Below are 57,671 nucleotides of genomic sequence, written 5' to 3'. Positions count from 1 at the left end.
ACGGTGGAAATTTGCCTAGTTCCTTGGAGGAGAGTTCTCTCAAGCGCCTTAGGATTTTCTCCTCACCCACCTGTGTCGGTTTGCGGTACGGACACCCTGCAGACTCCCTGCGGGACTTTTCTTGGAAGCCGAGCATCAGCGACTTACCCCTTGCGGGGCGCCATGGGGTCTCGGGGATGACTGCCGCGCCTTTATTCGTACGCGACACCCCTACGCCTTTAGACTGACACAACCACCGGTCAGCTCGCCTAGCTTTCTCCGTCCTCCCTCAGTTCAACGTCTGCAAGATGGCGCAGGAATATTAACCTGCTTGCCATCACCTACGCCTTTCGGCCTCGGCTTAGGACCCGGCTAACCCTGGGAAGATTAACTTGACCCAGGAAACCTTGGGTTTACGGCGAGGGGGTTTCTCACCCCCTTTATCGCTACTCATTTCGGCATCAGCACTCCCAGTCGCTCCAGCGGCCCTTTCGGTCCACCTTCGCTGCAACTGGGACGCTCCCCTACCGCCATGCATGCCTGGCATGCATGACCCGAAGCTTCGGCACTAGTCTTGAGCCCCGTTACATTTTCGGCGCGGCCTGTCTTGACCAGTGAGCTATTACGCTTTCTTTAAAGGATGGCTGCTTCTAAGCCAACCTCCTGGTTGTCAATGACCTGCCACATCCTTTCTAGTGTTCACTTAGACTAGATTTGGGGGCCTTAGCTGTCGGTCTGGGTTATTCCCCTCTTGCCAATGGACGTTATCACCCACTGACTGCGTCCCGGGATAACAATTGCCGGCATTCGGAGTTTGATACGGTTTGGTAATCTGGTGAGACCCCTAGCCGTTTCAGTGCTCTACCTCCGGCATTGAATTACCCGAGCCGATACCTAAATATCTTTCGGGGAGAACCAGCTATCACGGAGTTTGATTGGCCTTTCACCCCTACACACAGCTCATCCCAGAAATTTTCAACTTTCATGAGTTCGGTCCTCCATGCGGTGTTACCCGCACTTCAACCTGGCCATGTGTAGATCACCCCGCTTCGGGTTATAATACACGCAACTTAGCGCCCTGTTCGGACTCGCTTTCGCTCCGGCTCCACCTATCGGCTTAGCCTCGCTACGTATATTAAGTCGCCGAATCATGATGCAAAAGGTACGCTCTCGCACTGGCTTGCGCCGTAGTGCTCGAACTGCTTGTAGACATGCGGTTTCAGGTTCTTTGGACTCCCCTCACCGGGGTTCTTTTCACCTTTCCCTCGCGGTACTTGTTCACTATCGGTCGCCAAGGAGTATTTAGGCTTACCGGATGGTCCCGGCAGATTCAGACAGGATTGCACGTGTCCCGTCTTACTTGGGTAACCCGCTCAGCTCCAGACGGCTTTCGCGTACGCGACTATCACGCTCTTTGGTGCACCTTTCCAGGTGCTTCCGCTAGCCCTCCAGAGTCCTACCGCGGACCCGCTACCCCACCGCCATTTGCATGACGTTGGTTTGGCCTCTTCCCATTTCGCTCGCCACTACTTTGGGAATCACTCGTTGTTTTCTCTTCCTCAGGGTACTGAGATGTTTCACTTCCCCTGGTTTGCTCTGCAACCCTATGAATTCAGGTTGCAGTAACGCAGCTCTTCGCCACGCTGGGTTTCCCCATTCGGACATCTCCGGATCAACGTTTGGTTGGCAACTCCCCGAAGCTTTTCGCAGCCACCCACGTCCTTCATCGCCTCTTGGCACCTAGGCATCCACCGCACGCCCTTAGTAGCTTACTTGCCCTAATCTCTTGTCCAACGCCCGCCTCCCGGCGGATTGTCGAAACTCGAAACCAAGGCCCAGGCCTCTGCTCTTCGCTAGCAGGCCCGGAAGACTTTACTTATTGCTGTTCTCTTCACTGCTTCTTCTTGTGTGGGAGACTTCGTTCCCCTCTACCCGGCTGCCTCGCGGCGCCTGGTAAAGCAGATTTCGAAGTCGGCACTTCTGTTGAGAACTTCACTCAGCAGAAATTGCAACTTACCCTTCGTATGCACTTGTCAAAGAACGTCCCTGCTTGGAAGCAGGTAACTTGTGGAGCTGATCGGGTTCGAACCGACGACATCCAGCTTGCAAAGCTGGCGCTCTCCCAGCTGAGCTACAGCCCCGACTCTCGCGTCGGCACCGCCTTCGTCCCCCCAATGAGGGAGAATGGTGGGCCTAGGTGGACTTGAACCACCGACCTCGCGCTTATCAGGCGCGCGCTCTAGCCAGCTGAGCTATAGGCCCAGGTGGGGGCTAAAGCATCGGCAGAACCCTACAGCGTCCTTCATTCTCAAAGAGCCGAGCCGCCTTCGCTCGGTCCTTCAAAACCAAACAGCAAGCCCGAAGTTGATAATGGATTGTTTACCGGAAACTTTGACCTAGTCAGACCTGACAGCCCGAAGGCTGCTGGTGTTGCCTACTCTCCCGAAGGATGAGTCCAACACCCGGTCTCCTTAGAAAGGAGGTGATCCAGCCGCAGGTTCCCCTACGGCTACCTTGTTACGACTTCACCCCAGTTACCGAGCACTCCTTGGGCATCTCTTGGTGAGATGACTTCTGGAGCAATCGACTCCCATGGTGTGACGGGCGGTGTGTACAAGGCCCGGGAACGTATTCACCGCAGCGTGCTGATCTGCGATTACTAGCGATTCCGCCTTCATGGAGTCGAGTTGCAGACTCCAATCTGAACTGAGACCGGTTTTCTGCGATTAGCTCCCCCTCGCGGGTTTGCAGCGCTCTGTACCGGCCATTGTAGCACGTGTGTAGCCCTGGTCATAAAGGCCATGAGGACTTGACGTCATCCCCACCTTCCTCCGGTTTAACACCGGCAGTCCCTCTAGAGATCCACTTGCGTGGCAACTAAAGGCGAGGGTTGCGCTCGTTGCGGGACTTAACCCAACATCTCACGACACGAGCTGACGACAGCCATGCAGCACCTGTCTCTCGGTTCCCTTGCGGGCACTCCCTCATCTCTGAAGGATTCCGAGGATGTCAAGACCAGGTAAGGTTCTGCGCGTTGCGTCGAATTAAACCACATGCTCCACCGCTTGTGCGGGCCCCCGTCAATTCCTTTGAGTTTTAGTCTTGCGACCGTACTTCCCAGGCGGAGAACTTAATGCGTTAGCTACGGCACCGCGGGGGTCAACTCCCACGACACCTAGTTCTCATCGTTTACGGCGTGGACTACCAGGGTATCTAATCCTGTTTGCTACCCACGCTTTCGCGTCTCAGCGTCAGTTACCGTCCAGGTGGCCGCCTTCGCCACCGGTGTTCCTCCCCATATCTACGAATTTCACCTCTACTTGGGGAATTCCGCCACCCTCTCCGGCACTCAAGCTCTGCAGTTTCGGGCGCACTTCCTCAGTTGAGCTGAGGGCTTTCACACCCGACTTGCAAAGCCGCCTACACGCGCTTTACGCCCAATAATTCCGAACAACGCTTGCACCCTCTGTATTACCGCGGCTGCTGGCACAGAGTTAGCCGGTGCTTCTTCTCCCGGTACCGTCAAGGCAAAGCGTATTAGGCTTTACGGTTTCGTCCCGGTCGAAAGTGCTTTACAATCCAAAGACCTTCATCACACACGCGGCGTTGCTGCGTCAGGCTTTCGCCCATTGCGCAAAATTCCCCACTGCTGCCTCCCGTAGGAGTCTGGACCGTGTCTCAGTTCCAGTGTGGCTGATCGTCCTCTCAGACCAGCTACCCGTCGTCGCCTTGGTGGGCCATTACCCCGCCAACTAGCTGATGGGCCGCGGACTCATCTGGTTGTGATAGCTTGTATACAGAGGCCACCTTTTCCCTCAGTCTCCGAAGAGACCGTGGGCTTATCCGGTATTAGCCAATCTTTCGACTGGTTATCCCAGGCATCCAGGCAGATTATCCACGTGTTACGCACCCGTGCGCCGCTCTACTAGGGTTTCCCCATTCGCGCTCGACTTGCATGTGTTAGGCACGCCGCCAGCGTTCGTTCTGAGCCAGGATCAAACTCTCCAATTGTATTCTTGGTTTGCTTGAACCGGCGTCCCCCGAGACCCGGCTAAGGAGTCTCGGCTCGCTGATTCGTCGGCACTTCCCTCTCGCTGCGCTTTTCAGCGCTGCCCTCGAGGTGAAGATGCCCTCAAAAAATTGACTGCGGTTTCCGCAATCCATTACTGCTTGGGCTTGCTATTTGGTTTTCAAAGACCGAGCCGCTTGTTGCGGCTTTGTTGCTTGCCGGCTTCTTTCGTCCGGCGGGGTTGCAGCTTCTATTTCAGTTCGCAGTCAGCGTCAACTTCGCTTTTGCGTCCTGCGGGCTGCTTCGAATCTCGTCGGCGCCGTCCAGTGACTTCCGCCGTTTTCTTTCGAAGGGGAGCGGCTTCTACTTCAGCGCCGTCTTCCCTGTCAACCGCTTGCCGTCAGCTTCCTTCACCGCTTTGCGTCCGTTTTGTTGCTTGCCGGACGCCTGCTTCTTCGGTGGGGCGCGGCTTCTATCTCTTCGCCGCGTTCGCTGTCAACCCGCTCGTTGACTGCCCTATTTTCTTTTCGGTGCTGCTCTCTCTCCGAAGTGCCTTCCGCGCCAGTGCGCGGGCTTCGAAGCGAGGGGCGCGGCTTCTACCTCTCCACCGCGTTCGGGATCAACATCCTTCGTCGATCCTTTCCTTCCCCCCGCGCTGACCGTCCGAGCCCTGGAGGGCCTGCGGTTCGTCGCGGGGGGGCACTCTCTAACGCTTCGGGCCGGCGACGTCAAACCCTTGGTTGCCTGGCCCTGATCATTGGCGTACCGACGATAGAGAGGCGTGGCTGCCTGGCCCCTCCCTCATGGCGGGCTCGAGGCGCGGCGGTGCGCGGAGCAGGTGGTGCTGGCGCTGAAGCATGTGATGGCCCCGGCCCGCCTCCGCTCCTTCGGAGACATCCACCTCCCCCACCGGGCCCTCCGCACCTCATGGGCGCAGACGCGACAAGGCCCCCGACCCGGTGACAGGTCGGAGGCCCTTGCTTCCTACGGATGCCGGCTCAGCTCACGGCGTCGCGGGGTCGAACGTGGAGATGCTCCAGCCCATGCGCTCGTGGCCGAACTTGTTCCAGTCCGGGTTCTTGCCGTTGACGACCTGGCTGTCCGTGTAGGACGGCGCCGCGGAGCCAGAGCCGGAACCGGAGAAGATGTTCACGCTGATGGTGGAGCCCGTGTACGTCGGGTGCGTGTTGTCCGACTGGATGTAGTCGTAGCTGGTGCTGCTGTTCGCCAGGTGGCCGTTCGCGTCGCGCAGCGTGCTGCGCAGGGTGACGCTGATGCGCTGCACGTAGGCGTCCTCGGTCTCACCCTGGCGGTACGCGATGGCCTCGGAGTCAATCTGACCGTCGCCGTTGCGGTCGTAGTCGGAGGCCATCATCTCCGCGAAGGCGTCCGCACACTTGAAGCCGTACTTCGACGCCAGGTTGCAGGCGCGCCAGTTGCTGCGCGCGAGCAGCGGGAGGAAGTACTGCTGCTTGTTCACCTTCTGGCCCGTCGTCGCGTCCGTGCAGGACGTCAGCACGTTGTCCGCGTCATAGCCCGGGTAATAGATGTTGGAGATGACCTTCACCTTGGCGGTGGTCGCGTACTGGTTGATGGTCTGCATCGCCCGTTCCATGTACGTGGTGCAGGTCGCCAGCGCGTTCTGCAGGCCGCTGTAGTTGCAGGTGCCGGTCTGGTCGGTGAACGCGCTGCGGGCCTGCAGGTAGTCGTTGCCGCACATCTCGAACATCACGACGCGCGTGCGGGAGTCCTGCATGTAGGAGCGCTCGGAGACGATCTTGTTGTTGTAGATGTCGTCCGCCTTCGCGCCGGACTTCGTGCGGCGGATGACCTCCACGTTCGAGCCCCACTTCTGGGCCGCGTACTCGCCCTCCACCACCGGGGCCGCACGGCGCGCCACGCTGCCGATGCCGCCGTTGTAGCCGGCGAAGATGGAGTCGCCGTAGGCCACCACGCGGTACGTCTGCGACGCCGAGCGGTTGATGGTCCACGACGTGTTCTGATTGATGGTGCTGGCCATCGCGCTGCCACTGAGGGTGGTGACAGCGACGACGGCGGCGAGGGACAGCCCGCTGCGACGAACGGACATACCGGCTCCTGAAGAGGTAGGGGGTTCTCGCCCCGGCAATGGGGAGAGGCCGCGCACGGTACACGCCTTTGATTCTGGAATCACCCCTCAGACCTGAATTGACCCTTCACTATGTATTCCATGCTGAACACGAATTCCGACACAGCGCATCAGAGAGGGCCGTGGCATGCCCTGGCGCTGACGCAGCGCTTCCGGCTGACGCAATGTTTCATGACGGGTCCGTGCCGATGAACCTCTCCCGGAGTGCCCGAGTCCTGGGCCAGTGGCTGCTGCTGGGCGCCAGCGTGGGAGGGCTGTGCGGCGTGGCGTCCGCGGTGTTCCTGGCGCTGCTGGAGGGGGCCACGGAGTTCCGGCTGGCGCATGAGTCGCTGGTGTACGCGCTTCCCTTGGCGGGGCTCGTCATTGGCGCGGTGTACGGCCGCTGGGGCGCGTCCATCCAAGGCGGCAACAACCTGGTGCTCGAAACGGTGCACGAGGGCGACGCGGTGATTCCCCTGCGCATGGCGCCCATGGTGCTGCTGGGGACGGTGCTCACGCACCTGTTCGGCGGGAGCGCCGGGCGCGAGGGCACCGCGGTGCAGATGGGCGCGAGCCTGGCGGACCAGATTGCCTGGCGCTTCCGCGTGACGCCGGACACCCGGCGCGAGCTGCTGGCGGCGGGAATCGCGGGCGGCTTCGGTTCGGTGTTCGGCACGCCGCTGGCGGGCGCCGTGTTCGGGCTGGAGGTCGTGTGCGTGGGCCGGCTGGGCTACGAGGCGCTCCTGCCCGCGCTCACCGCCGCCGTGGTGGGGGACCTGGTGACTCGCGGGCTGGGCATCCATCACACCGTGTATCCGGTGCCTCAAGCGCTGGCGCTGACGCTGCCCGTGCTGGGCCGGTGGCTGGCGTTCTCGGTGGGCATCGCGGGCGTGGCGGTGGCGTTCATCGAGGGCACGCATGGGCTGAAGCGGCTCCTGGGGCGCCGTGTGCCCTGGCTGCCCGTGCGCATGGCCCTGGGTGGCCTGGGGGTGGTGGGGCTCTGGAAGCTCGCGGGCACCAGCGACTATCTGGGACTGAGCGTGCCCGGCATCGTGCGTGCTTTCGAGGACGCGTCGCTGCCCTGGGACGCGTTCGCCTGGAAGCTCGTGTTCACGGTGGTGACGTTGGGCGCGGGGTTCATCGGCGGTGAGGTGACGCCGCTGTTCTTCATTGGGGCGACGCTGGGCAATGTGCTCGCGCGGCTGCTGGGGCTGCCGGTGGACATGGGCGCCGCGGTGGGCATGGCGGCGCTGTTCGCGGCGGCGGCCAACACGCCGCTCGCGCTGTCGTTGATGGCGGTGGAGCTGGTGGGCGCCTCCGTGCTGCCTCACGTGGTCATCGTGGCCACGGTGGCCTACCTGCTCACGGGACACCGGGGCATCTATCCGTCGCAGCGCATTGCCCGGAGGAAGCTGGGCGGACCGTTGCTGGATCGCATCGTCGCGCTGCGCGACCTGCATGAGGCGCCCCGGAAGGAACCCGAGGCGCCTCGCTAGCGGGCGCTACTTCGCGGAGGCTTCAGGCTTCGCGGTGGGGACGAGCCCCTCCGTGTGCCAGGGCTCCACGTGACCGGTATCGAGCGTGAAGCTCGCGGACGCGGGCGAAGGCCGAGCGGGACGGCGATGGAAGGACCTGCTCGCGAGCGAGTCCCTCGCGCCGGCGGCTGTCCGTTCGCTCGACGCTCGCGTGCCGGTTCACGGCACGGTCTGAGCCGTCAGCCCCACGGCTCCGTCGCCCCTTCTTCGGAGCTCTGGCGTCGCGACCTGGAACTCCGCGGGCAGCATTCGCAGGATGCGCTCGCGGCGGTAGCGGGCGCTGGCCAGGCGCTGCTCCAGGGCGGCCTTCTCCGCTCGGGCTTCCTTGTCGGGTGTCCCGGTGCGCTGGGTCAACGCGGCCAACCTTCTTGAGACCTCTTCCATCTCGCGATCGATGAGCACCGGCTGGATGTTCCGCTTCGCTCGCGCCTTGCGGCCCTGGGCGTTGTTCTCAATCCACACCGGCAACACTGAAACATCCGCCAGCGCTACCGGGGCTCCGGGCTCCGCTCGGGTTACTCCGATCCGCAGGAGCAGGGAGTCCCGCTTGTCTCCGTCCTTCCCCAGCTGCCCCTTCACGTGCTGGTAGAAGCGCGCCTGGTTCGCCACCAGGTTGCCCAGCGAATACGCGATGAAACCCCGGCGCCCGGACTTCGTCGTGTAGGCCTCCAAGGGCTGCAACACGTGCGGATGATGGCCAATCACCGCGAAGGCTCCCGCCTCCAGGAAGGCCTGCCCCAGTGCCCGGTCCAGGGGATGCGGCGTGTCCTTGTACTCGTTCCCCCAGTGCCCCAGCACGAAGAGCGCGTCACATCTCGCCGCCGCGGCTCGCACCCTCTCCACGGCCTCCTCTGGCTTCAGGCCCCTGCGGAAGGCGTGGTCCGGATAGGGCACCAGCGCCACGTGCGGCGCGTCCGCTTCCTTCGGGTTGCTGAAGCCATTCAGGGTCCGGGTGAACGAGAGGAAGCCCAGCTTCAGGCCCCTCACCTCCATGAACGCCGGCGCCCAGGCCGCGTCCTTCGTCATCCCCGTGCCCGCGTGGAGCAGTCCCGTGGCGTCCAGGTGCTTCAGCGTCTCCACCAGGCCTTCCACGTGCTGATCCCTCGCGTGGTTGTTGCCCGTGGACACCACCTTCACGCCCGCTCGCACCAATGCCTGCACCATCGCCGGGGGCGCGTTGAAGACCAGCTCCCTCGTGACGGCCTTGTCGTTGGCCGTGACCGGCGTCTCCAGGTTCACCACGCCCACGTCCGCCGTGCGCAGGACGTCCGACAGTGGCCCGAAGACGTGGTCCCAGCCTTCATGGTTTCCGCTTCGGGCGTGGGCCTTCGCCACCGACTGCACCTCGCCGTGCGGAATCACGTCTCCGCCAAAGACGAGCTCCACGCGCGCCGGCGCGGCCATCCCCCACAGCGGGATGAACAGCAGCAGGGCCCCCCACCCTCGCATCACTCCGGCTCCCGCACCCCGATGAAGACCTCCCGGTTCCATGCGTCCCTGCGCGCCGTCGCGGGACAGCCCGCCTCGCGCATCCACTCGAGCCAGTCGTCCCGCCGGAACAGGCCGAAGCGGTGGCGCTCCTGCGACATGCTCACCGTGCCGTCCGCGTCCCTCAGCAGATAGGCGAACGCGGTCTCGTATGTCTCGTCGTCCGGATCCGGATCCCACGTCCACATGAGGTAGCGCATCCCGCGCCCGTCCGGTCCGTCATGGCCTCCGGACTCGGTGACGGGCTCGAAGGTCTCCCGCACGCAGTCCGGCAACAACACCACCCGACCTCCTGGACGGCAGTGCACCGCCGCCGTGAGGACCGTGGCTCGCGCGTCCTCGCGATCCACCGCGTACATGATGGCGTCGTGCACCATCACCCGGTCGAACGTGCGCCCCAGCCGCAGCGAGCGCATGTCGCCCACGCGGTGCTCGCACTCCGGATTCACCTTGCGGCTCACCGCCACCATCTCCGGCGAGCGGTCCGTCAGCGTCAGCGTGAAGTGCTTCTTCAGGTGGAAGGCCAGGCTTCCACCTCCCGAGCCCAACTCCAGCAGCGTGCGCCCCGGGCCCTCCTCCGCGTGCAACAGGGGGAGCAGGTCCGCCGCCTCCTCCACGTACTCCTCCGGTGGCGAGAACAACGGCCACCAGGAGGCGAGGTCCGTGTAGAGGTGGGGCTCCTCCACGGGAGGCGGAATCACGGTGCGCGACAACGCCATGGGTGGCTTCCTCGGAGACGGGTCACCGTTCTACTGCCCGCGCAACCCGTGCGTCCATGAGGCCTAGCGAATCTGGACGGCGTCCGCGACCACGTAGGTCCCCGCCGTCACCCAGCGGCTGAGCTGGACCTTGTTCCACCCGGCCGGGAAGCTCCACGTGCCCAACGTGTTCCAGCGTGCGCCGTTGAGGGTCTGGTCCACCTTCACGTTCGCCAGCTGCGTGCCGGACGCGTCCGTGATGATGAAGGGCGCCGCCGTGGAGCGGTCACTCGCCGCCGTCCACCATGCGTCCACCGTCTTCGTGGCCGCCGCGGAGAGGTAGAACCAGAACGTCGCCGGCTCCGACACCGCCGCGCCCGGCGACACCAGGTAGCTGGTGCCGTAGTAGCCCGCCACGTTCGTGGACGAGGTCCAGCTCGTGCCCGCGAGCTGGATGTAGCCCTTCGTCTGGTCGTTGTTCGCGTTGTTGCTGTCGATGACCAGCCCCGTCGATGAACCGCCGCCGGACGTCCACAGGTACGTGACGTCCACCCAGTCGTTGTTCGTCATCCCCAGGTCCGTCCAGAACGTCCCGTCCGCGAGGTCGATGCCCGCGGGGTTCGCCGGACGTCGGCCGAATTGATCCAACCCGCCGTTGAAGTTCTCCTGGTACGCCGCCTGCGCCTCCGGCTTGCCCTGCGGCAATGTCTTCCACATCTCGCGCACGCTGGACGCGTTCCAGTAGTCGTCCTTCGTGTTCCACGGGCCCACGTCCCAGACGGACGTCGTCGCGCACTTCGCCGTCTTCGAATAGCAGACGCGCACCTGGTACTCGGAGCCCCCGTTCGACGCGAGGCCGCGACGCGAGGGCAGCGCCACGAAGCGGTCGTTGCTCTTGATGACGTGGCCGTTCGCCGTCGTGCCGCCCACCAGGCCTTCACGGGTCGCGTAGACGCGGTAGCTCAGCGGCGCGAGCGTCTGGAGTGCTTCCCCGGTGCCGCCTTCGCGCCAGCCCTCCAGCGCCACCTCCTGGACCGCGGGTCCCCGGCCGCGCTCGTCCGCGATGAGCGCGAGGCGCACCTGCACCTCCGTGCCCGAGCGGGGCAGGCGCACGGCTTCGTCACCCGTGGCGGTGCGCCACTCGCTCCAGGCGCCTCCGGGTTCCCGGACTCGCACGTCCACTTCGACGCCCTGCCCCAGGCCCACCGTGGCCTGGACTCGCGGGCGGAAGGTGTCCACGGGTTGCGCGAGCGTGCGCGCGGGGAACTCGAAGAGGCCCGTGAGCCGGTTGAGCCCTTCCGGCCGGCGCATCACGGCGTTGGGTTCGTAGAGCAACCCTTCGCGCGTGCCCACGAGCTCCGACGTGCCCGTTCCTGCTGAAAGGTTCTCCGTCCAGCGCTGCGTGCCGGTTTCCTGCCGAAGTTCCGGAGCGGGCTCCGCCGCCGCCACTCCTTCCGCGAAGACCGCGCCCAACATCACCGCCATCAGGGTGGACCGCCACGACGCGCGCATGCTTGGACTCCCGGGAAATGGATAAAAACGTTTAGGCCGTTCAACGTTTAAATCCGTCTTTCCCGGTTCTCAAGAGCCAAGGCGTGAATGGGACCAGAACGTCCACTCCGGCGTCGCCAGGCCTGCCGTCCGACCGCCCTTGTCGAAATACACGTCCACGCTGCACCAAGCCTTGAGCCGGCCAGGAGCGCAGGCACCGGCGGAGGGCTCGTGCTCCGGCCCATCCAGGCCTCTTCAATCCTCTCTCCCGAGGGCCTACTTCGTGCCGAAGAGGCGGTCTCCCGCGTCGCCCAGGCCGGGCAGGATGTAGCCGTGCGCGTCCAGCTTCTCGTCGACGGCGGCGGTGAAGACGCGCACGTCGGGGTGGTGTTCGCGCAGGTTCCTCAGGCCCTCCGGACACGCGAGCAGACACACGAAGCGCAGGGAGCCCGGGCGGCTTCGCTTCACCCGCTGGAGCGCCGCCACCGCGGAGTTGCCTGTCGCGAGCATCGGGTCGCAGACGATGACGTCGCGGTCCTCCAGGTTGGAGGGCACGCGGTAGTAGTACTCCACCGCGCTCAGCGACTCCGGGTCGCGGTACAGGCCGATGTGGCCGACCCGCGCGGACGGGACCAGTTGCAGCAGGCCGTCCAGGATGCCCTGCCCCGCTCTCAGGATGGGCACCAGCACCAGCTTCTTGCCGTCCAGCGCCCAGCCCGTGGTGCGCGCCATGGGCGTTTGGATCTCCTCCTCGCGCAGCTTCAGGTCTCGCAGCGCCTCGTACCCGAGCAGGAGGGAGATCTCCTCCAGCAGCGCCCGGAAGGCCGCCGTGCTCGTGTCCGTCCTGCGCATCACCGTCAGCTTGTGCTTCACCAGCGGGTGATCCACCACCGTGCAGTTCGGGAAGTCCATGCGTCCTCCTTGAATGGGTTTTCAGAACACCGTGCCGTCGCTGCGGATGCGGATGGGCGGCACGCCCCCGGGGCGAAGCTCGGCCGCCACCCGGCGCCCCGCCGTCCAGGTGCCGCCCTGGAGCACCTTCGCCAGGGGCAGCTCCTCCGCGCTCAATTCCAGACGCCCTCGCACCAGCGCGGCCACCCGGTCCAGCAGCGCCACCGTCAGCGCCCGCCACTCCACGATGGGCGGATCTTCCGGGGCGTAGACCTCCACCGTCAGGCGCGGGTCCTGCGGCACCAGCACGCCCAGGTCCACGAAGAGGCCACCGTTGCGGTACTCCGGCAGGCCGGTGAGCGCGTCCAGCTCCGTCACCCCCACGCCCGCTTCCGCCAGCGGCTCCACCAGCGAGTACGCCAGCCACTGGGACAACTTGTGGAAGGGCACCAGCGCGTCCGCGCTCCCCGGCGGCCCGAGCGCCGGATGCGGCCACACGTCCCCCAGGTTCACGCCGTCCACCGTCGTGCGCCCCGGCCAGATGGGCCCCAGCACCTCCAGCACCGTGCCCAGCACCTCCGCCGCCCGGACGCTGCGGCGGTGCGCGGCCAGCATGTCGAACATCGAGCCCGGTCTGGGCAGCACTCGCGACAGGCCCTGCAACAGATGCAGCCGGCCCTCCACGCCCAGCAATGGATTGGACTCGGACACCTGGAGGCCGCGCTCCAATTGCTCGCGCGTCATGCGGCTCAGCGCCTCCGCGTCCGCGCGCAGCGGCCGGTCCGGATCCGATGAGAACGCACCCGCCATGAACATGCGCAGCGACGCCACCGCCAGGCCCTCCGAGCGCACGTACGACGCGCCCCCGGGCTCCTGGTAGCGCCATGCCGGACCGCTGCCCGCGTCCAGCAGCACGCTCACCACGCCCAGGTCCACCTTGGCCCGTGCTCGCTCCTCTGGCGGCAGCGGGGCCAGGCGCGCCTCCAGCTGCGCGAGCCTGGGCACGCCTCCCGCGTCGAAGTGCCTCCAGCGGCTGTGCACCGGGATGTCCAGCCGGGGGTACGCCTCGTGCGTCACCGCGAGCACCCGGTCCACCACCGTGGGCAGCCGGGACGGCTCCACCCGGAAGTACTCCAGCCGGCCCGCGAGGCCCAGGTCCAACACCTGATGACAGCGCTCACGGATGGCCGCCGGGCTGCGCAACCACGCCACCGTGGGGGACACCTCCCGCACCCGGATCGCGTCAAGCATCGAGGTCCCGTCCCTTCACCTGCGCCAGCGCCCCCGCGTCCGCCACCGGCCCTCGCGTGAAGTAGCCCGCGGCCTTCTTCGCCTCCATCTCCACCTTCGCGTCCGCCGGAATCAGTCCGTCCGGAATGGGCACGCGTTCGAGGATCTCGATGCCCGAGCGCACGATGGCGTCGTGCTTCATGTCGCTCATGGAGATGAAGCGGTGGATGCGCGTGATGCCCAGCCAGTGCAGCACGTCCGGCATCAGCTCCTGGAAGCGCATGTCCTGCACGCCCGCCACGCACTCCGTGCGGTGGAAGTACGTGGCCGCGGAGTCGCCGCCCTCCTGGCGCTTGCGCGCGTTGTAGACCAGGAACTTGGTCACCTCGCCCAGCGCCCGGCCCTCCTTGCGGTGGTAGACGATGAGCCCCACCCCACCCTGCTGCGCCATCCGCACGCACTCCTCGATGCCGTGCACCAGGTAGGGCCGGCAGGTGCAGATGTCGCTGCCGAAGACGTCCGAGCCGTTGCACTCGTCATGCACGCGCGCCGCCAGCGGAACGTTCTTGTCCGCCAGCGCTTCGACGCTTCCAAACACATACAGCGACAGCCCGCCGATGGGCGGCAGGAAGACGTGCAGGTCCGGGCGGGTGATGAGCTCCGGGTACATGCCGCCGGTGTGCTCGAAGAGGCCGCGGCGCAGCGCGCCCTCCGTGAGGCCGAAGCGCTCCGCGATGCCGGGCAGGTACCAGACGGGCTCCACCGCGGCCTTCACCACCTTCACGTCGCCGTTCGCCGCGACGAGGTCGCCGTCCACCTTGAGCCGTCCGGCGGTGATGGCCTCGCGCACCTCGGGCATGTTGATGTGGGCCCGGGTGACGGCGATGGTGGGCCGGTAGTCCACGCCCTGGTCGGCGTAGGCGCGGAACACCTGTGACGCCACCGCGCCCCAGGGGTCCAGCGACACGATGCGCTTGGGGTCGCTCCACGATGGATGCGGCCCCACCTGCGCCGCGGGCGCGGTGTTGGTCAGGTCCGCCTTGTGGTCCTGCGGCAGCTTGCCCGCGGACACCGCCAGCGCGCGGTAGATGGAGTACGCGCCCGAGTGCGTGCCGATGACGTTGCGGTTCGCGGGGTCGGAGAGCGTGGCCACCACCGGGCCCCGGCGCACCGGCTCGGGTTCTCCCCAGCGCAGGGGGACGCCGGGGGCCTGTCCGTCGGGATGGGAGGTGAGACGAATGTGATTCACGGGCTTCTTGTCAGCCATGGGTGCACCCTCCTTGGGGGGCGCGCGGGAAAGGACAGATGTCTGGGAATGGGCGAAGCAGCGAGACGTCAGCTCATCCATGAGCCGTCGGTGCGCGCGGACCACTTGCGCGTCACCTTCTTGAGCTGGCTCCAGAAGTCGAGGCTCGACGGGCCGGTGATGTCCCCGTGGCCGAACTTCGATTCGCCCGTGCCCCCGAAGGAGAAGGGCTCGCGCGGCACCGGCACGCCCACGTTCACGCCCACCATGCCCGCCTTCGCACCCTCCACCACCGTCTGCGCCACCGCCCCGCTCGTGGTGAAGATGGACGCCGCGTTGCCATAGGGCGACGCGTTCTCCACCGCGAGCGCCGCCGACAGCGTGGGCACCCGCACGATGGACAGCACCGGGCCGAACAGCTCGCGTGTCGCGGCCTCCATGTCCGGGCGCACGCCGTCCAGCACCGTGGGCCCCAGCCAGTGGCCGTTCGCGTACGCGTCACCCACCGGCCTCTTGCCGCGCCCATCCAGCAGCACTCGCGCCCCGTCCGACAGCGCCTTCGCGATGGCCGTCTCCAGCCGTTCCACCGCGCCCCGGTCGATGAGCGCGCCCATGCCCGGACCGACCTCCAGGCGCGCTGCGCGCCGGACGAGCTCATCCACCAGGGACTGCACGTTCCCCACCGCGAGCATCACGCTGGCCGCCATGCAACGCTGGCCCGCGCAGCCGGTGAACGAGTCCACCACCGCCTGTGGCGTGAGGTCCGGATCCGCGTCCGGCACGACGATGAGGTGGTTCTTCGCGCCGCCCAGCGCCAGCACGCGCTTGCCGTGGCGGCTGCCCTCCACGTAGACGTGCCGCGCGACGGGAGACGAGCCCACGAAGGCCACGGCCTTCACGTCCGGGTGCTCCAGGAGCGCGTCCACCGCGGCCTTCGCGCCGTGCACCACGGAGAAGACGCCGGGCGGATAGCCCGCCTCCACCATCAGTTCGCCCAGCGCGGTCGCGGTGAGCGGCACCTTCTCCGAAGGCTTGAGGATGAAGGCGTTGCCCACCGTCACGGCGATGGGGAACAGCCACAGGGGCACCATCGCGGGGAAGTTGAACGGCGTGATGCCGGCGACGACGCCCAGGGGCTCGCGGCGGTATTCACAGGTGACGCCCCGGCTCACCTCCAGGTGCGCGCCGCTGTCCAGGTTCTGCAGCGACAGGGCGAAATCACAGACCTCCAACCCCTTGAGCAGGCCCGCGCGGCCCTCCGCCACCGTCTTGCCGGATTCACTCGCGGCCAGGTGCGCGAGGCGCTCCAGGTTTGTTTCGAGCCGCGTACGGAAGCGCAGCAGGAGCTGGGTGCGCTCGCGCAGCGGGGTGGCTCGCCAGCCTTGCGTGGCGGCCTTCGCGGCCTCCACCGCCTGGGCGACGCCCGAGGCGGTGGTCAGCGGAACGCGGCCGATGGGCGCTCCGGTATAGGGACTGCGGACCTCCTGCGCGAAACCTTCCGTCGGAGAGACCCACTCTCCGCCCACGAGGTTGCGACAAGCGACGACGCTCTCGGGTAGCCGAACAAAGGACACGCGCACCCCCCCGGTGTTGCGTGGCGAATGAGCGGCAAGGATAGACGCAAACCCGGAAGCCGGGGCAAGGCGGGGAGCGTCACCGAGCCATTGCCTGTTCGGAAGCAATGGATCTCCCCATGTTGCTGTGTCGCAAACCCGACCGATGCACGGGTGCGCGAACGTGCGCGCCGCGCTTCGTCAGGCCTGGGAGAGCATCCGCTGGTGCCGCTCCGACAGCGCGGTGGGGTCGGTGGTGGCGCGCAGCTCCGCGATGGCGGTGGCGTCCTGCGTGTCCGGGTTGAGGCCCATGGAGATGGCCTCCAGGTAGAGCTCCAGCGCCAGCAGGAAGCGCGAGTCGGCGGTGAGCGGATCGCCCTGCTCGCTCATCAGCTCGCCGTCCTCGCGCACCAGCTTGGCGAGCATGCGCACGCGCGAGGCGGTGCCGAGCAGGCGAGAGGTGGACTCGGCGTCCGCGAGGACGAGCGCGCCGTATTCCATGCCCAGCACCTGGAGGGAGGTGTCGCGGATGAGGTTGCGTGCGTCCCCATACCGCTTCTCCTTCCGGGCCTTGAGGATGCCGGAGATGGCGGCGGCGAACTGCTCGACGGCTCGCTCGATGAAGTCCTTGCGGAGGGACATGGGCCCTACACGGTAAGCCCGACCTGGCGCGCATGCACCTTTCCCACCGTGCTGGCACGGCCCCGTCACATGGAACCCAAGGGGTTTCACGTGTTTTCAGGGTCCTCGCCCGGACAGTGAGTCACCGCGGCGGCGGCCTGACGTCTTCCCGGAAGGTCACGGGGCCGCGTGGCGCCGTGATTTCCAATACTCGCGCCGCGCGGGCACGGAGACGAGCTGCCGCTCCGGATAGCGCAGCGCGGTCAGCCTGCCTCCGAACACGCAGCCCGTGTCCACGCAGAGGGTGTTGTTCACCCACTCGGCTTCCGTCACGGGGGTGTGGCCGTACACGATGGTGGCCTGCCCCCGGTACTCGCGAGCCCAGTCGAGCCGCACCGGCAGGCCGTAGGCGTCCGCTTCGCCGGTCGTCTCTCCGTAGCAGGCGAAGGCGTGCACCTCGGGGGTGTCCCGGCCGTGCATGGACTGCTTCAGGCCCGCGTGCGCCACCACCAGGTGGCCATCGTCCAGGAGGTAGTGCGGCGAGCGGGCTTCAATGAAGTCCGCGACCTCCCCTGTGAAGCCTGGCGGCTCCCGTTCCAGCTGCTCCAGCGTCACCGCGAGCCCGTGCCCCACGCGCACGTCCTTGCCACGCAGCTTCTTGAGCAACTTGATTTCATGATTGCCCGGCAAGCACAGCGCCGTGCCTGCCTCCACCATCCCCATCACCAGCCGCAGCACGTCCACCACGCCGGGCCCGCGATCCACCAGGTCGCCCAGGAACACGACCTTGCGTCCGCCGGGCGTGCCCACGTCGAAGCCGGGGCTGCCGTCCGCTCGCGGCGCGACCGTGTAGCCCAGTTCCATCAGCAGGGCCTTCAGCTCGTCGAAGCAGCCGTGGATGTCTCCGATGATGTCGAAGGGGCCGTGCTCGTCCTGGCGATGGCTGGGCAGCGGGCGGTGCTCGAAGGCCACCGCCCCCACCGTCTCCGGCGTGAGCACGTGCACGTGCCGGATGCCTTCCTTCGTCAGCCCCTGCAGCGCGTTCTGGAACTGCTGCACCTGGTTGCGCAGCGCTCGGGGGCTGGCGTGCGACCCGGGGCGCGTGCGGTTGCGCTCCAGACAGAGCGCCTCCGGCGTGTCCAGGGCCACCGCGACCAGGGCCACGTGGTGCTCGCGCGCCAGGGTCACGTACTGGCGGCGCGCTTCGGCGCTGAGCGGGACGCCGTCGATGACGGTGAGCGTGCCGCTCGCGAGCCTTCGCGCCACCTCTTCGTGGAGTTTCGTTTCGTTGCCCGTGCCGGGGAGCACGTCCTCCGGGAGGAAGTGCGCGCTCGCGAGCGTGGACTTGCCGGAGCCGGATGGGCCCAGGAGCAACACGAGCGACTGCTCGGGAATGGGAATCATCATGGAGAACACCGGGGATGGGGTCGGCGTACCGACCGGCGCCCCTTCCGGGGCAGGGCGCACGCCACGACTCCAGCGCGCGATCCCCTCCGGTGCCCGGGTCGCGCGAGCGTTCGCGGACCCTCCGGCGTCAGACGGGATGCGCTCTCTACGGTGGAACGCGCTCCCATCTGACATGCGTCACTTCAGGGGCAGCAGGTACGCCTCGAGGAACACCTCCGGACGGCGGTCCATGTCTCCCTCCGGCGTCCGCTGATAGCCCCGTCGCTGGTACATGCGCGCGACTCCCACCGCGCCCTGGCGCACATGGAGGGAGATGGCGTCCACACCCCAGCGCTTCGCCAGGGCCTCCGACTCCGACAGCAGCGGCTGGGCCAGACCCTGGCCGTGGAAGCGCACCGACGTGGCCAGAGCGCGCAGGTCCGCCGTGCGGGGCAGCCAGGCCTCGGAGCCGGGCGCGCCGGGCGGGTACAGGGCCACCGTGCCCGCGACCTCGCCGTCCACCTCCGCCACGAGGATGGTGCACACCTTGCGCCGGGAGGCGATGTCGCGCAGGAACGCCTTGCGCTCGTCGGAGTAGACGACCTCCGGCAGCTTCTTCGCGTACTGCGTGACGTAGGCCTCCACCAACAGCTCGCCAATCGCCTGGTCGTCCTCGGGCCGCGCCTCGCGGATGACAGCTCGCTTCACCACGTCCGTGCTCATGCGCCGCCCTCTAGCATGGCCGCGCGGGCCCGCGTGGCGCTTCCGGTCAGGCACCCAGGCGTGTACCTCCTCCGCCCGACCCGGGCCCGACCGGGCCGCCATGGCCGGGGGCCGGGCCGCGGTTCTCCAAAACCTGTCCGACTGTCGGACAGGTTCGTGCGGTCCGCCTCCGGCAGGGGCCCACCGGCCTGGCGTGTCGCGGCAAGCGTGCCTCACGTGCCTTCCCCGCGCCTACCGCGGCCGGGCGGGCACGGTCACGCGAGCGTGACGACGGCGCATGCATCCCAGCGCCCAGGCCGCGAACACCAGGCCTCCCGCGACCGCCGCCGCACCGCCGCCTCCCGTGCTGCATCCGCCCGACCCGGCGTCGGCGTCGGCGTCCGGCGTCACCTCCGCGGTCGGACCGGACGGCCTCTGCGATGCGCCTCCCCCGGCTTCTTCCGGCGCGGGGGCCGTGCCTCCGTCCGCCGGCGTTCCTGGCTGCTGCGTGCCCTCATCCGGCTTAGGGTTCGCGGTCAGTTCCTCGTAACGCTGGATGAGCTTCAGCCTCGCCGCGTCGAAGGCGGCGCCGTCATCCGGGACTCGCGACGCGGCCGGAATCAGGTCCCGGGCCACCTTGCGCGCGTAGGCCGGGTCTCCCGCATCGCTCACCGCCTTGAGCCACTCGTAGTCCTGCATGCCCTGACGGATGAGCTTGAGCCGCATCGACGCCACCGGCACGTCCGTCCTGCCGCCGATGGCCTGGGGCGTGCCCGGGTAGAAGAGCGTCCCGTCCCCGTTGCCGTTGAAGCGGTACTGGTCCGTCCACGCCGAGGGGAGCATGCCCACCGTCTGGTAGTACAGCTCGCCCGTCGCGCCCTCGAGGAACGTCACCCACTCCATGGCGCGCCCCTTCGCCGCGGACCGGTCCAGCATGTACGACGGCCAGCCCGCGCCCGGCTTGTTCTCCGGCGCGTTGGTCCCATACGCACAGCCGTGGCTCATGCAGCTCTGATACATCCACAACGCCGTTCCAGGCCGCTTCAGGAAGTCCGTGTACGTCCCGCGCTGGTCGCCCCGGAAGTTCGCGTCCGTGCCGTCCAGGTGGTTCACCAGCGGCACCATCACGTCCACCGGGTCTCCCAGGCCGTTGGCCTTCAGCTCGCGCGAGTTCGTCGTCAGCATCGTGCGCAGGCCGGGCGCCGCCTGGCGCACCCGGTCCGCGTTCGCGTGCACCTGCGCGAAGGTCGTGCCGTGGGGTGGTTCATCCCCCAGCTGCACGTAGGCCCGGTCCAGCCAGCCCCTGGCCTTCATGTGCGCCGTGAAGTCCTTCAGGTTCGCCGCGTCGAGCGGCCCCACGTACTCCAGGCTCGTCATCCGCGCGCCTGGCAGCCGCGTGGACGCGGTGCCTTCCATGTACGGGGCCCAGGTCGCGTCGAAGTCGCTCCAGTCCGGCGGCCACGGCTTGCGCGGGAAGAGGCTGGACAGCGTGAAGCGGTGCTCCAGGGCCATCCGCTGGTAGCGCTCCAGCAGCGGCCGCAGCTCCGCCGGCGCGCAGTCCTCGCGGCCCGTGTGCGCGCGGCACACGTGCGGCGGCCAGAGCAGGAACGCTGACGACAGCGAGGACGTGCTCGGCAACGCCGCGTCCACCACCGTCAGCCGCGCCGTCACCTGCCGCTGGAAGCCTCCGTCCGCCTCCACCGTCACCGTGCCCGCGTAGTCGCCGGGCGGCGCGTCCTGGGGCACGTGCACGTCCACCCAGACGGCTCGCGCCTCTCCCGCTGGCACGTCGAAGGGGAAGGCGTTTCGCGCCTCACCGGTGAGCTCATCCTTGTCCGGCACCAGGCCGTCCGGCCAGGTGCCCACCGGCTCTCCCGCCACCGACGCCTGCTTCGTGGTGATCAGCGCCTCGCGGTACAGCGTCACGTCCGGCCCGGTCAGCGTCGTGGGGCCTTCCAGCGCGGGCAGCTCCGCGCGCACGCCCTTCAGCCCCGCGTCACCGCCTTGCAGCGCGACCTGGAAGGAGACGAACTCGTTGCGCGCGGCGGTGAGGCGCACCTCGGTGGTGTCCCGGGCGGCGGTGCCCGGCCGCACCTTCACCATCATCCCCTCGCCCCACACGGCGGGCCCCGCCGCGAAGGCCGGCAGGGCCACGCTCAACGACAACAAGGCGATGCGAAGCGGTCGAGTCGAAGGCATGAAGCGATCAACCTCCCCCTGCCCTGGAGGGCTTCCCACAGCGAGCGCCCCTGTCAGCTGGCCGGACAGGCAGGCGGGTCCTCCCAGGCCCCCAAGGTGGGCCTGGGAGCGGCTGATGGCCTACAAGAAGTCACCGATGAGCCACGGGAAGTACTCGCTCAGCTTCTGAAGCAGGCCTCGCCGTTTCCACCCATGCCAGTGGACCTCCGCCGAGTGCTTGAGGTCCTCCTCGAAGGCCGCCGCCAGCTCCTCCGCCAGCGCCGTGTCCTCCACCATCACCGAGCCCTCGTCGGTGTGGCTGAGCGCCAGCGGATCCAGGTTGGTGGAGCCCACGACGCTCAGCGTGTCATCCGCGACCAGCGTCTTGGAGTGCAGCATGGAAATTTCGTACTCGTAGATGCGCACGCCGGCCTCCAGCAGCCGCGCGTAGGACGCCCGCTGCGCGGCGAGCACGGGCTTCACGTCATGGAAGCGGCCGGGCACCAGCACCCGCACGTCCACGCCCTCGCGCGCCTTGAGGATGAGCATGTCGCTGATGGCCTCCGACGGCAGGAAGTACGAGTTGACGATCCACAGCCGGTGCTTCGCGGAGGCGATGGAGAGCAGCCACATCCTCGACGCGTTCGAGAGGAAGCGGTGGCCGGTGCTGGCGACGAAGACGGCCCGCGCGTCTCCGGCCGGAGCGAGCTTTGGGAAGGACTCCGGGGGCAGGAAGTCGCCGCCGGATTCCTGCCAGTTCTGCGCGAACGCGAGCTGCATGCCCCGCACGGCAGGGCCCCGCACCCGCACGTTGGTGTCGCGCCAGGTCTCCGGCGCGTTGCCGTTGCCCAGCCAGCTGCGCCAGATGCCGAAGCCGCCGGTCAGCGCGACCTCGCCGTCGCGGATGACCATCTTGCGGTGCATGCGCGCGCGGATCCGGTTCGCGTCCAGGGACGCCACCGCGCCCTGGTAGGGACGGTAGATGCGCACGTCACAGCCGGCGTCCGCGAGCACCGGGGCCACGACCTCGAAGTTCACGCTGCCCAGCGGATCCACGATGACGCGGCACTGCACGCCGGGGGCCCGCTCGCGCAGCGCGATGAGCAGCCGGTCCGACGGGATGCCCGGGCGCCAGATGTAGCTGGCGATGTGGATGCTGGAGCGGGCGGCGCGGATCTCCTGCTCGATGACGTCGAAGACGTGGCCGTTCTGCACCAACTCCAGGGCGTTGCCGGGCTCCATGGGGATGCCCAACGTCTGCTCGATGGCGATTTCACGCGCGGCCGGGTCCTCCGGCAGCTCGCGCAGGCGCAGGTCCTGTCGGTGGTTCGGGTAGGGACACCCCGCGGTGAGCAGGGCGAGCAGGATGGGCCAGACCAGCCGCACGGTCCGGAAAGTAGGGCAGCCCCCGCCCGTCCGCATCCGCCGTGTGTCTCCGAGGAGGGGAAGGGCCTGGATGGACACGAACACCGTCCACCCGCCGACGGTTGCGCCCTGAGCCATGAGAGACCGATGGTGTTGAACGCATCGCATGCGCACTGCTGGCGACGCATGGTGATGCTCGAGGAGGACGCACACGGCATGCGGCGACGGGGGATGGCACCAACGCGAGGGGCGATCCTGACGATGGTCCTGATGGGGGTGCCCGCCGCGGCCGCTCCCACTGCGACACAGGACGTACCGCCCGCGCGGGAGGACGCACCCGCGCCTCGCGATGAACCGCGAGACACGGACCCGGCCGTGCCCGAGCCCGCTCCGGCTCCTCTGGGTGAGCCTGCGTCTCCCGCTCCGGCCCCTCCGCCGCCTCCGCTGGCTCCCTCCGCCCTGGATGCGCCCTTCCGCGACGCAGATGCTGCGCCTTCCGCCGTGCCTCCCCGCCCGCTGCGGCCCTTCATTCCGCGCGGCGAGCCCGACACGGATGCTCCGTTGTCTGGCGGCGCCTGGGCCGCGCACGGCGGCGTCGCGCTGCTCCCCCTGGGCGCTGTCTGGACCGCGACTCGCGTGGGCGGTGACACGCGCCTGGGCGCCACCGCCGCGGAGGCCGCCGCGGGCACCGTGCTCGCCTCGCTTCCCGGACGGCTCCTCTTCCTCCACCCCTCGTATCCGCAGGGCCGGTGGCTCGAGCTGGAGGTGGGCGCGTTCGGCGCGGCGATGGTCGTCACGCCTCCTGTCGCCGCGCTGGGCACGTGGGGCATGGGCGAGGTCGCGTTCGGCGCCAGCCAGCAGCGCGGGCGCGCGTACCTGGGCGCGCTCGGCGGCGCGACCGCGGGAATGCTGCTGGGCATCGCCGCGCATGAAGGCCTGCGCCACCTGGCCGGCTCCAGTGAACGGCTGGACCTCCTGCGCCGCTACGTCGCGCTGTCACTCATCGGCAGCGGCGCCACCGTTGGCTATCAGTGGATCCGCACTCCCACTCCCAGGCGTTGACGCGTTGTTTCGCCGCACCCGCGTTTCAATTTTCCTCCCGTGCGCGGCACCTCGGCGCGCCGCCCTCCGCGCCAGCGCTCGAGCCCGGCACGGCATCGCTGGCGTTGTCAGTCCCGCTCCCTAGAGTGCTCCGTGCAGCGCCAACACCCAGCAGGGAGAAGACACCATGCAGGCTCGCAAGAACGTCCGTCGCATCGCCTTCGTCCTCGCCGCCGCGGCCACCGTGATGGGCCTGGGCATCGCCGCCACGCCGTCCTCCGCGGAGGCCCAGGACTGCACGCCCACGTGTTTCAAGAACCCCATCACCGGGCAGATCACCTGCACGTACCCCTGCCCGTAATCCCGGGCAGACCCCGGTCGTGAGGTGAAGAAAAGGCCCCGCCCGCTGCATGCCGGGCCGGGGCCTTCTTCATGCGCGAAGAGAGCGCGCGCTACTCCGTGCGCATCGCCTCCACGGGGTCCAGCTTCGCGGCGCGCGCGGCCGGGTAGATGCCGAACCCCAGCCCCACCCCGCAGCTCATCACCAGCGACACGATGACGGACCACATGGGGACCTCCGTGGGCAGGTTGATCATCCACCGCGCCAGGTGCGCCAGGCCCACGCCCAATGCCACGCCCACCGCGCCGCCCACCAGCGACAGCACCACCGCCTCCAGCGCGAACTGCGCGAGGATGCGGTAGCGCTTGGCGCCCAGCGCCTTGCGGATGCCAATCTCCCGCGTCCGCTCCGTCACGGCGACCAGCATGATGTTCAGGATGCCGATGCCGCCCACGAGCAGCGACAGGATGCACACGCCGAAGCTGGCCGCGGACACCGCCGAGGAGAGGTTGTTGAACATCTGCGTGGCGGACGCGTTGTTGTAGAGGAAGAAGTCGTCCGGTTCGTCCGCCTTGAGCGCGTGGCGGCGGCGCATGAGCAGCGTGACCTCATCCTGGGCGCGCTGGAGCACCTCCGGGGACTTCGCCTGGATGCTGACGCGGAAGTCGCGCACGCCGAACATGGTGGCGAAGGTGGACAGCGGAATCATGGCCTGGTTGTCCTGGCTGCCGCCGCCCAGGAACCCGCCCCGGCGCTTGAGCGTGCCCACCACCTGGAAGGTGCGGCCCAGGAGGCGGAACTCGCGGCCCAGGGGGTCCACGCCGGGCCACAGCGTGTCCGCCAGGTCCTGGCCAATCACCGCCACGCGCCGGCCGTCCACGAACTCGGCGTCGGTGAAGGGGCGCCCGGAGGCCAGGCTCACCGAGTTGGTGTGGAAGTACTCCGGCGTGCCGGCCCAGACGCTCACGTTGGGACGCGACTCGCGGTCCGCGGTGGAGGCCTTCTGGCCGCCCTTGGAGTCCTCGCCGGCCGCCTGCGCGATGGAGGGCTGCGTGCGGATGGCGTCCAGGTCCGCGTAGGTGAAGCGCGGCCGGCGCGCGAGCTCCGCGATGGACAGCTGGCCCTGGCCGAAGGGCAGCCGCTGCACCTGGAAGCAGTCAGAGCCCAGCTCCGACATCTGGTCGTTCACCTGGTTCCGCAGGCCCTCGATGAGGGCCATCATGGACACCACCGTGGTGACGCCGATGACGATGCCCAGCAGCGTCAGGAAGGAGCGCAGGGGGTTGGAGCGGAACGTGCCGAAGGCCAGCCGCACCGTGTCCCAGAAAGCCATCCACATGGTCAGGTCTCCCGCTCCCGCCTAGTCGTGGCGGAGCGCCTCCACCGGGTCCAGGTTCGCGGCGCGCGCCGCGGGCCAGATGCCGAACAAGAGGCCCACCACCGCGGAGAAGCCCACGCCCAGCACCACCGTCATGGGCCGCACCGCCGCCGCCAGGGGCGTGAGGTAGTTCACCAGCCACGCGAGGCTCATGCCCACCGCGGTGCCCATGGCGCCGCCCACCGCGGACACGCTGGCCGCCTCCATGAGGAACTGGAGGATGATGGTGTGCTTGCGAGCGCCCAGCGCCCGCCGCACGCCGATCTCCCGCGTCCGTTCGCGCACGGACACCAGCATGATGTTCATGATGCCGATGCCGCCCACCAGCAGGGTGATGAGGCCCACGCCGGTGGCCGCGCCGTAGAGCGCGCCGGTGAGCTGCGCGTACATGTTGGCCAGCTGATCCGGCCGGTTGATGGCGAAGTCGTCCGGCGCGCCGGGCTTGGTGTTGCGCTCGCGGCGCAGCGTCTCCGTGAGCCGGTCCTGCACGCGGGGGACGTTCTCCTGCTGGTCCACCGCGAGGACGAAGTTCACGTCGCGCTGGGTGCCGAAGTGCCCCTGGAACGCGGGGTACGGCAGCATCACCACCAGGTCCACGTTCTGCCCCAGCACCGTGCCGCGCTCCACGATGACGCCCGCGACGCGGTAGGGGCGGCGGTCCACGAGGATGCGGTGGCCCACGGGGTTGATGCCCGGGAAGAGCACCTTGCCCACCTCCGCGCCAATCACCACCACGGCGGAGCGGTTGTCCACGTCCGCCTGCGTGAGGAAGCGGCCCTGGCCCATCTCCACGGAGGAGGTCATGGCGTAGTCAGGGCTGGTGCCCATGGTCTGCACGGAGGCGAGCTTCCGGTTCTGGAAGGACACCTCCGCGTTGACGAACATCATGGGGGCCACCGCGACCACGTGCTCGGAGGCGGCGCGCAGGGGCTCCACCAGGTTCAGCGAGAGCGCCTTGCGGTTGCGGTACGCCCACCAGTCCCCGTTCATCACCCAGGGGAACTTGGAGATCTGCAGCGTGTTGGAGCCAATCTTGTTGAGCTGCTCCGCGAACGAGCTGTTCAGCCCCTGGATGATGCCGACGATGGCCAGCAGGGTGCACACGCCCACGCCGATGCCCACCGTGGTGAGCACCGTCCGCAGCCGGTTGGAGCGCAGCGAGGTCAGCGCGATGCGCGCGCCCTCCCACACGTCGACCCGGAAGTTCACGAAAACACCCCTTCACGCGAGGAAAGCCGAGCAGCCTGGCGCACCGGGATACCCCCCGGCCAGCGTGCCGCGTCAGGCACTCTACGCCGAGGAGGGCCACCCATTGCACGCGGCCTTCACCGGACGGGGGTCCGACGGCGGCGTTTCCCGGGTTTCAGGGCAGCACGGTCACCGTGTCGCCGGTCAGGCGCACCTTGACGGTGGCCTCGTTGGGCAGCGCGTCGGCCTCGTCGATGATGTGGTTCTCATCCACGCCCACCCGCACGGTGTAGTCGCCGTCCGGGGTGTCCGTGACGTCCAGCCACTGGCAGGGCAGGTCCGCGGTGTAGACATCCGACCAGCCCGGTGAGATGCCCTGCCCCGGGTCGTACCAGCTGTACGGTTGCCCGTCCGCGCAGTACTGGGTGAAGTCCACCATGTAGAAGCCCTGCTTGCGCCCCACGGCCGTGACGTGGCCCGCCGCGTCCTTGAGGTCGTAGCCGGCGAAGTTCGTCAGGTGGTGGTGTTGGTGGCACTCGTCGTAGACGTAGAGCTCCGGCCGCTCCTCCGGTGAAGGCACCACCAGCGGGCCCGTGCCCATGTTCATGATGGAGGTGGTGAAGCGCAGCAGGCGCCGCTCGCCGCCCGCGGGCACGCAGCCCTCGCGCACCTCGCAGGAGTCCTGCGCGAAGGAGCGCCGCTCCAGGTAGAGCGTGCGGGCGAGGACGTCCCGGTCCACCGTGAGGTCCGGCTTGCCGTTGACCGGATCCACCTGGAGGTTGCACGTCTTCGTGGGGGCCAGCGCGGGCGGAGGCTCGCTCACGTCCGGCACCGGGCCTCCGCCGTACACCACCACCCGGCCGGGCGCGCGCGTGCCGTCCGTCTCCTGCGACAGTCCCACCACCAGGTCGTCGTATCCGTCCCCGTCCAGGTCCCCGGGAGCCGCCACGCTGGGGAGGCTGAAGCCCAGCATCGTCTGGGGCAGCAGCCGGTTGGCGCGCGGCCACGACCACACCGGCGACAGTGGACCGGACACGTCCTGCGTGGGGCGGAAGAGGTACACGCGGCCCAGCGCGGTGAGGACGAAGTCGTGCCCCGTCCCGCCCTTCGTCATGGAGCCCACTCGAAGGCCCTGCGCGGCCACGCTGGGGAAGGCCGGGTCGTCCATCAACGTCCACACGGGCGTGGCGGAGTAGCCCTGGACGGAGGCATCGGACAGGTGCAGGCGCACGCTGCCCCGGAGCGACGCGAGCACCTCCGGACGGCCATCCCCGTTCAGGTCCGGAATCCCCTTCATGCTCTCCGCCGTGCCCCTCCACACCGGCTGCGAGGTGAGCGGTCCATCACAGACGCGCGCGCTGTCCGCCTTGCAGCCCAGGAAGAGGCCCTGGCTGTTCTCCGCGTCGAACAGCGTGATGAGCAGGTCCTGGGCGCCATCTCCGTCCGTGTCCCCCGCGGGCTGCGCATAGCCGGACAGCACGCGGACGTTGGTGAAGGGCCCCTCCTTCCCGCCGGGGGTCGCGCGATAGAGGGTCGTGCTGCCGGTGAAGGTGGTGACGACGAGGTCATCCAGCCCGTCCCCATCCAGGTCCAGCAGCCGCGCGCCGCTGAAGCGCAGGGTGGTGGAGTCCGGCACGCGGAACACCGGCTGCGCGAACACCTGGGACAGGTCCGGTCCGCCCCTGTACACGCTGACGCCGTAGTAGCTCTTCACCAGCACGTCCGCGTACGCGTCCCCGTCGACGTCGCCCGTGGCCACCACCATCTGGTAGCCCGACGTGCGCGGGCTGGGATGCACCCACGACAGCGTGGAGGTGACGGGCGTCTTGGAGAAGTAGGACGCCTGCCCCGGGTACACCATCACGCGGCCGGGGTTCGTGGGGCCGCTCGTGCACGGCGGCGAAATCACCAGCAGGTCCTTGTGGCCGTCGCCGTTCACGTCGCCCAGCGCCACGCCCCGGCCGAAGCACTCCTTCGCGACGAGGCCATCCCCTTTCACCTCCCAGCGCGGCGTCTCCGAGAGGGTGGGACTGGGGGTGCCGCCATCATCCCGCGAGCCCCCGTCCGGGACTCCCGCGTCCGGGACTCCCGCGTCGGGCCGGGGCTTCGGGTCGTCCTTGCAGCCCGCCGCCAGGAACACCATTCCGGCGCAGGCCAGCGCTCCGAGGATCCGCATGCGTCACTCCTGGGAAGGACTCCGCCACGTCCCTGGCGTGTCCGACGTCCGACATGAAGGGGTGCGGAGGATAGGGCCGCACGCTTCCTTCTCCGAACGTCCCTTGCCGGACGAACTTCAATTTCGCGCCCACCCTCCGCGCGGGGCCTTCCGAGGGAGAGCAGCCGGGCAGGCGGACGTGGCCGGCCCCCGCGGCCATCCCCAGATTCGCGCGAATGCGCACGCCGCGTGCGCGTGCCCGAGCCATGGCCGACACCGCCGACACCGCCCCGGACTCCCGCGCCGCCCCGGCGTCCGAGCGGTTCAGCCGTTCGCAGAAGGCCTTCACGATGGCGGGGGCGCTGCTGGGGCTGCTGCTGGCGGCGCTGGACCAGACCATCGTGGCCACGGCGGGGCCCACCATCCAGGCGGACCTCCACATCGCGCCGGAGCACTACCCGTGGCTCACCACCGCGTACCTGGTGGCCTCCACGATGATGGTGCCCGTGTGGGGCAAGCTGTCGGACCTGCTGGGCCGCCGCGCGGTGCTGGTGGCGGGCATCGTGGTGTTCCTCACCGGCAGCTTCCTGTGCGGCGCCGCCCGCTCCACGCTCGTGCTCATCCTCTGCCGCGCGGTGCAGGGGCTGGGCAGCGCGGCGCTCTTCACCGGTGCGCTGGCGGTGGTGGCGGACCTGTTCCCGCCTCGCGACCGCGGCAAGTACCAGGGCCTGTTCGGCGCGGTGTTCGGGCTGTCCAGCGTCGTCGGGCCGCTGGCCGGGGGCTTCATCACCGACTCGCTGGGCTGGCACTGGGTGTTCTTCATCAACCTGCCGGTGGGCGCGGTGGCGCTCGCGCTCATCTTCCTGCGCATGCCGGCGCTCAAGCCGGAGGGCGTGCACGGCGGGAGGCTGGACGTGCCGGGCGCGGCGGCGCTGGCGATGGGCGTGGTGCCGCTCCTGCTCGCGCTCAGCCTGGGCCATGGCGCGTCCGCGCCGCGGGCGGGCGGGTTCGCGTGGGGCTCCGCGCCCATCCTGGGATTGTTCGCGCTGTCGGCGGTGGGGCTGGGGCTCTTCGTGTGGCGGGAGCGCCGCGCGAAGGAGCCGCTCCTGGACCCGTCGCTGTTCCGCCTGCGCGCGTTCTCCGCGGGCAACGCGGCGGTGTTCGTCATCGGCGCGGTGTTCCTGGCGTCCGTCACCTTCCTGCCGCTGTTCATGGTGAACGTGGTGGGGCTGTCCGCGACGCACTCCGGGCTGACGCTCACGCCGCTGACCTTGGGCGTGGTGACGGGCAACGTGCTGTCCGGGCAGCTGGTGTCGCGTCTGGGCCGCTACAAGGCGCTGATGGTGGGGGCGCTCCTGTTCCTCATGGGCGGCTTCGCGGTGATGGGCTTCACGCTGACGCCCGACTCCAGCCAGGCCGAGGTCACCGTGAAGATGGTGCTGGTGGGCCTGGGGCTGGGCCCGTCCATCCCGCTCTACACCGTGGCCGTGCAGAACGCCGTGCCGCCCCAGCGCATCGGCGTGGCCACGTCCGCGACCACGTTCTTCCGGCAGCTGGGCATGACGGTGGGCGTGGCCTGCCTGGGCACCGTGTTCGCGGGCACGCTGGGCCGGGAGCTGCGCACGCGCACGCAGCAGGCCACGAGCGGGCTGCCTCCCGGCGTCCAGCAGGAGCTGCATGCGTCCGCGCCGGGAGGCCTGGGCGGCGAGGGCGCGCCGCAAGGGCAGAAGTTCCGGCCGGAGCAGGTGAAGGCGAAGCTGCGCGACGGCTTCGCGGAGGAGCGGCGTCAGGCCCTGCGGGAGGGACCCGAGGCCCGCGCGCGCGTGGACGCGGACGAGGCCCGCGCGCTGTCCACCGTGGACCGCGTGGAGCGCGCGCACAAGGAGGCCTTCACCCTCGCGACGATGGCGGTGTACCGCGTCGCCATCTTCGTCGCGCTGGCGGCCCTGCTCGTCACGCTGCTGCTGCCGGAGCTGCCGCTGCGCAGCAAGGGCGGGCCGCGCAAGGCCCCGGCGAAGGCGTAGCCGCGGCCTACTTCTTCGGCGGCGGAGGCGTGTCCGACTCCGGCGCGGTGGGGCGCGCGAGCACGCCGGGCGCCTCCGCCAGCGCGTACGCCATCCACGTCACCGCGGCGGTGCTGCGCGACAGGTCCTGGGGGTCCACCTTGTCCAGCGTGTCCGCCATGGAGTGGTGCACGTCGAAGTAGCGGCTGCTGTCCACCCGCACGCCCACGAACGGAACGTGCGCGGGCTCCATGGGGCTCAGGTCCGCGCCCGTCGCGTGCCCCACCAGGAACTCCGCCGCGCCCAGCCCCTCCAGGGGCGGGAGCCACGGCCGCAGGAGCGCCTCACCGCCCGGCCCGGAGTGCACGCTCACGCCCAGGGGGCGCCCGCCGCCCGCGTCCATCTCGATGGCGGCCACGTGCCTGGGCAGCTCCTTCGCGTGCGCCTCCGCGTACGCGCGGCCTCCGCGCAGGCCGTTCTCTTCGTTCATGAACAGCACCACGCGCACCGTGCGCCGGGGCGCCTGGGGCAGCTTCGCGATGAGCCGCGCGGCCTCCATCACCATCACCACGCCCGCGCCGTCGTCGTGCGCGCCCGTGCCCACGTCCCACGAGTCCAGGTGCGCGCCCAGGAGCACCACCTCGTCCGGCTTCTCACGGCCGCGCACCTCCGCCACCACGTTGGACGAGTCCGCGTCCGGCAGCTCCGAGCACCCCAGCACCAGCCGCACCTGCACCGGCCCGCCCTGGAGCATCCGGTGCAGCGTGAGCGCGTCCTCCACCGACACCGCCGCCGCGGGCACGCGCGGGCCGCCCTCGTCGAAGCGCGTGGCGCCGGTGTGCGGTGAGCGCAGCGACGCCGTGGCCAGCGAGCGCACCAGCGCGGCCACCGCGCCCTGCTTCGCCGCCGCCGCGGGCCCCCGTCCGCGCAGCCCCGCGAAGCGGCCGTAGTCCGCCGCCTCCGACATGGTGTGGTTGAAGAACACGATGCGGCCCTTCACCTTGTCCCCGAGCGCCGCCAGCTCCTCCAGCGAGCTGACCTCCACCACCTCCGCGGTGATGCCCTCCGGCGGCGTGGGCGCGCTGCCGCCCAGGGCCAGCAGCGCCAGCGGCAGGCCGCGCGTGCGTTCCGAGGCGAGGAGCTCTCCGTGCTCCTCGCCGCGCACCCAGCGGGGCACCTTCACCGGCTCCTTCCACGCCTTCACCCCATCCGCCTGGAAGCTCCGCAGCGCCCACTGCACCGCGGCCTCCGCGGACTCGGAGCCCGACAGGCGCGGCCCCACGCCGTCCGTCAGCTCCGCCAGCCGCGCGTACGCATGGCCCTCCGCGAGCGCGGGCCCCACCAGCTTCGCCGCCGTGGCCTGCTGCGCGGCGCTCAGCTTCGCCGGGGCCGGAGGCGCGGACTTCACCGAGGACGTGGCCGGGGACTTCGGCGCGGGCTCCTGCGAAGGCGCGGTGGCGGTGTTCTGCGGAGAGGACGATGCCGAGGTGAAGAGCTGCAACGCCAGCGAGAGGGGCAGGACGAAGGTGGACGTGGACACTCGAATCCTCGAAGGGACTTGATGAGTGAGGTGCGGGGTGGAAGTCCCAGGGGCCACCGCGCGCCGAGAGGGGGAACGCGGCGCGCGGGGCTCAACTGGGACGTCACGCACCGGTTCCGCGGTTGGGGAACGCGAGGCCCGGTACATACGCCATCTTCCAAGAAGAAGAGGACGTGCGCACATTCTTTAAAGAAATTCCTCGCAGCGTCAAGGCGGGAAGTGAGCATTACGACCCGCGGGTGATGTGAGTGTTCAAGAGTCTCCGCGACGCGGGACGTCCCCTGGCGGCCACCGCGGCCAGGGGACTCGCGACGTCCTGCCAGGTTTGAAGACACCGGGTGGGCGGCGGACTCGCGGCGGTTCTCATGGCTTTCTCGCGCACGGAACGGGCCGCCGTCGGCGGTATTCCCCGCGCCATGCCCTGGCGCCCTGGCCGCCCTGCGTCAAGGCATTGGAGCGGGATGCCACCCATGGCGGCGCGGCGGACTGACCGCGCACCTCCGGGCGTTTCTCTCCAGGACCGGACGGGCGCGGCCACCGGAGCGTGCGTTCCGGTTCCAGGGGGAAATGACTCCTCCGGAATTCTCCGTTGCCCACCCCGGAGGAGCCGGGCGACAGTGCCACGACCGGGAGGTCGTCCCCCGCCCCTCGGTTCCCGCTCATGAGCGTGCCCCCTTCCGATGCCGAACAGGCCCTGAGGGCCGAGGTCGAACGTCTGCGGCTGCGCCTGCGCGCCGCGGGCCTGGATGACGGCGCCGACACGGTCTGCGCGCGGGCCCCGGAAGCCCCAGCGCGCCACGACAGGGATGCCGACGCGCGCGTGAAGCACGAGCAGCTGCGATTGGCCCAGGAGGCGGGCGGTATTGGCGTGTTCACGCTGGACATCGCCACCAACCAGATGACGGTGACGCCGGAGTTCTGCCGGCTGTACGGCGTGCCGGTCTCGGAGACCGTGCCCGCGCCGGAGATTGAAGCGCTCGCGCTGGAGGAGGACCGGCGGCACGTGTCCAACGCGCGCACGCGGGCCGCGGGGCAGGTCACGTCGTCGGTGGAGTACCGCATCCGCAAGCGGGACACCGGCGAGGTGCGGTGGATCCACCGGCGCGCGTCGCTCGTGTACGACGCGGCCGGAAAGCCCGTGCAGCTCATCGGCATCACCCAGGACGTCACCGAGCGCCACCAGGCCGACGACGCCCTGCGCACGGCGAACGAGCGCGTGCAGCTGGCGCTCAACGCCGAGGCGATGATTGGCACCTGGGTGTGGGACGTGCCGGGCAACCGCGTCGTCGCGGACGAGCGCTTCGCGCACTCCTTCTCGTTGGATGCGGCGCAGGCGCGCGAGGGGCTGCCCATTGCCCAGTTCGTGGCCGCCATCCACCCGGAGGACCGGCCCGGCGTGGAGGCCGCCATCGCCCGCGCGCTCCAGACGGGCGGTGCGTACCGCTCCGAGTACCGCGTGCGCCGCTCGGGGGGCGACTACCGGTGGGTGGAGGCCAGCGGGCAGTGCACGCTCTCCACGGATGGCGCGCCGGCGCGCTTTCCCGGCGTGCTGGTGGACATCGACGCGCGCAAGCGGGCGGAGCTGCGGCAGGCGGCGCTGCTGGAGATGGCGGACCGGCTGCGCGAGGCCTCGTCCCCGGACGCCGCCGCGCAGCTGGCCATGGAGGTGGTGGGACGGCTGCTGGGCGTGCCGCGCGCGGGCTACGGCACGGTGGACGCGGCGCATGCGCTGGTGCTGATGCACCCGAACTGGGTGGCCTCGCCGGACGTGGCGCGCGTGGAGGGCGTGCACCGCTTCCACGACTACGGCGTCTTCCTGGAGGACCTCCTGAAGGGCGAGGTGGTGACCATCCCGGACGTGCGGGAGGACCCGCGCACGGCGCGCCAGGCGGACACGCTGGAGCAGGTGGGCATCCGGGCGCTGTTCAACATCCCGCTGCTGGAGCACGGCCGGTTCGTGGCGGTGCTGTTCCTGCACGACGTGCGGCCGCGCCGCTGGACGGAGGAGGAGGTCGAGCTGTGCCGCAACGTGGCCGACCGCGTGTGGGCGGCGCTGTCCCGGCTCAAGGCGCTGTCGGAGCTGAAGCGGGCCAACGAGACGCTGGAGGAGAACGTGACGCGGCGCACGCGGGAGCGCGACCGCGTGTGGAACGTGTCCCAGGACCTGCTGGTGGTGGGGAGCCTGTCGGAGGGGAAGTTCCTCAGCGTCAACCCGGCCTGGACGCGCATGCTGGGGTGGACGGAGGAGGAACTGCTGGGCCGCACCTCGGAGTGGCTGGAGCGCCCGGAGGACTACGCGCGGACGCGCGCCGAGGTGCACCGCCTGGAGGGAGGGCAGCCCACGCTGAACTTCGAGAGCTCCTACCGGTGCAAGCACGGCGGCTACCGGCGCATCTCCTGGACGGCGGTGCCGGTGCCCGAGGACGGCGTGCTGTACGCCTCCGGGCGTGACGTCACCGAGCAGCGGCAGACGGAGGAGCAGCTCCGTCAGGCGCAGAAGATGGAGGCGGTGGGCAAGCTCACGGGCGGCGTGGCGCACGACTTCAACAACCTGCTCCAGGTGGTGGGCGGCAACCTGCAGCTGCTCCAGCGCGACGTGGCGGGCAACGAGCGGGGCATGCAGCGGGTGCGCTCGGCGCTGGGCGCGGTGGAGCGCGGGGCCCGGCTGTCGGGGCAATTGCTGGCGTTCTCGCGGCGGCAGCCGCTGGAGCCGCGCTCCTTGAGCCTGGGCCGGCTGTTGCGCGGCATGGACGACCTCTTGCGCCGCGCGCTGGGCGAGGACGTGGAGGTGGAGACGGTCATCGGCGGCGGGCTGTGGAACACGCTGGCGGATCCGCACCAGTTGGAGAACGTCATCCTCAACCTGGCCATCAACGCGCGCGACGCGATGAAGGGCAGCGGGAAGCTGACGCTGGAGTTGAGCAACGCGGCGCTGGACGACCACTACGCGCAGGCGCACCCGGAGGTGCTGCCGGGGTCGTACGTGCTGCTGGCGGTGTCGGACACGGGCGGGGGCATGACGCAGGAGGTGATGGAGCGCGCGTTCGAGCCGTTCTTCACCACGAAGCCGGAGGGCCGGGGCACGGGCCTGGGGCTGAGCATGGTGTACGGCTTCGTGAAGCAGTCCGGCGGGCACGTGAAGCTCTACAGCGAGCTGGGGCACGGCACGACGGTGAAGGTGTACCTGCCGCGCTCCTTCCAGCCGGAGGCGCCGGTGACGGAGGTGGCGCCGGGGCCGGTGGAGGGCGGGCGGGAGACCATCCTCGCGGTGGAGGACGACGCGGAGGTCCGCGCGACGGTGGTGGAGATGCTGACGGAGCTGGGCTACCGGGTCCTGCGCGCGGTGGACGGGCAGAGCGCGCTGTCCATCCTGCGCAGCGGCGTGGCGGTGGACCTGCTCTTCACGGACGTGGTGATGCCGGGGCCGGTGCGCAGCCCGGAGCTGGCGCGGCAGGCGAAGGCGCTCCAGCCGGACATCGAGGTGCTCTTCACGTCCGGCTACACGGAGAACGCCATCGTGCACGGCGGCCGGCTGGACCCGGGGGTGAACCTGCTGTCCAAGCCGTACCGGCGCGAGGACCTGGCGCGCAAGGTGCGCGCGCTGTTGGATCAGCGGCAGCAGCGTCTGGTGGCGCCGAAGCCCCCCTGGCCGGAGGTGCCGCGCGCCGTGGAGCCGCCGGCGACGCAGGAGTCCGCGAGGCGGATGCACGTGCTGCTGGTGGAGGACGACGAGGACATCCGCGCGTCCGCCAGCGAGCTGTTGGGGTTGCTGGGCCACGCGGTGATGCCGGTGGCGAGCGCGGAGGAGGCCCGGGTGGCGCTGGCGGCGGAGCGCTTCGACGTGCTCTTCACGGACGTGACGCTGCCGGGCATGTCGGGCGTGGACCTGGCGCGCGAGGTGGCGCTGCGCAGGCCCGCCATGCGCATCATCATCGCGTCCGGCCACGGCCGCGCCGCGCTGGAGGGGGACCCGCAGCAGTGGCTGGGCGTGGTGGTGCTGCCCAAGCCCTACGCGCTGCCGCAGGTCCAACAGGCCCTGGCGCAGGTGGCCGCGACGGCCCGCTGAGTCACTCCCAGCAGGCCTTCAGCTCCGGCCGCTAATCGCAGACCTGCTCGGTGGCGTGCGTGGTGGCCCGGGGGCTCCAGCCCTCGTTGCCGTCCTTCTCGAAGTAGAACTTCGCGCGCGTGCGCTGGCGTGTGCCCACCTCGTTGAGCGTGTTCGCGTCGTACAGGCGCCCGTTCACCATCGTGTAGCGGACCGTGCGGGTGTTGGAGATGTCCTCCAGCGGGTTCCCGTCCAGCACCACCAGGTCCGCGAGCTTGCCCACCTCCAGTGAGCCCAGGTCCTTCTCCATGCCCAGGTGGCGCGCGCCGTTGAGCGTGCCCGCGCGCAAGGCCTGCATGGGAGACATGCCGCCCTGCACGAACATCGCCAGCTCCCAGTGCGCCGCCAGGCCCTCGCGCTGTCCGTGCGCGCCCAGCTGCACGCTCACGCCCAGGTCGTTCAGCTCCTTCGCCGCGCGGGCCACGTTCTGGTGGTTGAACTCCTCGTCCGGAATCATCACGCGGCGGCGCGAGCGCCCGTCCACCACGCGCCGGGGCACGAACGACAGGAGGCGCGTGTCCTCCCAGACGTTCGTCTTCTGGTACCAGTAGTTCTCCCCCATGAGCCCGCCGTAGGCGACGCCCAGCGTCGGCGTGTAGTTCACCTGCGTGCCCTTCCAGAGCTGGCGCACGTCGTCGTAGATGCGCGCCACCGGCAGCGAGTGCTCCAAGCCCGTGTGCCCGTCCACCACCATGGTCAGGTTGTGCTGGAGCAGCGAGCCGCCCTCGGGCACCACCAGCATGTCCAGCTCGCGCGCGGCCTGGAGGATCTTCTGCCGCTGGTCGCGCCGGGGCTGGTTGTAGCTCTTCACGCTGAAGGCCCCCAGCGCCTTCATCCGCCGCAGGTGCCGTCGCGCGTCGTCCAACGTGTCAATCTCCACGTGCGCGTCCGCGCTCGCCGCCCCGTACAGGATGGTGCCCGTGGAGAAGATGCGCGGCGACGTGAGCATCCCCGCCTTGCCCATCTCGCTGGCGGCGAAGATGGTCTCCGAGTGGTTGGACGGGTCGTGCAGCGTCGTCACCCCGAACGCCAGCGACGCCGCCTGCACCCAGCTCTGCTCGGGCATCAGCCCGTCCACGCCCATGGCCCCGTGCCAGTGCACGTCAATCAGGCCCGGCATCAGCGTCTTGCCCTTCACGTCCACCACCTTCGCCCCGGCCGGCACGTTCACCTTGCCCACCGGGCCCAGCGCGACGATGCGGTTGCCCTGCACCACCACCACGCCCTGCTCCACCACCTGCTCGCCCTTCATCGTCACCAGCCGTCCGCCCACCAGCGCCAGCGTCCCCTCCGGCACGTCCGACTTCTGGGAGAAGCCCACGTCCACCCCGTCCGCCTCCGGCGGCGGCAGCGCCTTGGGCGACCCGTCCAGGAACGTGAACGCGTCCTTCAGCGCCCGCGTGTAGAACCTGGAGCCCAGCGCCCAGTGCAGGGCCAGGCGCCCCTCCGTGCCGGACCAGTGCAGGTACTCGCCCGCGTCACGGCTCACCTGCGTCACCGGCATCGCCTTGGTGCCCGGCCCCACCCGCGCCTCCTTCGCGCCGCGCACGAAGGGCGTCACGTACGCGTTGAAGTCCTCGCGGAAGGCCACCCACCGGTCGTCCGGTGACACGCGCATCTCCAGCGCGCCGCCGCTGGTCAGGTGCGTGCGCGGCTCGCCTCCGTCCAGCCCGATGCTGCTCAGCGTGCGCACGTCCTCCACGTCCTTGGACTCCACGTTCAGGAAGTACACGCGGTCCGACTTCGCGCCGAAGTGCGGCTGCTCCCCGTCCCGCGTCAGCTTGCGCGCCACGCCTCCTCCGGTGGACGGCACCACGAACAGCCCCGTCTCCCGGCTCCACGTGCCCGGCATCAGGTAGCCGTCGCCCGTCGTCCGGTACACCACCCACCTGCCGTCGGGGCTCATCGCGGGCTCCACGTAGAAGCCCGGCTGCGTCGTCACCACGCGGCCCTCGCCGCCCGTCGCCGCCACCACGCGCACCGCGCCCAGTGCGTCGTCGTCCCACGTCGTGTAGACGATGGAGCGCCCGTCCCGGGAGAACGACGGGTAGAACTCCAGGTGCTCGTTCTGGCGCGTCAGCCGCCGCGGCGTCCCCGACGGAAGGTCCTTCACGTACAGCTTGCCCAGCGCCTGGTACACCAGCCTCCTGCCATCCGGTGACACCTGCATCCAGCGCAGCATCTTCACGTCGAAGCGGTCCGGCGCCGTGGGGCGCGTGCTCTTCACCGCCGCGAACACCGTGCGCGTGCCCTTCACGTGGAAGGGGATGGGCGTCACCTGCCTCGTGGCCACGTCGATGCGGTGCAGCGTCCCGCCCGCCCAGAACACCAATGACTTGTTGTTCGGCGTCCACGCCATCACCGGGGACACGCCGTGGATGGCCCACGTCTCCTGCATGTCGCGGTCGAGCCCGTCATACAGCGGCCGCTCGGCCCCGGACTTCACGTCCGCCACGTACAGCACGCTCTTGCCGCGCACGCGCCGCACGAACGCCAGCTGCTTGCCGTCCGGCGACGGCGTGGGCCGGATGGAGCCGCCCGGGCCGGTGACGAAGGGCTCCACCTCCTTCGTCTCCAGGTCCAGCCGCTGGATGGCGTAGAGCTCCTTGTTCGGATCCTTGTCGTACTCGAAGGACTTCCCCGGCGTGACGTCCTGGCTGAAGTAGACGGAGCGGCCGTCCGGGGAGTACGCGGGCTCGCCCAGGTCCTTCTGGTCGTTGGCGCGCTCGGTGAGCTTCACGCCCTCGCCGCCCGCGCGGTGGTACATCCACACCTCGCCCGCGCCCAGCGAGCGCCGGCCAGTGAAGTGCTTGCGCGCCACCAGGAACTGACCGTCCGGGCTCCACGCGGGGCTGTTGAGCAGCCGGAACTTCTCCTGCGTCACCGCGCGGGGGTTCTTGCCGTCGCGGTCCATCACCCAGATGTTGTCTCCGCCGCCCCGGTCGCTGGTGAACGCGATGGACTTCCCGTCCGGGCTGTAGCGCGGCTGCATGTCCCAGGCCGCGCCGGACGTCAGCGCTCGCGCCTCGCCGCCCGCGATGGGCAGCGCGTAGATGTCTCCCAGCAGGTCGAAGACGATTTCGTCTCCGCGCGGGCTCACGTCCACGTTCATCCACGTGCCCTCGCGCACGTCGATGGGCACCTGCGTGCTGGCCACGCCCGGGGGCGCGTCCACGTTCCACGTGTCCTTCTTCGCGTCCGCCGGCTCCTGCCCGGCGACGGGGGCCAGGGTGCCGCCGTCGCCCTCGCTCGCCCGGGCGGCCTCGCGCGCGGTGTCCTTGGGCGCCGGCGGAGAGGGCGGCTCGTGCGGAGGCGCTTCGCCCTGTCCCGGCGGCGGCGTGGGGGCGGGCGGATCCGAGGGCTTGGGCAGGGGCTGCGCCGCCAGGAGCAGGCCTGGGACGAGCAGCGCGAAGCAGAGGGAGGAGAGGGGTCGGTTCACCGGAAGTGTCCTCGGGGAAGACGCGGGGCGCGGCATCCTGCCAGGATGCAGGGCCTGGCAGGGCGCCCGTGAACCCGCGGAGGGGCAGGCGTGTTCCTGGGAGCAACGTGCCGCGGTGCTTTCCCCCGTCGCGGTCCGAATCTGCTACTGCATCCATCCCATGTCGGACTTCAGTCTTCCCACGGACCCGGAGGCGCGGCGGGAGAAGCTCTCCGTGCTCTACACCGAGGCGGTGCCCCACAACCACGCGCTCGGGCTGCGGCTGGACGCGGTGGGGGACACGACGGCGACGGTGGTGATGCCGTACGCGGACGTGCTCGTCGGCAACCCGGAGACGGGGGTGGTGGCGGGCGGCGCGGTGACGACGCTCATCGACGCGGCGAGCGGCACGGCGGTGATGGCGGCGCTGGGCGCGTTCGCGGCCATCGTCACGCTGGACCTGCGCATCGACTACCTGCGCCCCGCGCGCCCGGGCCTGCCGCTGACCGCGCAGGCCGAGTGCTACAAGGTCACCCGCCTGGTCGCCTTCGTGCGCGCGCTGGTGCACCAGGGCGACCCGGCGATGCCGGTGGCGTCTTCGCAGGGCACCTTCATGCGGGTGGAGGACTGACGGTCATGGGCACGCCTTCCCTTCCCCTCGCGGATCTGGTTCGCCAGGTGCGCCAGACGCGCGAGTACCACCGCCTCACGGACGCCATCCCCTACACGCGCTTCATGGGCATTGGCGTGGAGAACCTGGCCGGCGAGATGCTCTGCCGCATGCGCTACGCGCCGCACCTGATTGGCAACAGCCTGCTGCCCGCGCTGCACGGCGGCGCGCTGGGGGCGCTGCTGGAGTCGAGCGCCATCTTCGAACTGCTGCTCCAGACGGACACCGAGCGCGTGCCCAAGGTCATCTCCACCACGGTGGACTACCTGCGCTCGGGCAAGGCGCAGGACACCTTCGCGCGCGCGTTCATCACGCGGCAGGGGCGGCGCGTGGCCAACGTGCGCGTGGAGGCCTGGCAGGACGACCGCACCCGGCCCATCGCCAGCTCGCACGCGCTGTTCCTGCTGTCGGAGCCGTGAGCGCCTAGCGCTTCACCACGATGCGGTACGTGCGGCGCGCGCCGTCGCCGCTCCAGACGATCAGCGTGGTCTTGCCCGCCTTGAGCGCGGAGACCTCCACGCCGTTGACTCCCGTCGTCTTCACGTCCACGACGGACGGGTCTCCCAGCGCCACGCGGCTCAGGCCCGGCACCGTCAGCATGTGCTTCCCGCCCTTCTTCAGGGTGAGCGTTTCGTCCGCTGGCGGGAGCTCCTCCGCGTCCGCGGGGCGAGCGGCGGGCGCCTCTGCCCATGCCGGCATGGCGCCGAGCAGCAGGGTTCCCAACGTCAGGGCCATGAAGCGTGAAGCCATGGATGCGACCTCCGGGGACTCCGGTGGAGCCCGGAGCTGCCCCAATGTCCCATGCGTGGATATCCGACGTCTCCTCAGAACTCAGGGAACACGGGGACTGACATTGTTACAGCGTGGTTCCCATTTCTACAGGGTCCATTCCGGGCGCTCCGGCGGGCAGCGTGCACGGGGACACGCTGGAGTGCCTCGCGGTCCGCCGGGTGGAGGACAGGCGTTCCGGTCCGCGGTCGCGGTGGGGGCGAGACAGTGAACGCGAGCGCGCGGCACGGGCGCGCGGCACGTCGCCTGCTAGCCCAGAAGAGCGACACCGACGCGGAGACCCCCCATGAGCGAGCGCGAGTCGACGAAGCTGCGGGACTTGAAGGAAGCCGCCTATGCGCTGTACCAGCGGGGGCGGTATGCGCAGTGCGCGGAGACGTACGCACAGCTCGCGAGGCGGCTGCCGCGCGACGCGAACGTGCGCGTCCGGCTGGCGGAGGCGTGCCGCCGCGCGGGACACAAGGAGCAGGCGATCGCCGCGTACCGTGAATCCGCCAGGATACTCTTGTCACTGGGTTGCGAGTCCCGCGCGCGGGGCGCGCTGAAGGCCGCGCTGGAACTGGATCCGCGAGACGCGACGCTGCAAACGGAGTTGGTGCGGCTGGGTCAGGGCGCGGACACGGCGGAGGCCATCGAGGAAGAGGCGCTCTACCGCTTCGACCGGCTGCCCCCGCCGACGCCGCCGCCCGCGCGGATGCGCAGCGTGCCACCGCCGTCCATCACGCCCGTCTGCATCCGTGGGGCCCCGAATGCGATACCGGGGCCGGGACGGCAGGTGGTGGATCCCCATTCGCGTCCCACCGCGCCGGCCGTGACGGCCATGCGCGACGCGGCGACGGAGACGCTGTCACGCTCGATGGCGGGGATGCCGCGTCCGCAGGAGGTCGCGCCCCTGCCGAAGGTCATCGTGTCGATGTCCTCCTTCGAGGAGCCACCGGCCGCGGGCACCGCGCGGGCGACGACAGGGAATACGCCTCCGGGCATCGCGCCCGTCGCGATGGGCAGGGCCCTGTCCCAGAAGGGGCCGCTGGGCCTGCCCGCACCGCTGAGGAGTCTTCCGGGGGCGTTGTCGTCCCAGGTGACTCCGGCGCCGATACCGGAGCGCCCCACGGTGAAGGTCCTCGCGTTGAGGAGCCGCGCACCCGAGGCCCAGCCGACGACGCCGCTGCCTCATGCGAACACCCACCAACCGCACGCACCGGCGCTGACGGCGCCGCCGTCGGTATTGCTGCCCTACAAGCCGGAGATGCGCCGCCTGGCGCCGAACGTGGTGGCCCTGCGCGTGTCGCCGCAGGCACGCTGGGTCATCATCCGCTCGCAGAGCGAGCTCGAGGTGAGCCGCTCCGAGGAGCTGCCCGACGGGTTCGCCTCCGCGCATTGAGGCGGGGCGGGGTCCGGACGCCCACTCTGCGTTCGTCTGCCATTGCATGCTCGGATGACTCTCACGGAGCGGAGCAGGCTCCGGGGAGGGTTTCCGCATGCGGTGCTGGTGGTTGATTCCGCTCGTCACAACGGCCGCGGCGCCCTTCCCTCAATGGGAAGGGCGCCCGGTCTCACACCCTGTCCGGGAACAACCTGCCCTACATGGACACGGACTTCGCCGGGTCGATGAGGCTCTGGAGCGGATTCGTGGCCTCCGCCGTCTCCTGCTGCTCCACGTCCGGCTGTTCAGCGCGGACCTGCGCCTCGCAGTGATTGCTCTTCCGATTCTGGTGGCAATGCCGGATGCCGTACACGTGATGGCACCCGCATGGATCCACGCGCTTCTTGGCGCACAGCGAGGGATTGAACACCGGAGCCGCGGTCATCTCCACCGGCCCCGCCTGCAACGCCGCCGCCAGCACCATCCCCGTCAAAAACCCCATCGCCCACCCCCTTGATGCACGCTGCAGAAATGGGAATGCCGATCCGCCACCGCAACCCCCGGGCTTGTCTGAATGCCGGGTCGTGCACTCCCGATCGCTTTCTCCTTTCGCCGCCCCGGATTTCCACCTCGGGCGCGCCAGGCGAGCAGCCATGCGTCTGTCCGGAACCCGGCACCGTCAGGGATGATGGAGGGCCGCGTCCCTGCCGCGCGTTCACCCACCTGGGGGATTCACCATGAGCTGGAAGCAACACCTGGAAAAGGTCTCCGAGGGCCATTACGTCCTGCCGCGCACCAAGACCATGCGCGTGCACGCGGACCTGTTCCTGTCCGACAAGCTCCTCTGGGGGGAGGAAGGCAACCCGGAGGCGCCCGGCCTGGAGGACGCCGTCTTCGACCAGGTCGTCAACGCCGCCACCTTCCCGGGTGTCACCCGCGTCGCCGTCACGCCCGACTGTCACGTGGGCTATGGCGTCCCCATCGGCACCATCGTGGAGACGGACGGCGTCCTGCTGCCCACCGCCGCCGGCTACGACATCGGCTGCGGCATGGTGCAGTTGCAGACCTCTCTCACCGTGGAGGACGTCGCCGACCCCGCGAAGCGCCGCCAGTGGATCGACGAGGTGGTCGACCGCATCGCCGTGGGCGTGGGCGCCACCCGCGCGCGCAAGCAGCGCCGGCTCAGCGAGCCCACCGTCAAGGAGGTGCTCCGGCACGGCGCCAAGGCGCTGGGCCGCAACCGCTCCGTCACCGAGCGCGACTTCATCCCCGTGGAGGACACCGGCGTGTCCATCCCCGAGCGCGCCTATGACAAGCGCGGGCAACTGGGCAGCCTGGGCGGCGGCAACCACTTCACCGAGATGCAGGTGGATGAGACGGGCCGCGTCTGGGTGATGCTCCACACCGGCAGCCGCGGCTTCGGCTGGAACATCGCCAAGCACTTCTTCGTGGCGGGCGCCGCGCAGCTGGGCCTCAAGAGCCGCAGCGAGGACTTCGTCTGGCTGGACGCGGACAGCGCGCTGGGCCGGCACTACTGGAACCTGCACAACATGGCCGCCAACTTCGCCGTGGCCAACCGGCTGCTCATCGGCGAGGCCGTGTGCGGGGCGCTCGAGGACGTGTTCGGCGGCACCGCGAGCATCTACTACGAGATCAGCCACAACCTCATCCAGCGCGAGGGCGGGAAGTTCGTCGCTCGCAAGGGCGCCACGCGGGCCTTCCCCGCCGGTCACCCGGCCCTCAAGGGGACGACGTGGGAGTCCACCGGGCACCCCATCCTCATCCCGGGCTCCATGGAGACGGGCAGCGCCATCCTCTTCGCGGAGCCGGGGGCGGAGAAGTCCATCTACTCGGTGAACCACGGCTCCGGCCGGCGGCTGTCACGGGCCGCCGCGCGCCGGCAGCTCCAGCAGGAGGAGACGGACCGGCGCATGGCGGAGGCCGGCATCCTGCTCAACACCCGCACCACGCCGCTGGATGAGTCCGGGCCCTGCTACAAGAACCTGGACGACGTGCTGGAGACGGTGGAGCAGGCGGGACTCGCCCGGGTGGCCCACCGCCTCAAGCCGGTGGCCTGCATCAAGGGCGCGGATTGACGGGTATCCCAGGAAGGGGACTCGTGGGGGAGGCCGGGCGGCGGTAGACTGGACATCCGCCTGGAGCCCCACCATGCCCCCGTCCCCCACTCCCTCCCGGGAAGCCGAGCTGGCGCGCGCCGAAGCCGAAATGGCGAGGCTGGAAGCGCAGCTCGCCGAACAGGTGGCCCGCGCCACCGCTGAATCGGCCGCGTTGAGCGAGCGGCTCGTCCGCATGCGCCAGGCCCTGGCCAGCCCGGAGCACGCCGGGGACCCGCGCTTGTCCCAATGGGCCATGCGCCTGGAGGACACCGAGTCTCCTGAACCCTCTCCGGAGCTCGCGCGCCTGCGGGAGAAGGCCCTGGACGCGCGCGAGGCCGCGCTGGACACGCGCCGGCAGGCCGGGCTGGACCTCCAGTCCGCGCTGCGCGTGCAGCAGGAGGACGCCGCCCGCGTGGAGAAGGCGCTGGCGTCCGCCGAGGCCGACCTGAAGCGCGTGGAGGCCGCGGCCAGGGCTCGTGCGGAGGCCGAGGAGAAGGCCCGCCGCGCGGCGGAGGCGGAGACCCAGAAGGTCGTCCCTCCCGCGGCGCTGCGGCCGTCCGGGGCGAAGGCATCCCCGGAGACGCCGGCCCGCGCGGAGCGCCCTCCGGCACACGCGCCCGTGGCCGCCACGCCGGCGAAGCGCGACGCGCGCAAGGCGGGCCGGGTGCGGATGCACACGACCATCGACACGCGCAGCGACTCCAACTTCTTCACCGGCTTCTCCATGGACATCAGCGAGGGCGGCATCTTCATCGCCACGGTGGAGTCGGTGCCGCGCGGCACGGCGGTGGAGCTGGACTTCACGCTGCCAGGAGGCCGGCCGCTGACGGTGAACGGCGTGGTGCGCTGGGCGCGCGACGGCAACGACCGCACGCCGGACCTGATGCCGGGCGTGGGCGTGCAGTTCACCACGCTGCCGCCGGAGGTGGCGCACGCCATCTCGTCGTTCGTGGCCACGCGCGACCCCATGTTCTATCCGGACTGAGCGCCACGGAGCTCTGCTAGGAAGCCCGGGCATGATCGACCACCTGAGCTTCTACGCGACCGACTTCGCTGCCTCGAAGGCCTTCTACGAAGCGGCCCTGCCCGCGCTGGGCGCGGGTCTGGTGATGGAGATGACGGCCACCTGGGACGCGGAGTTCCCCACGCGGCGCATGGCGGCCTTCGGTCCGCCCCAGCGTCCGGTGCTATGGCTCATCGAGACGCGGACGCCCGCATCGCCCCGGCACGTGGCCTTCAGCGCGAACGGGCCGGAGGCAGTGGACGCCTTCCACCAGGCCGCGCTGAAGGCTGGAGGCAGGGACAACGGCGCGCCGGGCAAGCGTCCGCACTACCACGCCGGCTACTACGGCGCGTTCGTGCTGGATCCGGACGGCAACAACGTGGAGGCGGTCCACCACGGCATGCCGTGAGAGGCGATGGAAAGGCAATCACCAGACACCATCGTGAAATCCTGGTGAAAGAAAGTTTGCTTGAGATTCAAGCCATGCCCGGATGGCCTTGCGGGTGACCGTTCCGTCCGTGGGGCGGTCATTTCCAGGAAGGTGCTCCGTGATGAACATCCGTTCGTGGGTGGCGCTGTCGACGCTGGGATTGACCCTGTGCGCTCCGCTGGTCGTGGCGCAGCAGTCCGGCTACGTCGATGCGACGTCGTACCTGTCGTCCCGGCCGGAGTATCTGTCATGGCTGGAGTTGCGCTCGAACCTGAAGGGGAACTTCGACGACATCTGCGGGGACACGTTCTGCGAGGGTGACTACAGCAACATCGAGTCGCTGCGCTTCCAGTGCTCCGTCAACAGCGCGACGGGCGTGATTGGCCAGTGCGTCTGGGTGTTCGCCGCGAGCAACGAGGAGCTCAATCCCTCCACGGGGGAGATCTCCGTGCAGACGCAGACCTGGACCTGCCAGAGCCCGCTGGCCAGCGGCACCACCATGACCTCGCTGCTGACGGCGCTCTCCGGGACCTCGCCCCTCTACGCCACGCTGCCCGGCACCAGCACGTCGCTCTACGACGGCCTGGTGGACTGCCTGTAGTCGCAGGCCCGTCGCATTGACGGGCCGGGCCCGCCACCGTCTCTCCACGGAAACGGCGGGTCCCGGTCCGTACGCCGCGCGGGGTGAGGAGCACTGCGGCCCAGAGGGACCGTCTCGGAGCATGGCGGGCCCGGATGCTGCAGAGGCGGGCCGCCATGATTCCCGACCTCGCCCGCCTCGCCTCCCGTGGAGAGTCCGCCACGCTCGAGCTGAAGCGCTCGACAGGTGAATTGCGCAAGGCGATGCACACGCTCTGCGCCTTCGCGAATGGACAGGGCGGCACGGTGCTCCTGGGCGTGAAGCCGGACGGGGAGCTCGTCGGCCAGCAGGTGAGCGAACAGACCCTGCATGACATCGCGACCGCGAGGGAGCGCTTCGAACCTCCGCTCGATCTCCACATCCAGAGCGTGGAGGTCGCCTCGGGGCGGAGCGTCCTCGTGCTCACCGTGGGCGGCATCAGTGATTCCGTGCCATACACCTTCGACGGCCGCGCCTACGAGCGCGTGGGGAACACGACTCGCAAGATGGCGCAGGAGCGCTACGAGTTGCTGTTGATGGAGCGCGCGCACAGCCGCCGCCGTTGGGAGAATCAGGAAGCCGACGAGGTTCCCCTTCAGGAGCTCGACCGCGCAGAGGTGCTGCGCATCGTCGAAGCAGCGCGCTCCGCCGGGCGTCTGGTGGGACCGGTGGGACGAAGCCTTCCCGAGCTTCTCGACCGTCTCGGCGTACGCCACAAGGGCAAGCTCCTGCGCGCGGCGGTCGTGCTCTTTGGGAAGACGTTCCTCCCCCACCATCCCCAGTGCGAGCTACGTATGGCCCGGTTTCGCGGCACGGACAAAACCGAGTTCCTCGACCAGCGCAACGTGCGCGGACCGGCCTTCCGGCTGCTTGAGGAAGCCGAGCTGTTCTGCCAGCGGCATTTCCCATTGGCGGGTCGCATCGAGCCGGGCCGCCTGCAACGTGTCGACCGTCCACTCATTCCGCCGGATGCGATGCGCGAGCTCCTGGTCAACGCCTTCATCCATCGCGACTACAGCATCGCGGGTGGCGCGGTCTCGCTCGCCATCTTCGATGATCGCGTGGAGATATGGAGCGCCGGGCGATATCCGAAAGGCATCACGCCTGAATCGCTCACACGCCCGCATCTCTCGGTGCAGCGCAATCCCATCATCGCGGAGGTCTTCTATCGCGCAGGGCTCATCGAGAAATGGGGCCGTGGCACGAACCGCGTCGCCGAGATGTGCCGCGCCGCCGGGCTCTCCTCCCCGGAGTTCGCTGAAGTCACGGGCGCCGTGGTCGTCGCGCTACGAGTGAATGTGGGGCAGACGCTGACTCCGCCGGTTCGGGGGGAGCTCCCCCATACGGACTGGGGGGAGCTACCTCCGGATCGGGGGGAGTTCCCGGTGGATTGGGGGGAGCTACCTCCGGATCGGGGGGAGTTCCCGGCGGATTGGGGGGAGTTCAAGACCCGGGAGAAGATTGACGCGCAGACACGTGAAATCGTCGAAAAGTTAGGCCTCCGTCCCAGGAAGACGACCCTGCGCGAGGCCATCGTGGCGCTCACTTCGCTCCGGCCCTGGCACCCCGCGGAGCTCGCCCAAGTACTGCGTTACAGCCCGGACAAGCTGACGGAGCGGCACCTCAAGGCCATGGTCGAAGAGGGCCTCCTCGAGCGCACCCACCCCGATAATCCCAGGCATCCCGCCCAGGCCTACCGGGCCGTGCGCCGGAGCGGGTGAATCCACTCACAGCCCCCATCCACCCGAACCATGCCGCGCCCCGGGCGCCGCTCTTCCTCGCGGCGGCCGGGAGCTCTGCGTTGTGAGGCCTCCGGCAGTGGCTGGCCACCCGGACTCGCGGAACGGGCCTGCCGCTCCATGGGGCAATCCCTATCTTACGGGCGCCATCCGTCGGATACCGGACCGGCCTCCGTGGCAGGAGGTGAAACACGGGTCCTGTTTCTGGCAGAAAGCAACACAACCCATGAGGGGGTGGGACCGCGTCCCCCCTGAAGGAGTCCCTGCCGCATGAGCACGATTCTCCGGACCCCACCCCTCGCCGGCGGCCGTCCCCCTCGCTGGGATTCACGCCGCCGAGCCCCGGCCAGTCCGGCTCCGGCCTCCGCGTCCCTGCCGCCTCTGGAGAAGGTGAACCTGGCCCTCGCCTTCACCAACCTGCTGGCGCCGGGTGTCGCCCGGCCCGTGGGCATGCTCCACGGCCAACCCGTCCACCTGGTGCGGCTGACGGGCACCGGCCCCTGGTGCCAGCACGCCACCGGCGATGCCCTGTTCTTCGTCACCCGGGGCGCCCTGCGCGTGGAATTGCGCGAGCGTACCGTGGACCTGGAAGCGGGAGAGCTGCTCATCGTCCCTCGCGGCGTCGAGCACCGCCCCGTCGCTCCCGCGGAGGCGCTGGTGCTGATGTCGGCCCCTCCGCTCGACGGAGAGGCGGCCGGGCAGTCTCCCGCCCCCTGAGAGACGCTCCAACGGCCCCCGGGCGAGCGAGCCCCCGCTCCGCCCGCGCGCGGTGATTCCTCCCACGGGGCACACGGCGCACTTTTGCCCTGAACGAACGGAAAAGGGGCTTCCCGCGTCGGCCTGGCCGCCGCCGGATGGCCACCGCCTTCCACCAGGAGCGAGTGCCGCCATGCGCATCCACCACCTGAACTGCACCACGATGTGCCCGCCCGGCCGGCGGCTCATGGATGGACGGCGCGGCTTCACTGGCACGGCGGCGCTGACCTGCCACTGCCTGGCGCTGGAGACGCCGCGCGGCCTGGTGCTGGTGGACACCGGCTTCGGCCTCAACGACGTGTACGCGTCGCGCGTGCGGCTCAACCCCCTGTTCCGCGACGTGCTCTGCCGCCCCGCCCTGGCCGAGGAGGCCACCGCCGTCCGCCAGCTGGAACGCATGGGCTTCCAGGCCAGCGACGTGCACGACATCGTCCTCACGCACCTGGACTTCGACCACGCGGGCGGCCTGGATGACTTCCCCCACGCGCGCGTGCACGTGCTGGCGGAGGAGTACCGCGTGGCCACCGCGCAGAAGACCTGGCTGGACCGCGCGAGGTTCCGCCCGCAGCAGTGGTCCAAGGAGACGCGCTGGGAGACGTACATCCCGAACCGGGGCGAGGGCTGGTTCGGCTTCGACTGCGTGCGCGAACTCACCGGGTTGCCGCCGGAGATCCTGTTGGTGCCGCTCGTGGGCCACACGCTGGGCCACTCGGGCGTGGCCATCAACACCGGCGACGGGTGGCTCCTGCACGCGGGCGACGCGTACTTCTACCACGGGGAGATGGACCTGGACCGCTACCGGTGCACCGCCGGCCTGCGCGCCTACCAGAAGCTGATGCAGAAGGATGGCTGGATGCGCTGGTACAACCTGCGCCGGCTGCGCGAACTGGTGCAGCACCATGGCGACCAGGTGTCGGTGTTCTGCGCGCACGACTCGCTGGAGTTCGAGCGGCTGGAGGAGCGCGAGAAGCTGCCCGCGGACTTCCCCATCCAGCCCGGCCTCGTCGCCCCCGTGCCGTCCCTGCACCTCTAGCCGGCCCGCGCGCTCACTGCTGGAGCGGAGGCGGCTCCGCCACCGACGCCTCCTCCACCGGCCGGGGCGTACGCGGCAGGTCCACCGTGAAGGTGGCGCCGCACCCCGGCACGCTCTCCACGCGGATGATGCCGCCGTGCGCCTCCACCAGCTGGCGGGCGATGTAGAGCCCCAGCCCGTAGCCGGCCTTCGTCTTCGCGGCGCGCTCCCGCTCGAAGCGCTCGAAGACGCGGCGCTGGGCTTCCTGCGGGATGCCCACGCCCTCGTCGCGCACGCGCAGCCGCGAGTGGTCCGCGTCCAGCGCCGACACCGACACCGTCACCGGGTGGCCCCGGCCGAACTTCAGCGCGTTGGACACCAGGTTCGTCATCACGCGGTCCAGGCGGACGCGGTCCCAATGCCCCACCTGCCCCGCCTCCACCTCCAGCCGCAGGTCACAGCCCGCCTCCGCGGCCGCGTCCGCGAAGCGCTCCACCACCTCGCGGGCCAGCTCCCCCAGGTCCATGGGCGCAGCGTCCAACAGCCGCTTGCCGGAGGACAGCCGCGACAAATCCAACAGGTTGTGCAGCAGTTGCCCCAGCCGCTGCGCCTGCCCGTGCGCCGCCACCAATCCCTGCCGCAGGTCTTCACCCCGGCCGGCCGCCTGCGCGCGCTGCAGCTTGGTGAGCAGCAATTGCAGCGCGTGCAAGGGATTGCCCAGGTCGTGCGCGGTGACGGCGATGAGGTCCACCGCCTCGCGCGCCTCGCGCAACAGCCGCGTGTTCTCCAGGGCCAGCGCCGCGCGGCCGGCCAGCTCCTCCACCAGCACCTGGTCCGCCGGCACGAAGCGGCGGTGGCCCCGGGCCGTCATCAGCACGAAGGCGCCCAGCGTCTCGCTGCCCGCGAGCAGGGGCACCACCATCGACGAACCAATGCCGATGCGCTCGATGAGCACCCGGTGCTCGTCCGTCTCCGCGGAGGCGGCCAGGTCGTCCACCTTCACCTCCACGTCCAACCGCGAGTGCCCGGTGCGCATCACCTCCCAGACGGCGGGCGGCATGCCCGGGCGGGGGGGGAAGCGCCGCAGGGCCTCCCACAGGCTCGCCTCGCGCTCGGGCTGGATGTGCGTCACCGCCCGGGGCCGCAGCTCGCCCGCGGGAGTGAGCAGGTAGAGGATGCAGCCGTCCGCCACCTCCGGCACCAGCAGCCGCGCCACCTCCGCCGCCGTCAGGTCGGGGTCCAGGGACTGGTGGAAGACGCGGCCGGCCTCCGCGAGCAGCTCCTGCACCCGCTCCTGACGCCGCTGCTCGGTGATGTCGCGCGTCACCACGGAGAAGCCCTGGGGCTGGCCGTCCTCGTCGCGCAGCGCGGTGATGGACACCTCCGCCCAGAAGCGCGAGCCGTCCTTGCGCTGCCGCCAGCCCTCCATGTGCAGCCGCCCCTCCTGGAGCGCCCGGGACAGCTCCCGCTCCGGCTTGCCCGCCGCCGCGTCCTCGGACGTGTAGAAGAGGGAGGTGGGGCGGCCCAATGTCTCCGCCTCGCTCCAGCCCTTGATGCGCTCGGCGCCCGGGTTCCAGCTGGCCACCCGCCCCCGCGCGTCCAGCAGCACCAGGGCGTAGTCGCGCACGCCCTCCACCAGCGCCTGGAAGCGGTTCGCGCTGGCCGCCGCCTCGCGCCGGAGCGGGTGCAGCCGGCGCTGGAGCACCCACGCCAGCGCCGCCGCCACCGACAGCCCCAGCAGGGACGCCACGAGCAGCAGCGCGGTCTCCCACCGGTCCACCCGCATCGCGGCCTGGTTCTCCCGGACCAGCCGCTCCTGCACCGTGCGCTCCAGGTGGGCCTGCGCGTCGCGCACCTGCCCGTGGGCCCGGGCCATCTGCTCCCGCGCCCGCTTCTGTTCCTCGGGAGTGTCGGAGTCCTCCAGGAGCGCGCGCAGGGCTTCCTCGTGCGCCTGCTCCACGATGCGCACCTCCTCCACCAGCGCCTGGTCCTCGGGAGATTCCAGCCGGGCCCGCAGCCGGTCCGCGGTGGCCAGGAAGCGCTGCCGGGCCCGCGCCGTTTCCCGGTTGACCGACTGCCCGCCCGCCAGCAGCGCGCTGTTGGCCAGCGACACCTTGTCGCTGAAGGCCCGCCCCAACAGCCCCACCTCCTGCAGGTCCAGGGAGCGCTCCAGCACCCGCGACTGCACGGACGCCCGCGTCAGCAGGAGCGCACCCACGGCCAGGAGCAGCAGGACGAGCGCCACCGCGAGGCTCACCCCGAGCCCCCACCCCTCCTCCTGTCGCGCGCGCCTGGGACCTGCCATGGGTGTCCCTTCCCCGCCGGGCGCACGTAGGCCTCCGCGCCCCCCGCGTCCATTCACGGTGGGACCCTCTTGCCTCCGCGCCCACCCCCCCTCCCCAGCCCGCACGGTGTCCACCAGTGCGCGCCTTCCCGGCGGGCGGGGCGGGACAGTGACGCCTTTCCGACCGATGGAGGCCCGCCGGGGCTTGCCGGCGCTTCGCGAGGGCCGGGCCGCTCCCCACCCTCCTCGTTGGGGCCGGCGCTGGGTGGGCCCTTCACGGGTGGCGGGAACCGGGCATGGGGCGGACGGGCGGTGGGGTGGGCTGGGTGTTCCTCGTGGGGCTGTGGCTGGCGTGCGGCCGGACGCTGCCGGAGGACGCGGCCCCCTCCAGGCTGGACTGGTGGAACGGGTCCTTCTGCGTGCCCATGACCTGCGAATCGCAGGGGCTGGACTGCGGCTACGCCATCGACGGGTGCGGCGGCACGTTGCACTGCGGCGAGTGCGCCGAGGGCCAGGCCTGCGGCGGGGGCGGCGTGCCCAACGTCTGCGGCCCCCCACCCTGCGTCCCCACGAGCTGCGCGGCGCGGGGTGCCACCTGCGGGCCGCTCTCGGATGGCTGCGGCGGGAGGCTCGACTGCGGCAGCTGCGCCACGCCGGAGGTCTGCGGCGGCGCTGGCGTGCCCAACGCCTGCGGGCCCCCGGCCTGCGTCCCCACGACGTGTGAGGCCTCGGGCAAGAACTGCGGCCGGGTCGCGGACGGCTGCGGCGGCGTCCTGGAGTGCGGCGCCTGTGGACCGGACGAGACGTGCGGCGGGGGCGGCACGGCCAACGTCTGCGGCCACGCCCCGTGCGCTCCCACCACCTGCGAGGCCCTGGGCAAGAACTGCGGCTCCGTGTCCGACGGCTGCGGCGGCGTCCTGGAGTGCGGCACGTGCGGCGACGGGCTCACCTGCGGCGGCGCTGGCGTGCCCAACGTCTGCGCGACCCCGCTGTGCCAGGCGGCCACCTGCGAGGCCCTGGGCAAGGACTGCGGCGAGGTGCTGGATGGCTGCGGCGACGTCCTGGAGTGCGGCGCCTGCGAGGCCGGCGCGACGTGCGGCGGCGCGGGGGAGGCCAACGTCTGCGGCGCCGGCACCTGCGTGCCCACCACCTGCGCGGCCCTGGGCGCGAACTGCGGCCGGGTGTCCGACGGCTGCGGCGCGGTGCTGGAGTGCGGCGGCTGTCTCGCGCCCCAGGCCTGCGGCGCGGGCGGCACGGCCAACGTCTGCGCCAGGACCGCGTGCACGCCGGCCACCTGCGAATCGCTGGGCAAGGACTGCGGGCAGGTCGCGGACGGCTGCGGCGGGAGGCTCGACTGCGGCGCGTGCGCGGAAGGACAGGCGTGCGGAGGGGGCGGCGTGGCCAACGTCTGCGCGGTCCCTGGATGCCGGCCGGCCACCTGCGGCCTCCTGGGCGCGACGTGCGGCACCGTGCCGGACGGCTGCGGCGGCACGCTGGAGTGTGGCACCTGCACCGCGCCGGACACCTGCGGCGGCACGGGCGTGCCCCACGTCTGCGCGCCCCCGGCGCCCACCTGCGTGGACAGGGACCTGGGCAGCGCGCTGCCGGTGTCACTGAGGGGCACCACCGTGGAGGCCCGGGACGACCACGCCGCCTCCTGCGGCGGCGCGGGCGCTCCGGACCGGGGCTACCTGTGGACGGCGCCGAGGGCGGGCACCTTCACCTTCGACACGGCCCGCTCGGCGATCCGGTCCGTCATCGCCGTGTACGCGGACGGCTGCGGCGGCCAGGAGCTGGCGTGCGCCACGGGCGGCATCAGCTACGGCGGCGGGGCCCGGGTGGCGGTGACGCTGGCGCAGGGCCAGCGGGTCCTGGTGACGGTGGACGCCGTGGCCGGCGCGTCCTTCACGCAAGGCGCCTTCGAGCTGCACATCGACGAGCTGCGCACCACCGAGGCCGGCGCCTGCTTCGACGGCATGGACAACGACGGGGACCGCTGGGTGGACTGCGCGGACACCGAGTGCCGCGACGAGCCCCGCTGCAAGGGCCAGGGCTGCGCCCACCACGACCTGGGCAGCGCCCTGCCCCTCACCTTCCAGGGGGAGACGGCCCTCTCCGGCGACGGCTTCCAGGGCACCTGCGGCGCGCTCCTCCAGCAGGACCGCGCCCACCTGTGGACGGCGCCGAAGGCCGGCACCTTCGTCTTCGACACCTCGCCCGGCGGCGACCCGGACGCCGGCGGCCATGCCCTGTACCTCCTCACCGGCTGCCGCGGCACGGAGCTGGGCTGCGCCGCACACCCACATCCCACGACACAGGACGCGCCAGCGCTGAAGGTGACTTTGGCCCAGGGGCAGTCGGTGCTGGTGGTGGTGGACGGCATGGCCCGGCCGGACCGGGACACCCCCATCCGCTACACCCTCCACATCACGGAGTGGGTCCCCTCCGAGGTGGGCCACTGCCACGACGGCGCGGACAACGACGGGGATGGCCGGGCCGACGACGCGGACCCGGACTGCCGCGAGCGCTGACGCGCCGTGCCACAGCCTGGGTCCTCCACTCACCTTCTCAGCGCGTGTGAGGTGCTGCGCAACTGATCGCGGGCTGCTGCGATAATCCCCGCAAGTCGCTCGCAGTCCTTCTCTTTTTCCTCGAACTCCGACGAGGGAGCCCCACATGAGCCTCATCGACCGCGCCCGCAGTGCCGTCAACAAGACCCTCCGCCAGGTGCAGCAGGACCCCATCAAGGCGGCGAAGGACATCGGGACGCAGGCGAAGAAGGGCTACGACACCTTCAACAAGGTGAAGACGGCCGTGAAGGACGGCTTCGACAACGTCAAGAGCCTGAAGACGGACGGCTTCAAGGCGACGTTGAAGGGCAACGTCGACAAGATGGTCTCCAAGGCCACGGACCCGAAGACCAAGCTCGACCTCAAGGGCAAGCTGGGCATCGCGGGCAAGGCCTTCGGCACCATCACCAGCGCCGCGAAGCTGGTGGGCCAGGCGGGCACGGCCATCAAGGACGTGCGCAACGCCGTGCGCTCCGGCAGCAGCGAGGACTGGAACAAGGCGCTGGGCTCCGTCGCCACCGCCGGCAAGGGCGCGGTCAGCACCGTCAAGGGCGGCCTGGAGATTGCCCGCGACGTGAACAAGTTCGGCAGCGCGTACAAGGCCGCCAGCAGCGCCTTCAAGGCCGCGGTCCCGGGCGCCGGCCCCAAGCTGGCCCGCGCCGCCGCCGGTGCCGCCGCCAAGGCCGCCTTCGAGGGTGGCGCTTCCTCCGCCATCAAGAACGGCGTGCGCACCGCGCTGAAGACCGCCGTCAGCGAGAGCGGCGTGGCCCTGAAGGCCGCCACGGGCACCGCGACCCGCGCCGCCGCCCGCGCCGCGCTGTCCGAGGGTGGCAAGGCCGCCGCCAAGGCCGGTGCGTCCGCCGCCGCCCGCGCCGCCGGGGGCACCCTGGCCAAGGCCGCCGGCCGCTTCGCCCCGGGCGCGAACATCGCCATCGCCGCCTTCGACACGGCGAACGCGGTCTCCACCCTGCGCGACCCGAACGCCAGCACCACCAAGAAGGTCACGGGCGTCATCACCGCCGTGGGCTCCATCGCCGCCGCCACCAACATCCCGGTGGTCAGCCAGGTGGGCGCCGCCGTCTCCGCGGTCTCCAGCTTCGTGGGCGGCCTGTTCGGGTAGAAGCCCCCAGCAGTGACGCAGGGCCCCGGGCGGCGAACGCCCGGGGATGTCCCCAGGGGGGCCTTTTCTGGTAGGCACGTGACCGTGTGAGACGCGCTCGTTTCAATCCCCTCTGGGACCACGGTCGCTACCTGCCAGGAGGCCCTCCGGTGGCCACGAAGAAGAACCCTCCCGAGAAGTCGCCGGCCCCCGCCGCCAAGGCGCCCGGCACCGCTTCCTCCCCGGCGAAGCCGGCGAAGTCCGCCGCCGCCACCGCGAAGCCGGCGAAGTCCGCCGCCGCGGGCCCCAAGCCCCCGGAAGCGCCCGCCCAGGCCCCCGTGCAGCAGCTGGTGCAGCGGCTCCCCGTGGCGCCCGGCCTGGGTCACCAGGCGGACCTGCCGCAGGTGAAGGCCCCCTCGCTGGAGAACCTGAACATCCGCGTGCCCCAGGGCGAGGACCTCACCGAGGAGGACCTCCTGGAGCGCTTCCACGAGCTGGCCCGCGCGAAGGCGGAGGTCCGGCCGCGCGCGGAGGGTGAGGCGCTGGCCATGGGCGACGACGTGTGCCTGGACATCCTGGGCTACGCCAACGGCCGCCTCATCCCGCTGAGCTCGCGCGTGGGCTTCTGGATGGAGCTGGCCCCCCAGGTGATGCTGCCCGGCTTCGCGGAGGTCATCGCCGAGGCCAGCGTGGGCGACAGCGTGGAGGTGGGGCTGGTCCTGCCGGACGACTATCCGGCGGAGCAGCTGCGCGGCATGCCGGCGCGCTTCCTGGTGGACGTGCGCGCCGCGCGCGAGGTGCGCATCCCCGACACGGAGTCGGACGCGTTCCTGAAGCTGCTGGGCCGCGGCGCCACGCACGAGGAGGTCATGAGCTCCATCGTGGATGAGATGGAGGGCGAGATGGCCGACATGCTCTGGGTGGACGCGCGCAACCGGGTCCTGGACGAAATCGTCGCCCGCTCGGACGTCACCGTGCCCAAGCCGCTGGTGGACGAGGAGATCCGCCGCCGCTGGCAGCAGGCGGAGGGCGAGGTCCTGGCGCAGAAGTTCTTCAGCCTGGAGGAGCAGCAGGAGGCGCTGGACGGCTGGCTGCACCACCCGGGCATCCGCGACGACGTGGAGCGCCGCCTCAAGATTGCCCTGGTGCTGCGCGCCATCGCGCAGCGGGACAAGCTCCAGCTCACGCCGCAGGCCGCGCTGGAGCTGCTCAAGGAGTCCTCGGAGCCCTTCGGCATCACCGAGGCCCAGCTGCGCGAGTCCATGCTGGACCCGACCGCCTCCGCGCAGATGATGGACGTCGCGTGGCACCTGCTCGCCGTGGAGCACGTGATGACGCAGGCGAAGGTCACCTTCGAGGGCGCCGAGGCAGGCCTCGCCTGAGGGCTGGGCGCCTCCCGGCGGCTACCCCGCCGGGTTCCTGGGCGCGGGCGGCTGCTGCCCGGGCGCGAGGAAGTCCCCCGTCGCGGGGTCTATCTGCCACGCCGAGTACTGGTGCGTGAGGACGTCGCGCACCTGCCCCTGCTCGTAGCAGACGGAGTACACGACGAAGACCTCGTTCACGAAGTTGGGCC

40 protein-coding genes, 2 tRNA genes and 2 rRNA genes (2 of these 44 only partly in view) are annotated in these 57,671 nt (G+C 70.1%); 18 read left to right on the top strand and 26 right to left on the bottom strand.

Annotation, left to right across the window (positions count from 1 at the left end):
* From KYK13_RS00465 to KYK13_RS00445, 5 genes are all read right to left on the bottom strand, one after another.
* Positions 1-1,754, bottom strand: a 23S ribosomal RNA gene (locus KYK13_RS00465) (it extends 1,212 nt beyond the left edge of the window).
* Positions 1,755-2,047: 293 nt separating this feature from the next.
* Positions 2,048-2,120, bottom strand: a tRNA-Ala gene (locus KYK13_RS00460).
* A 44-nt stretch (positions 2,121-2,164) separates the two neighbouring features.
* Positions 2,165-2,241, bottom strand: a tRNA-Ile gene (locus KYK13_RS00455).
* 213 nt (positions 2,242-2,454) lie between these two features.
* A 16S ribosomal RNA gene (locus tag KYK13_RS00450) occupies positions 2,455-3,990 on the bottom strand.
* Together the 16S and 23S rRNA genes with 2 tRNA genes alongside form the textbook arrangement of a ribosomal RNA operon.
* A gap of 1,001 nt (positions 3,991-4,991) precedes the next feature.
* On the bottom strand, positions 4,992-6,077 hold the full coding sequence (locus tag KYK13_RS00445) for an SGNH/GDSL hydrolase family protein (protein ID WP_223640814.1): 1,086 nt from the start codon (positions 6,075-6,077) through the stop codon (positions 4,992-4,994).
* 227 nt (positions 6,078-6,304) lie between these two features.
* On the opposite strand from KYK13_RS00445, the gene KYK13_RS00440 reads away from it, so the two are divergent.
* Positions 6,305-7,591: a chloride channel protein gene (locus KYK13_RS00440; RefSeq protein ID WP_223640811.1), complete on the top strand. Its 1,287-nt coding sequence runs from the start codon at positions 6,305-6,307 to the stop codon at positions 7,589-7,591.
* A 198-nt stretch (positions 7,592-7,789) separates the two neighbouring features.
* Here KYK13_RS00440 and KYK13_RS00435 read toward each other — a convergent pair whose 3' ends face one another.
* The 12 genes from KYK13_RS00435 to KYK13_RS00380 all read right to left on the bottom strand — a co-directional run bounded on the left by KYK13_RS00435 (position 7,790) and on the right by KYK13_RS00380 (position 22,500).
* Positions 7,790-9,079, bottom strand: coding sequence for a CapA family protein (locus tag KYK13_RS00435; protein ID WP_223640809.1), 1,290 nt, complete (start codon positions 9,077-9,079; stop codon positions 7,790-7,792).
* Complete coding sequence (locus tag KYK13_RS00430) at positions 9,079-9,837, bottom strand: trans-aconitate 2-methyltransferase (RefSeq protein WP_223640806.1); 759 nt, start codon at positions 9,835-9,837, stop codon at positions 9,079-9,081. Before KYK13_RS00430 ends, KYK13_RS00435 begins: the two co-directional genes overlap by 1 nt.
* Before the next feature lie 63 nt (positions 9,838-9,900).
* The gene (locus tag KYK13_RS00425; RefSeq protein WP_223640804.1) at positions 9,901-11,328 is read right to left on the bottom strand and encodes a hypothetical protein; all 1,428 of its coding nucleotides are present in this window, start codon (positions 11,326-11,328) and stop codon (positions 9,901-9,903) included.
* A 255-nt stretch (positions 11,329-11,583) separates the two neighbouring features.
* Positions 11,584-12,219 carry a uracil phosphoribosyltransferase gene (gene upp / locus KYK13_RS00420; RefSeq protein WP_223640802.1) on the bottom strand — a complete coding sequence of 212 codons (636 nt, stop codon included), beginning with the start codon at positions 12,217-12,219 and terminating at the stop codon, positions 11,584-11,586.
* Between the two features lie 21 nt (positions 12,220-12,240).
* Entirely contained in the window at positions 12,241-13,449 is a 1,209-nt protein-coding gene (locus KYK13_RS00415) for a URC4/urg3 family protein (RefSeq protein ID WP_223640799.1), read from the bottom strand.
* Positions 13,442-14,695 (bottom strand): GTP cyclohydrolase II, encoded by a 1,254-nt coding sequence (locus tag KYK13_RS00410; RefSeq protein ID WP_223640797.1) that lies wholly within the window; start codon positions 14,693-14,695, stop codon positions 13,442-13,444. Before KYK13_RS00410 ends, KYK13_RS00415 begins: the two co-directional genes overlap by 8 nt.
* A gap of 68 nt (positions 14,696-14,763) precedes the next feature.
* Entirely contained in the window at positions 14,764-16,248 is a 1,485-nt protein-coding gene (gene mmsA, locus KYK13_RS00405) for a CoA-acylating methylmalonate-semialdehyde dehydrogenase (RefSeq protein ID WP_223640795.1), read from the bottom strand.
* Between the two features lie 180 nt (positions 16,249-16,428).
* The gene (locus tag KYK13_RS00400; RefSeq protein ID WP_223640793.1) at positions 16,429-16,869 is read right to left on the bottom strand and encodes a hypothetical protein; all 441 of its coding nucleotides are present in this window, start codon (positions 16,867-16,869) and stop codon (positions 16,429-16,431) included.
* Positions 16,870-17,025: 156 nt separating this feature from the next.
* On the bottom strand, positions 17,026-18,255 hold the full coding sequence (locus KYK13_RS00395) for an AAA family ATPase (RefSeq protein ID WP_223640790.1): 1,230 nt from the start codon (positions 18,253-18,255) through the stop codon (positions 17,026-17,028).
* Between the two features lie 177 nt (positions 18,256-18,432).
* On the bottom strand, positions 18,433-18,957 hold the full coding sequence (locus KYK13_RS00390) for a GNAT family N-acetyltransferase (protein ID WP_223640787.1): 525 nt from the start codon (positions 18,955-18,957) through the stop codon (positions 18,433-18,435).
* Between the two features lie 231 nt (positions 18,958-19,188).
* Positions 19,189-21,135, bottom strand: coding sequence for a glycoside hydrolase domain-containing protein (locus KYK13_RS00385; protein WP_223640784.1), 1,947 nt, complete (start codon positions 21,133-21,135; stop codon positions 19,189-19,191).
* A gap of 120 nt (positions 21,136-21,255) precedes the next feature.
* The gene (locus KYK13_RS00380) at positions 21,256-22,500 is read right to left on the bottom strand and encodes a phosphatidylserine/phosphatidylglycerophosphate/cardiolipin synthase family protein (RefSeq protein WP_223640780.1); all 1,245 of its coding nucleotides are present in this window, start codon (positions 22,498-22,500) and stop codon (positions 21,256-21,258) included.
* Between the two features lie 480 nt (positions 22,501-22,980).
* Between KYK13_RS00380 and KYK13_RS00375 the strand changes: the two genes are divergently transcribed.
* The gene (locus KYK13_RS00375; protein WP_223640778.1) at positions 22,981-23,541 is read left to right on the top strand and encodes a hypothetical protein; all 561 of its coding nucleotides are present in this window, start codon (positions 22,981-22,983) and stop codon (positions 23,539-23,541) included.
* A 166-nt stretch (positions 23,542-23,707) separates the two neighbouring features.
* Entirely contained in the window at positions 23,708-23,881 is a 174-nt protein-coding gene (locus KYK13_RS00370) for a hypothetical protein (protein ID WP_223640775.1), read from the top strand.
* 91 nt (positions 23,882-23,972) lie between these two features.
* Here the strand turns inward: KYK13_RS00370 and KYK13_RS00365 are convergent, their stop codons facing one another.
* The 3 genes from KYK13_RS00365 to KYK13_RS00355 form a co-directional block, all read right to left on the bottom strand.
* The gene (locus KYK13_RS00365) at positions 23,973-25,193 is read right to left on the bottom strand and encodes an ABC transporter permease (RefSeq protein WP_223646955.1); all 1,221 of its coding nucleotides are present in this window, start codon (positions 25,191-25,193) and stop codon (positions 23,973-23,975) included.
* 27 nt (positions 25,194-25,220) lie between these two features.
* The gene (locus KYK13_RS00360; protein WP_223640772.1) at positions 25,221-26,447 is read right to left on the bottom strand and encodes an ABC transporter permease; all 1,227 of its coding nucleotides are present in this window, start codon (positions 26,445-26,447) and stop codon (positions 25,221-25,223) included.
* A 154-nt stretch (positions 26,448-26,601) separates the two neighbouring features.
* Positions 26,602-28,602 carry a lysyl oxidase family protein gene (locus KYK13_RS00355; RefSeq protein WP_223640769.1) on the bottom strand — a complete coding sequence of 667 codons (2,001 nt, stop codon included), beginning with the start codon at positions 28,600-28,602 and terminating at the stop codon, positions 26,602-26,604.
* Positions 28,603-28,847: 245 nt separating this feature from the next.
* Between KYK13_RS00355 and KYK13_RS00350 the strand changes: the two genes are divergently transcribed.
* Positions 28,848-30,605: an MDR family MFS transporter gene (locus tag KYK13_RS00350; RefSeq protein WP_370645258.1), complete on the top strand. Its 1,758-nt coding sequence runs from the start codon at positions 28,848-28,850 to the stop codon at positions 30,603-30,605.
* A gap of 7 nt (positions 30,606-30,612) precedes the next feature.
* On the opposite strand, the gene KYK13_RS00345 is transcribed toward KYK13_RS00350, so the two are convergent.
* Positions 30,613-32,124: a M20/M25/M40 family metallo-hydrolase gene (locus KYK13_RS00345; RefSeq protein WP_223640764.1), complete on the bottom strand. Its 1,512-nt coding sequence runs from the start codon at positions 32,122-32,124 to the stop codon at positions 30,613-30,615.
* 661 nt (positions 32,125-32,785) lie between these two features.
* Between KYK13_RS00345 and KYK13_RS00340 the strand changes: the two genes are divergently transcribed.
* On the top strand, positions 32,786-36,190 hold the full coding sequence (locus KYK13_RS00340; protein ID WP_223640762.1) for a PAS domain-containing protein: 3,405 nt from the start codon (positions 32,786-32,788) through the stop codon (positions 36,188-36,190).
* A gap of 31 nt (positions 36,191-36,221) precedes the next feature.
* Here the strand turns inward: KYK13_RS00340 and KYK13_RS00335 are convergent, their stop codons facing one another.
* The gene (locus KYK13_RS00335) at positions 36,222-39,668 is read right to left on the bottom strand and encodes an amidohydrolase family protein (protein ID WP_223640760.1); all 3,447 of its coding nucleotides are present in this window, start codon (positions 39,666-39,668) and stop codon (positions 36,222-36,224) included.
* A gap of 160 nt (positions 39,669-39,828) precedes the next feature.
* On the opposite strand from KYK13_RS00335, the gene KYK13_RS00330 reads away from it, so the two are divergent.
* Complete coding sequence (locus tag KYK13_RS00330) at positions 39,829-40,278, top strand: PaaI family thioesterase (protein WP_223640757.1); 450 nt, start codon at positions 39,829-39,831, stop codon at positions 40,276-40,278.
* Positions 40,279-40,283: 5 nt separating this feature from the next.
* The gene (locus tag KYK13_RS00325; RefSeq protein ID WP_223640755.1) at positions 40,284-40,736 is read left to right on the top strand and encodes a PaaI family thioesterase; all 453 of its coding nucleotides are present in this window, start codon (positions 40,284-40,286) and stop codon (positions 40,734-40,736) included.
* A 4-nt stretch (positions 40,737-40,740) separates the two neighbouring features.
* Here KYK13_RS00325 and KYK13_RS00320 read toward each other — a convergent pair whose 3' ends face one another.
* Positions 40,741-41,067 (bottom strand): pilus assembly protein N-terminal domain-containing protein, encoded by a 327-nt coding sequence (locus KYK13_RS00320; RefSeq protein ID WP_223640753.1) that lies wholly within the window; start codon positions 41,065-41,067, stop codon positions 40,741-40,743.
* Positions 41,068-41,392: 325 nt separating this feature from the next.
* On the opposite strand from KYK13_RS00320, the gene KYK13_RS00315 reads away from it, so the two are divergent.
* Positions 41,393-42,487, top strand: coding sequence for a hypothetical protein (locus KYK13_RS00315; protein WP_223640751.1), 1,095 nt, complete (start codon positions 41,393-41,395; stop codon positions 42,485-42,487).
* A gap of 199 nt (positions 42,488-42,686) precedes the next feature.
* On the opposite strand, the gene KYK13_RS00310 is transcribed toward KYK13_RS00315, so the two are convergent.
* On the bottom strand, positions 42,687-42,971 hold the full coding sequence (locus tag KYK13_RS00310; RefSeq protein WP_223640748.1) for a hypothetical protein: 285 nt from the start codon (positions 42,969-42,971) through the stop codon (positions 42,687-42,689).
* 235 nt (positions 42,972-43,206) lie between these two features.
* On the opposite strand from KYK13_RS00310, the gene KYK13_RS00305 reads away from it, so the two are divergent.
* The 7 genes from KYK13_RS00305 to KYK13_RS00275 all read left to right on the top strand — a co-directional run bounded on the left by KYK13_RS00305 (position 43,207) and on the right by KYK13_RS00275 (position 50,166).
* Positions 43,207-44,565: an RtcB family protein gene (locus tag KYK13_RS00305; protein ID WP_223640745.1), complete on the top strand. Its 1,359-nt coding sequence runs from the start codon at positions 43,207-43,209 to the stop codon at positions 44,563-44,565.
* A 73-nt stretch (positions 44,566-44,638) separates the two neighbouring features.
* Positions 44,639-45,571: a TIGR02266 family protein gene (locus tag KYK13_RS00300; RefSeq protein ID WP_223640742.1), complete on the top strand. Its 933-nt coding sequence runs from the start codon at positions 44,639-44,641 to the stop codon at positions 45,569-45,571.
* Between the two features lie 31 nt (positions 45,572-45,602).
* Complete coding sequence (locus KYK13_RS00295) at positions 45,603-45,998, top strand: VOC family protein (protein ID WP_223640739.1); 396 nt, start codon at positions 45,603-45,605, stop codon at positions 45,996-45,998.
* A gap of 142 nt (positions 45,999-46,140) precedes the next feature.
* Positions 46,141-46,620, top strand: coding sequence for a hypothetical protein (locus KYK13_RS00290; protein ID WP_223640736.1), 480 nt, complete (start codon positions 46,141-46,143; stop codon positions 46,618-46,620).
* Between the two features lie 155 nt (positions 46,621-46,775).
* Positions 46,776-48,359, top strand: a complete 1,584-nt coding sequence (locus KYK13_RS00285) for an ATP-binding protein (protein ID WP_223640733.1) — start codon at positions 46,776-46,778, stop codon at positions 48,357-48,359.
* A 288-nt stretch (positions 48,360-48,647) separates the two neighbouring features.
* On the top strand, positions 48,648-49,094 hold the full coding sequence (locus KYK13_RS00280) for a cupin domain-containing protein (protein WP_223640730.1): 447 nt from the start codon (positions 48,648-48,650) through the stop codon (positions 49,092-49,094).
* 172 nt (positions 49,095-49,266) lie between these two features.
* Positions 49,267-50,166 carry an MBL fold metallo-hydrolase gene (locus KYK13_RS00275; protein WP_223640726.1) on the top strand — a complete coding sequence of 300 codons (900 nt, stop codon included), beginning with the start codon at positions 49,267-49,269 and terminating at the stop codon, positions 50,164-50,166.
* 13 nt (positions 50,167-50,179) lie between these two features.
* Here the strand turns inward: KYK13_RS00275 and KYK13_RS00270 are convergent, their stop codons facing one another.
* Positions 50,180-52,450, bottom strand: coding sequence for an ATP-binding protein (locus KYK13_RS00270; protein WP_223640723.1), 2,271 nt, complete (start codon positions 52,448-52,450; stop codon positions 50,180-50,182).
* Between the two features lie 275 nt (positions 52,451-52,725).
* Here KYK13_RS00270 and KYK13_RS00265 point away from each other — a divergent pair, with 275 nt between their 5' ends.
* The 3 genes from KYK13_RS00265 to KYK13_RS00255 all read left to right on the top strand — a co-directional run bounded on the left by KYK13_RS00265 (position 52,726) and on the right by KYK13_RS00255 (position 57,480).
* Positions 52,726-54,960 carry a tryptophan synthase alpha chain gene (locus tag KYK13_RS00265; protein ID WP_223640720.1) on the top strand — a complete coding sequence of 745 codons (2,235 nt, stop codon included), beginning with the start codon at positions 52,726-52,728 and terminating at the stop codon, positions 54,958-54,960.
* A gap of 145 nt (positions 54,961-55,105) precedes the next feature.
* The gene (locus tag KYK13_RS00260; RefSeq protein WP_223640718.1) at positions 55,106-56,119 is read left to right on the top strand and encodes a hypothetical protein; all 1,014 of its coding nucleotides are present in this window, start codon (positions 55,106-55,108) and stop codon (positions 56,117-56,119) included.
* A 149-nt stretch (positions 56,120-56,268) separates the two neighbouring features.
* Positions 56,269-57,480, top strand: a complete 1,212-nt coding sequence (locus KYK13_RS00255) for a peptidylprolyl isomerase (protein ID WP_223640716.1) — start codon at positions 56,269-56,271, stop codon at positions 57,478-57,480.
* A gap of 21 nt (positions 57,481-57,501) precedes the next feature.
* Here the strand turns inward: KYK13_RS00255 and KYK13_RS00250 are convergent, their stop codons facing one another.
* Positions 57,502-57,671, bottom strand: the end of a protein-coding gene (locus tag KYK13_RS00250) for a hypothetical protein (RefSeq protein ID WP_223640714.1). The gene runs 331 nt beyond the window's last position; the window shows 170 of its 501 coding nt (coding positions 332-501); its start codon lies beyond the right edge, outside the window; the stop codon is at positions 57,502-57,504.

Origin of the sequence: Corallococcus sp. EGB (genome assembly GCF_019968905.1) — a bacterium.
Taxonomy (GTDB): Bacteria; Myxococcota; Myxococcia; order Myxococcales; family Myxococcaceae; genus Corallococcus.
This window is presented reverse-complemented; position numbering and strand designations above follow the sequence as displayed.

What these genes read in the sequence shown, in the direction of transcription:
- KYK13_RS00445 (WP_223640814.1), bottom strand. Translation starts at nt 6,077, where the DNA reads ATGTCCGTTCGTCGCAGCGGGCTGTCCCTCGCCGCCGTCGTCGCTGTC.
- KYK13_RS00440 (WP_223640811.1), top strand. Translation starts at nt 6,305, where the DNA reads ATGAACCTCTCCCGGAGTGCCCGAGTCCTGGGCCAGTGGCTGCTGCTG.
- KYK13_RS00435 (WP_223640809.1), bottom strand. Translation starts at nt 9,079, where the DNA reads ATGCGAGGGTGGGGGGCCCTGCTGCTGTTCATCCCGCTGTGGGGGATG.
- KYK13_RS00430 (WP_223640806.1), bottom strand. Translation starts at nt 9,837, where the DNA reads ATGGCGTTGTCGCGCACCGTGATTCCGCCTCCCGTGGAGGAGCCCCAC.
- KYK13_RS00425 (WP_223640804.1), bottom strand. Translation starts at nt 11,328, where the DNA reads ATGCGCGCGTCGTGGCGGTCCACCCTGATGGCGGTGATGTTGGGCGCG.
- upp (WP_223640802.1), bottom strand. Translation starts at nt 12,219, where the DNA reads ATGGACTTCCCGAACTGCACGGTGGTGGATCACCCGCTGGTGAAGCAC.
- KYK13_RS00415 (WP_223640799.1), bottom strand. Translation starts at nt 13,449, where the DNA reads ATGCTTGACGCGATCCGGGTGCGGGAGGTGTCCCCCACGGTGGCGTGG.
- KYK13_RS00410 (WP_223640797.1), bottom strand. Translation starts at nt 14,695, where the DNA reads ATGGCTGACAAGAAGCCCGTGAATCACATTCGTCTCACCTCCCATCCC.
- KYK13_RS00400 (WP_223640793.1), bottom strand. Translation starts at nt 16,869, where the DNA reads ATGTCCCTCCGCAAGGACTTCATCGAGCGAGCCGTCGAGCAGTTCGCC.
- KYK13_RS00395 (WP_223640790.1), bottom strand. Translation starts at nt 18,255, where the DNA reads ATGATGATTCCCATTCCCGAGCAGTCGCTCGTGTTGCTCCTGGGCCCA.
- KYK13_RS00390 (WP_223640787.1), bottom strand. Translation starts at nt 18,957, where the DNA reads ATGAGCACGGACGTGGTGAAGCGAGCTGTCATCCGCGAGGCGCGGCCC.
- KYK13_RS00385 (WP_223640784.1), bottom strand. Translation starts at nt 21,135, where the DNA reads ATGCCTTCGACTCGACCGCTTCGCATCGCCTTGTTGTCGTTGAGCGTG.
- KYK13_RS00370 (WP_223640775.1), top strand. Translation starts at nt 23,708, where the DNA reads ATGCAGGCTCGCAAGAACGTCCGTCGCATCGCCTTCGTCCTCGCCGCC.
- KYK13_RS00365 (WP_223646955.1), bottom strand. Translation starts at nt 25,193, where the DNA reads ATGGCTTTCTGGGACACGGTGCGGCTGGCCTTCGGCACGTTCCGCTCC.
- KYK13_RS00355 (WP_223640769.1), bottom strand. Translation starts at nt 28,602, where the DNA reads ATGCGGATCCTCGGAGCGCTGGCCTGCGCCGGAATGGTGTTCCTGGCG.
- KYK13_RS00350 (WP_370645258.1), top strand. Translation starts at nt 28,848, where the DNA reads ATGGCCGACACCGCCGACACCGCCCCGGACTCCCGCGCCGCCCCGGCG.
- KYK13_RS00340 (WP_223640762.1), top strand. Translation starts at nt 32,786, where the DNA reads ATGAGCGTGCCCCCTTCCGATGCCGAACAGGCCCTGAGGGCCGAGGTC.
- KYK13_RS00330 (WP_223640757.1), top strand. Translation starts at nt 39,829, where the DNA reads ATGTCGGACTTCAGTCTTCCCACGGACCCGGAGGCGCGGCGGGAGAAG.
- KYK13_RS00325 (WP_223640755.1), top strand. Translation starts at nt 40,284, where the DNA reads ATGGGCACGCCTTCCCTTCCCCTCGCGGATCTGGTTCGCCAGGTGCGC.
- KYK13_RS00320 (WP_223640753.1), bottom strand. Translation starts at nt 41,067, where the DNA reads ATGGCTTCACGCTTCATGGCCCTGACGTTGGGAACCCTGCTGCTCGGC.
- KYK13_RS00315 (WP_223640751.1), top strand. Translation starts at nt 41,393, where the DNA reads ATGAGCGAGCGCGAGTCGACGAAGCTGCGGGACTTGAAGGAAGCCGCC.
- KYK13_RS00310 (WP_223640748.1), bottom strand. Translation starts at nt 42,971, where the DNA reads ATGGGGTTTTTGACGGGGATGGTGCTGGCGGCGGCGTTGCAGGCGGGG.
- KYK13_RS00305 (WP_223640745.1), top strand. Translation starts at nt 43,207, where the DNA reads ATGAGCTGGAAGCAACACCTGGAAAAGGTCTCCGAGGGCCATTACGTC.
- KYK13_RS00300 (WP_223640742.1), top strand. Translation starts at nt 44,639, where the DNA reads ATGCCCCCGTCCCCCACTCCCTCCCGGGAAGCCGAGCTGGCGCGCGCC.
- KYK13_RS00295 (WP_223640739.1), top strand. Translation starts at nt 45,603, where the DNA reads ATGATCGACCACCTGAGCTTCTACGCGACCGACTTCGCTGCCTCGAAG.
- KYK13_RS00290 (WP_223640736.1), top strand. Translation starts at nt 46,141, where the DNA reads ATGAACATCCGTTCGTGGGTGGCGCTGTCGACGCTGGGATTGACCCTG.
- KYK13_RS00285 (WP_223640733.1), top strand. Translation starts at nt 46,776, where the DNA reads ATGATTCCCGACCTCGCCCGCCTCGCCTCCCGTGGAGAGTCCGCCACG.
- KYK13_RS00280 (WP_223640730.1), top strand. Translation starts at nt 48,648, where the DNA reads ATGAGCACGATTCTCCGGACCCCACCCCTCGCCGGCGGCCGTCCCCCT.
- KYK13_RS00275 (WP_223640726.1), top strand. Translation starts at nt 49,267, where the DNA reads ATGCGCATCCACCACCTGAACTGCACCACGATGTGCCCGCCCGGCCGG.
- KYK13_RS00270 (WP_223640723.1), bottom strand. Translation starts at nt 52,450, where the DNA reads ATGGCAGGTCCCAGGCGCGCGCGACAGGAGGAGGGGTGGGGGCTCGGG.
- KYK13_RS00265 (WP_223640720.1), top strand. Translation starts at nt 52,726, where the DNA reads ATGGGGCGGACGGGCGGTGGGGTGGGCTGGGTGTTCCTCGTGGGGCTG.
- KYK13_RS00260 (WP_223640718.1), top strand. Translation starts at nt 55,106, where the DNA reads ATGAGCCTCATCGACCGCGCCCGCAGTGCCGTCAACAAGACCCTCCGC.